At 42.1% G+C, this 57,671-nt stretch carries 54 protein-coding genes and 1 tRNA gene (1 of these 55 running past the window's edge); 30 read left to right on the top strand and 25 right to left on the bottom strand.

The genetic code is table 11. The annotated features are described in order from the left end of the window. Positions 1-163: the start of a GNAT family N-acetyltransferase gene (locus ACST13_RS10615; protein ID WP_459523173.1), read on the bottom strand. Its footprint begins 500 nt before the window's first position; 163 of the gene's 663 nt are visible here — the first part of the coding sequence; the start codon lies at positions 161-163; the stop codon falls past the left edge of the window. A gap of 225 nt (positions 164-388) precedes the next feature. Between ACST13_RS10615 and aat the strand changes: the two genes are divergently transcribed. Both aat and proB read left to right on the top strand, forming a co-directional pair. Then, a complete protein-coding gene (aat, locus tag ACST13_RS10610) occupies positions 389-997 on the top strand; it encodes a leucyl/phenylalanyl-tRNA--protein transferase (protein ID WP_459523172.1) in 609 nt (202 codons plus the stop codon). 13 nt (positions 998-1,010) lie between these two features. Then, positions 1,011-2,039: a glutamate 5-kinase gene (proB, locus tag ACST13_RS10605; RefSeq protein ID WP_459523171.1), complete on the top strand. Its 1,029-nt coding sequence runs from the start codon at positions 1,011-1,013 to the stop codon at positions 2,037-2,039. 449 nt (positions 2,040-2,488) lie between these two features. On the opposite strand, the gene secA is transcribed toward proB, so the two are convergent. After that, the gene (gene secA / locus ACST13_RS10600; protein ID WP_459523170.1) at positions 2,489-5,842 is read right to left on the bottom strand and encodes a preprotein translocase subunit SecA; all 3,354 of its coding nucleotides are present in this window, start codon (positions 5,840-5,842) and stop codon (positions 2,489-2,491) included. A 153-nt stretch (positions 5,843-5,995) separates the two neighbouring features. Between secA and ACST13_RS10595 the strand changes: the two genes are divergently transcribed. The 8 genes from ACST13_RS10595 to ACST13_RS10560 all read left to right on the top strand — a co-directional run bounded on the left by ACST13_RS10595 (position 5,996) and on the right by ACST13_RS10560 (position 14,821). Further along, positions 5,996-6,469 carry a hypothetical protein gene (locus ACST13_RS10595; RefSeq protein ID WP_459523169.1) on the top strand — a complete coding sequence of 158 codons (474 nt, stop codon included), beginning with the start codon at positions 5,996-5,998 and terminating at the stop codon, positions 6,467-6,469. A 1-nt stretch (position 6,470) separates the two neighbouring features. Continuing rightward, complete coding sequence (locus ACST13_RS10590; protein WP_459523168.1) at positions 6,471-7,841, top strand: DUF1800 domain-containing protein; 1,371 nt, start codon at positions 6,471-6,473, stop codon at positions 7,839-7,841. Between the two features lie 2 nt (positions 7,842-7,843). Continuing rightward, a complete protein-coding gene (locus ACST13_RS10585) occupies positions 7,844-9,382 on the top strand; it encodes a DUF1501 domain-containing protein (RefSeq protein WP_459523167.1) in 1,539 nt (512 codons plus the stop codon). 25 nt (positions 9,383-9,407) lie between these two features. After that, positions 9,408-10,100, top strand: coding sequence for a DUF6089 family protein (locus ACST13_RS10580; RefSeq protein ID WP_459523166.1), 693 nt, complete (start codon positions 9,408-9,410; stop codon positions 10,098-10,100). Positions 10,101-10,173: 73 nt separating this feature from the next. Then, positions 10,174-10,914 (top strand): isoprenyl transferase, encoded by a 741-nt coding sequence (locus tag ACST13_RS10575; RefSeq protein ID WP_459523165.1) that lies wholly within the window; start codon positions 10,174-10,176, stop codon positions 10,912-10,914. 16 nt (positions 10,915-10,930) lie between these two features. Further along, entirely contained in the window at positions 10,931-13,582 is a 2,652-nt protein-coding gene (gene bamA, locus ACST13_RS10570; RefSeq protein ID WP_459523164.1) for an outer membrane protein assembly factor BamA, read from the top strand. A 5-nt stretch (positions 13,583-13,587) separates the two neighbouring features. Then, positions 13,588-14,169, top strand: a complete 582-nt coding sequence (locus tag ACST13_RS10565) for an OmpH/Skp family outer membrane protein (protein WP_459523163.1) — start codon at positions 13,588-13,590, stop codon at positions 14,167-14,169. A gap of 46 nt (positions 14,170-14,215) precedes the next feature. Beyond that, on the top strand, positions 14,216-14,821 hold the full coding sequence (locus ACST13_RS10560; RefSeq protein ID WP_459523162.1) for an OmpH/Skp family outer membrane protein: 606 nt from the start codon (positions 14,216-14,218) through the stop codon (positions 14,819-14,821). 50 nt (positions 14,822-14,871) lie between these two features. Here the strand turns inward: ACST13_RS10560 and ACST13_RS10555 are convergent, their stop codons facing one another. Next, positions 14,872-15,450 (bottom strand): lipoprotein signal peptidase, encoded by a 579-nt coding sequence (locus ACST13_RS10555; protein WP_459523161.1) that lies wholly within the window; start codon positions 15,448-15,450, stop codon positions 14,872-14,874. Then, positions 15,447-16,646 carry a proline dehydrogenase family protein gene (locus tag ACST13_RS10550; protein WP_459523160.1) on the bottom strand — a complete coding sequence of 400 codons (1,200 nt, stop codon included), beginning with the start codon at positions 16,644-16,646 and terminating at the stop codon, positions 15,447-15,449. The genes ACST13_RS10555 and ACST13_RS10550 overlap by 4 nt, the downstream gene beginning before the upstream one ends. A gap of 106 nt (positions 16,647-16,752) precedes the next feature. Between ACST13_RS10550 and ACST13_RS10545 the strand changes: the two genes are divergently transcribed. Beyond that, positions 16,753-17,847, top strand: a complete 1,095-nt coding sequence (locus tag ACST13_RS10545) for a chorismate mutase (protein WP_459523159.1) — start codon at positions 16,753-16,755, stop codon at positions 17,845-17,847. Positions 17,848-18,055: 208 nt separating this feature from the next. Here the strand turns inward: ACST13_RS10545 and ACST13_RS10540 are convergent, their stop codons facing one another. Then, positions 18,056-18,937: a DMT family transporter gene (locus ACST13_RS10540; protein ID WP_459523158.1), complete on the bottom strand. Its 882-nt coding sequence runs from the start codon at positions 18,935-18,937 to the stop codon at positions 18,056-18,058. A 74-nt stretch (positions 18,938-19,011) separates the two neighbouring features. Here ACST13_RS10540 and ACST13_RS10535 point away from each other — a divergent pair, with 74 nt between their 5' ends. The 4 genes from ACST13_RS10535 to gatC are packed head-to-tail and all read left to right on the top strand — an operon-like array spanning position 19,012 to position 21,360. After that, the gene (locus ACST13_RS10535) at positions 19,012-19,383 is read left to right on the top strand and encodes a Rid family detoxifying hydrolase (RefSeq protein WP_459523157.1); all 372 of its coding nucleotides are present in this window, start codon (positions 19,012-19,014) and stop codon (positions 19,381-19,383) included. A gap of 6 nt (positions 19,384-19,389) precedes the next feature. Beyond that, positions 19,390-20,892 carry a glutamate--tRNA ligase gene (gene gltX, locus ACST13_RS10530; RefSeq protein WP_459523156.1) on the top strand — a complete coding sequence of 501 codons (1,503 nt, stop codon included), beginning with the start codon at positions 19,390-19,392 and terminating at the stop codon, positions 20,890-20,892. Positions 20,893-20,900: 8 nt separating this feature from the next. Beyond that, a complete protein-coding gene (locus ACST13_RS10525) occupies positions 20,901-21,083 on the top strand; it encodes a hypothetical protein (protein WP_459523155.1) in 183 nt (60 codons plus the stop codon). Further along, on the top strand, positions 21,073-21,360 hold the full coding sequence (gatC, locus tag ACST13_RS10520; protein WP_459523154.1) for an Asp-tRNA(Asn)/Glu-tRNA(Gln) amidotransferase subunit GatC: 288 nt from the start codon (positions 21,073-21,075) through the stop codon (positions 21,358-21,360). The genes ACST13_RS10525 and gatC overlap by 11 nt, the downstream gene beginning before the upstream one ends. A gap of 12 nt (positions 21,361-21,372) precedes the next feature. Here gatC and aroB read toward each other — a convergent pair whose 3' ends face one another. Beyond that, positions 21,373-22,401: a 3-dehydroquinate synthase gene (aroB, locus tag ACST13_RS10515; RefSeq protein WP_459523153.1), complete on the bottom strand. Its 1,029-nt coding sequence runs from the start codon at positions 22,399-22,401 to the stop codon at positions 21,373-21,375. Positions 22,402-22,511: 110 nt separating this feature from the next. Between aroB and ACST13_RS10510 the strand changes: the two genes are divergently transcribed. Further along, the gene (locus tag ACST13_RS10510; protein WP_459523152.1) at positions 22,512-23,495 is read left to right on the top strand and encodes a pyruvate dehydrogenase complex E1 component subunit beta; all 984 of its coding nucleotides are present in this window, start codon (positions 22,512-22,514) and stop codon (positions 23,493-23,495) included. Positions 23,496-23,681: 186 nt separating this feature from the next. Here ACST13_RS10510 and ACST13_RS10505 read toward each other — a convergent pair whose 3' ends face one another. After that, the gene (locus ACST13_RS10505; RefSeq protein ID WP_459523151.1) at positions 23,682-25,160 is read right to left on the bottom strand and encodes a Do family serine endopeptidase; all 1,479 of its coding nucleotides are present in this window, start codon (positions 25,158-25,160) and stop codon (positions 23,682-23,684) included. 145 nt (positions 25,161-25,305) lie between these two features. On the opposite strand from ACST13_RS10505, the gene lysS reads away from it, so the two are divergent. Beyond that, positions 25,306-27,021, top strand: a complete 1,716-nt coding sequence (lysS, locus tag ACST13_RS10500) for a lysine--tRNA ligase (RefSeq protein ID WP_459523150.1) — start codon at positions 25,306-25,308, stop codon at positions 27,019-27,021. A gap of 147 nt (positions 27,022-27,168) precedes the next feature. On the opposite strand, the gene ACST13_RS10495 is transcribed toward lysS, so the two are convergent. Continuing rightward, the gene (locus tag ACST13_RS10495; RefSeq protein WP_395783928.1) at positions 27,169-27,363 is read right to left on the bottom strand and encodes a cold-shock protein; all 195 of its coding nucleotides are present in this window, start codon (positions 27,361-27,363) and stop codon (positions 27,169-27,171) included. Positions 27,364-27,575: 212 nt separating this feature from the next. Here ACST13_RS10495 and ACST13_RS10490 point away from each other — a divergent pair, with 212 nt between their 5' ends. Next, positions 27,576-27,797 carry a PspC domain-containing protein gene (locus ACST13_RS10490; protein WP_459462256.1) on the top strand — a complete coding sequence of 74 codons (222 nt, stop codon included), beginning with the start codon at positions 27,576-27,578 and terminating at the stop codon, positions 27,795-27,797. On the opposite strand, the gene ACST13_RS10485 is transcribed toward ACST13_RS10490, so the two are convergent. After that, on the bottom strand, positions 27,794-28,798 hold the full coding sequence (locus ACST13_RS10485) for a glycosyltransferase family 2 protein (RefSeq protein ID WP_459523149.1): 1,005 nt from the start codon (positions 28,796-28,798) through the stop codon (positions 27,794-27,796). The genes ACST13_RS10490 and ACST13_RS10485 overlap by 4 nt on opposite strands. Positions 28,799-28,881: 83 nt before the next feature. On the opposite strand from ACST13_RS10485, the gene ACST13_RS10480 reads away from it, so the two are divergent. Then, a complete protein-coding gene (locus ACST13_RS10480; RefSeq protein WP_459523148.1) occupies positions 28,882-30,600 on the top strand; it encodes an amino acid permease in 1,719 nt (572 codons plus the stop codon). 151 nt (positions 30,601-30,751) lie between these two features. Here the strand turns inward: ACST13_RS10480 and ACST13_RS10475 are convergent, their stop codons facing one another. The 3 genes from ACST13_RS10475 to ACST13_RS10465 are packed head-to-tail and all read right to left on the bottom strand — an operon-like array spanning position 30,752 to position 32,889. Beyond that, positions 30,752-31,432, bottom strand: coding sequence for a zinc metallopeptidase (locus ACST13_RS10475; protein ID WP_459523147.1), 681 nt, complete (start codon positions 31,430-31,432; stop codon positions 30,752-30,754). A gap of 4 nt (positions 31,433-31,436) precedes the next feature. Then, the gene (locus ACST13_RS10470; RefSeq protein WP_459523146.1) at positions 31,437-31,922 is read right to left on the bottom strand and encodes an adenylyltransferase/cytidyltransferase family protein; all 486 of its coding nucleotides are present in this window, start codon (positions 31,920-31,922) and stop codon (positions 31,437-31,439) included. Continuing rightward, positions 31,906-32,889, bottom strand: a complete 984-nt coding sequence (locus ACST13_RS10465) for a lysylphosphatidylglycerol synthase transmembrane domain-containing protein (protein ID WP_459523145.1) — start codon at positions 32,887-32,889, stop codon at positions 31,906-31,908. The genes ACST13_RS10470 and ACST13_RS10465 overlap by 17 nt, the downstream gene beginning before the upstream one ends. A gap of 125 nt (positions 32,890-33,014) precedes the next feature. Here ACST13_RS10465 and ACST13_RS10460 point away from each other — a divergent pair, with 125 nt between their 5' ends. The 3 genes from ACST13_RS10460 to ACST13_RS10450 are packed head-to-tail and all read left to right on the top strand — an operon-like array spanning position 33,015 to position 35,937. Beyond that, the gene (locus tag ACST13_RS10460) at positions 33,015-33,824 is read left to right on the top strand and encodes a glycogen/starch synthase (RefSeq protein ID WP_459523144.1); all 810 of its coding nucleotides are present in this window, start codon (positions 33,015-33,017) and stop codon (positions 33,822-33,824) included. Further along, the gene (locus ACST13_RS10455; protein WP_459523143.1) at positions 33,775-35,145 is read left to right on the top strand and encodes a DUF4270 family protein; all 1,371 of its coding nucleotides are present in this window, start codon (positions 33,775-33,777) and stop codon (positions 35,143-35,145) included. Before ACST13_RS10460 ends, ACST13_RS10455 begins: the two co-directional genes overlap by 50 nt. 12 nt (positions 35,146-35,157) lie before the next feature. Continuing rightward, complete coding sequence (locus tag ACST13_RS10450; RefSeq protein WP_459523142.1) at positions 35,158-35,937, top strand: amidohydrolase; 780 nt, start codon at positions 35,158-35,160, stop codon at positions 35,935-35,937. Here ACST13_RS10450 and ACST13_RS10445 read toward each other — a convergent pair. Continuing rightward, positions 35,918-36,607, bottom strand: a complete 690-nt coding sequence (locus ACST13_RS10445) for an ABC transporter ATP-binding protein (RefSeq protein ID WP_459523141.1) — start codon at positions 36,605-36,607, stop codon at positions 35,918-35,920. The two genes, ACST13_RS10450 and ACST13_RS10445, sit on opposite strands and share 20 nt — an antisense overlap. 69 nt (positions 36,608-36,676) lie before the next feature. On the opposite strand from ACST13_RS10445, the gene ACST13_RS10440 reads away from it, so the two are divergent. Continuing rightward, positions 36,677-37,888 (top strand): bifunctional 3,4-dihydroxy-2-butanone-4-phosphate synthase/GTP cyclohydrolase II, encoded by a 1,212-nt coding sequence (locus ACST13_RS10440; protein WP_459523140.1) that lies wholly within the window; start codon positions 36,677-36,679, stop codon positions 37,886-37,888. 17 nt (positions 37,889-37,905) lie between these two features. On the opposite strand, the gene ACST13_RS10435 is transcribed toward ACST13_RS10440, so the two are convergent. Then, the gene (locus ACST13_RS10435; protein ID WP_459523139.1) at positions 37,906-38,808 is read right to left on the bottom strand and encodes a prohibitin family protein; all 903 of its coding nucleotides are present in this window, start codon (positions 38,806-38,808) and stop codon (positions 37,906-37,908) included. A 63-nt stretch (positions 38,809-38,871) separates the two neighbouring features. Here ACST13_RS10435 and ACST13_RS10430 point away from each other — a divergent pair, with 63 nt between their 5' ends. The 3 genes from ACST13_RS10430 to kdsA are packed head-to-tail and all read left to right on the top strand — an operon-like array spanning position 38,872 to position 41,417. Further along, positions 38,872-39,600: an ABC transporter ATP-binding protein gene (locus tag ACST13_RS10430; RefSeq protein ID WP_459523138.1), complete on the top strand. Its 729-nt coding sequence runs from the start codon at positions 38,872-38,874 to the stop codon at positions 39,598-39,600. Position 39,601: 1 nt separating this feature from the next. Further along, positions 39,602-40,606, top strand: coding sequence for a UDP-N-acetylmuramate dehydrogenase (gene murB, locus ACST13_RS10425; protein ID WP_459523137.1), 1,005 nt, complete (start codon positions 39,602-39,604; stop codon positions 40,604-40,606). Between the two features lies 1 nt (position 40,607). Then, positions 40,608-41,417, top strand: a complete 810-nt coding sequence (kdsA, locus tag ACST13_RS10420) for a 3-deoxy-8-phosphooctulonate synthase (RefSeq protein ID WP_459523136.1) — start codon at positions 40,608-40,610, stop codon at positions 41,415-41,417. On the opposite strand, the gene ACST13_RS10415 is transcribed toward kdsA, so the two are convergent. From ACST13_RS10415 to ACST13_RS10365, 11 genes are all read right to left on the bottom strand, one after another. Beyond that, entirely contained in the window at positions 41,414-43,312 is a 1,899-nt protein-coding gene (locus tag ACST13_RS10415; RefSeq protein WP_459523135.1) for a hypothetical protein, read from the bottom strand. The genes kdsA and ACST13_RS10415 overlap by 4 nt on opposite strands. Positions 43,313-43,381: 69 nt before the next feature. Beyond that, positions 43,382-44,131 (bottom strand): hypothetical protein, encoded by a 750-nt coding sequence (locus tag ACST13_RS10410; RefSeq protein ID WP_459523134.1) that lies wholly within the window; start codon positions 44,129-44,131, stop codon positions 43,382-43,384. 1 nt (position 44,132) lies between these two features. Next, positions 44,133-44,879 (bottom strand): ribonuclease III, encoded by a 747-nt coding sequence (rnc, locus tag ACST13_RS10405; RefSeq protein ID WP_459523133.1) that lies wholly within the window; start codon positions 44,877-44,879, stop codon positions 44,133-44,135. 7 nt (positions 44,880-44,886) lie between these two features. Further along, on the bottom strand, positions 44,887-46,134 hold the full coding sequence (gene fabF / locus ACST13_RS10400) for a beta-ketoacyl-ACP synthase II (RefSeq protein ID WP_459523132.1): 1,248 nt from the start codon (positions 46,132-46,134) through the stop codon (positions 44,887-44,889). A 117-nt stretch (positions 46,135-46,251) separates the two neighbouring features. Next, positions 46,252-46,488: an acyl carrier protein gene (locus tag ACST13_RS10395; RefSeq protein ID WP_130895240.1), complete on the bottom strand. Its 237-nt coding sequence runs from the start codon at positions 46,486-46,488 to the stop codon at positions 46,252-46,254. A gap of 102 nt (positions 46,489-46,590) precedes the next feature. Continuing rightward, positions 46,591-47,508, bottom strand: coding sequence for an ROK family protein (locus ACST13_RS10390; protein ID WP_459523131.1), 918 nt, complete (start codon positions 47,506-47,508; stop codon positions 46,591-46,593). Positions 47,509-47,571: 63 nt separating this feature from the next. Beyond that, complete coding sequence (locus tag ACST13_RS10385) at positions 47,572-48,066, bottom strand: YkgJ family cysteine cluster protein (protein WP_459523130.1); 495 nt, start codon at positions 48,064-48,066, stop codon at positions 47,572-47,574. Then, positions 48,032-48,613, bottom strand: a complete 582-nt coding sequence (locus ACST13_RS10380) for a thymidine kinase (protein ID WP_459523190.1) — start codon at positions 48,611-48,613, stop codon at positions 48,032-48,034. Before ACST13_RS10380 ends, ACST13_RS10385 begins: the two co-directional genes overlap by 35 nt. A gap of 50 nt (positions 48,614-48,663) precedes the next feature. Beyond that, positions 48,664-49,422, bottom strand: coding sequence for a succinate dehydrogenase/fumarate reductase iron-sulfur subunit (locus ACST13_RS10375; RefSeq protein ID WP_459523129.1), 759 nt, complete (start codon positions 49,420-49,422; stop codon positions 48,664-48,666). Positions 49,423-49,431: 9 nt separating this feature from the next. Then, a complete protein-coding gene (locus ACST13_RS10370; protein WP_459523128.1) occupies positions 49,432-51,411 on the bottom strand; it encodes a fumarate reductase/succinate dehydrogenase flavoprotein subunit in 1,980 nt (659 codons plus the stop codon). Positions 51,412-51,432: 21 nt separating this feature from the next. Beyond that, on the bottom strand, positions 51,433-52,098 hold the full coding sequence (locus ACST13_RS10365; RefSeq protein ID WP_459523127.1) for a succinate dehydrogenase cytochrome b subunit: 666 nt from the start codon (positions 52,096-52,098) through the stop codon (positions 51,433-51,435). Between the two features lie 171 nt (positions 52,099-52,269). On the opposite strand from ACST13_RS10365, the gene ACST13_RS10360 reads away from it, so the two are divergent. The 4 genes from ACST13_RS10360 to ACST13_RS10345 all read left to right on the top strand — a co-directional run bounded on the left by ACST13_RS10360 (position 52,270) and on the right by ACST13_RS10345 (position 56,547). Further along, entirely contained in the window at positions 52,270-55,083 is a 2,814-nt protein-coding gene (locus ACST13_RS10360; protein WP_459523126.1) for a T9SS type B sorting domain-containing protein, read from the top strand. 1 nt (position 55,084) lies between these two features. Next, the gene (locus ACST13_RS10355; RefSeq protein WP_459523125.1) at positions 55,085-55,420 is read left to right on the top strand and encodes a thiol-disulfide oxidoreductase DCC family protein; all 336 of its coding nucleotides are present in this window, start codon (positions 55,085-55,087) and stop codon (positions 55,418-55,420) included. A gap of 46 nt (positions 55,421-55,466) precedes the next feature. Then, on the top strand, positions 55,467-56,348 hold the full coding sequence (fabD, locus tag ACST13_RS10350) for an ACP S-malonyltransferase (RefSeq protein ID WP_459523124.1): 882 nt from the start codon (positions 55,467-55,469) through the stop codon (positions 56,346-56,348). A gap of 128 nt (positions 56,349-56,476) precedes the next feature. Continuing rightward, positions 56,477-56,547 (top strand) — tRNA-Gln (locus ACST13_RS10345). The last annotated feature ends 1,124 nt before the right edge of the window (positions 56,548-57,671 follow it).

Genomic DNA, 57,671 nt, shown 5'->3' with positions numbered 1-57,671 from the left:
CGATGATGGCTTTGCCCTCGGACATCTTCTCTTTAAGGTATTCGGGAGTACGCTTGGCAATTCCAGTTCCGCGTGCTTTGGCTGATTCAGCCATCTCGTGGCAGATGGATTCGGCTAAGGCGAAATGTTGTTCGCTAGCCACTTGAACTGTATATTTATTCATGAATGGACGAAAATGGTAAGAATGAGACAAATTACACACACCTTCTGGGTATCAGACCCGAAAGATGAATCGTCTCCTTCGTCGGAGAATAGATGTGGAGTAATAATTTGAATTAGTAAAGGCCATTTCTTAGTTTTACCATGAGTTTTGTTAACTGCAATACACATTTAACGGTCTAATTTCGGTAAATCTTCGTTTAAATCCCAATAAACCCAAAATTATTTGATGTTAGACCCTTCTCCACTCACTGCCGAAACCCTCGTTTACGCCTATGTGTCTGGCGCATTTCCGATGGCTGAAGAGACCGGCGAGATTCTTTGGTATTGTCCAGATCCCCGGGCGATCATTCCCATCGAAACCTATAAGCCTGCTAAATCACTCAAGCCATTCATTAATCAAAAGCGTTTTGAAATTCGCATTAATACCTGTTTCGAACAAGTGATGCGGAATTGTGCCCTGCCTCGCCCTGGTGAGGAGGAAACCTGGATTTCAGAAGAGCTTGTCCAGGCTTATACAAGCTTACATAAGATGGGATTAGCGCATTCCGTGGAGGCCTGGCAAGACGAAATTTTAGTGGGAGGATTGTATGGCGTGGCATTGGGAGGCGCCTTTTTTGGCGAATCCATGTTCTCGTTGGTTTCTAATTCGTCGAAAATAGCCTTTCATTATTTGGTCCAAATCCTGCGCGAACAAAACTACTCCTTACTCGATTCACAATTCATGAACGACAACGTCTTGCGCTACGGAGCCATCGAAATTACCCGATCAGAATACAAAAAGAGACTCGCCAAAGCCCTAAAAAGCACCTGCGACTTTCAGAAACCCACGATTTAACGTAAATTGCGGCATGTCTAAGCCCATTCTTGTCATCAAATTCGGTTCCTCCTCCATCACCCATAAAAACGGGGAGGTAAATGAGCAGACTTTGGAGAAGATCGCGGCACAAGTTTCCACCCTCACAAAAGACTACCATATCGTCCTCGTTTCCTCCGGCGCCGTCGCAGCAGGCAAGGCATTTTTACTGAATTACAAAGGCACCCTTTCCGAAAGAAAAGCCGCCGCAGCGATCGGAAATCCCATCCTAATCGCTAAATACAACCACTTTTTCTCAAAATACGGCATCGCCATCGCCCAATCGCTTTGCGAACGCCACCACTTTTCCAATCGCGAATCCTTCCTGCAACTAAAGGAAACCTATACCGAACTTTGGAAAAGCAACGTCATTCCCATCGCAAACGAAAATGACGTCGTCTCTAATACCGAACTAAAATTCTCCGATAACGACGAACTCGCGACCCTCATCGCGACCGGCTTCGGCGCAGAAAAACTACTTATATCGACTTCGGTCGGAGGCCTTTTAGACGCAAAAGGCGAAATCATTCGCCACGTCTCTAAAATCGACGCCTCCACTTTATCCGTCGTTTCCTCCGATACCTCATCAACAGGCCTAGGCGGAATGATCTCCAAACTCACCTTCACCCGCCTCGCCATGCGCTTAGGCATCAAAGTAGTTATTTTTGGTCTAGATCAAGCCGGCGGAATCGTCGATGCCCTACACGAAAAAATAGGCACCATCTTCGAAGCGGGCAAAGCCAGCTTAACCGCGCGTCAAAAATGGCTTGCCGCAGGCAGCCTCATCACCGGCAAAGTCGTCCTAGACAAAGGCGCCGTCAAAGCCATCAATTCCCGCAAAAGCCTACTTTCCGTCGGCATCACCGAAATCCTAGGCGATTTCGTGAAAGGCGAAGTAATTGAATTATTAGATTCCACGAAAACTCCATTTGCCATTGCAAGAGCTAGATGCTCGAAGGCGGAGCTGGAGGGGGCTAGCAATGGGGTGGAAGTAGCCAATGCTGACGACATAGTTCTTATATAGTCGCCACTTCGTCGTTTAGTCGTCCTGCGGACTTAGTCATCGCTTCGCGATTTAGTCACGACTTCGTCGTTTAGTCGTCCTGCGGACTTAGTCATCGCTGCGCGATTTAGTCACGACTTCGTCGTTTAGTCGTCCTGCGGACTTAGTCATCGCTGCGCGATTTAGTCACGGCATGCCATAAAATAAAAAAGTCCGAAAAGATTGATTTCTCTCCGGACCCTTTGACTAAGGCGCTCCGCGCCGACTAAATCGCGTAGCGATGACTGAACGACGTAGTCGTGACTAAGACGAAGTCGACTAAGGCGCTTTGCGCCGACTAAGTTGCGCAGCAACGACCCTTTGACTAAGGCGCTTTGCGCCGACTAAGTTGCGCAGCAACGACCCTTTGACTAAGGCGCTCCGCGCCGACTAGCTTAGTCGCGCCGTTTTGCGCGTAGCGCAAAAGCGCACTAAGCTATCACCACCGCTCTCCCACTATCCACATCCTGCTCCACCGTCTTGTACTTCACATTTTCTTTGATGCTTCCATCAGCGAATTGCACCGTGACACGTTGGTTACGGTCTGCGATTTTGATTGCTTGGCGAGGAGCCGCGCGTTCAACCGAAGGGGTAGATGGGTCGTGGTATTCTTCTTGAGAACCGGAAAGGCCGCCTATTAAGGAAGAGATGGCATCGTCTTTGCTCATTTGCAGTTTAGGCGCTTTTTCTTTGGGAGCTTTAGCAGCGGATTGATTCGTTTGTTGAATGGCTGGAATTTCAGCTTTAATGACAAAGCTGATGGTATCCATGTTCACACGGGAGACGAAACGTTGGAAAAGGTTCACTGATTCGAATTTGTAAATCAATAAAGGATCTTTTTGTTCGAATACGGCGTTTTGAACCGATTGTTTCAAATCATCCATTTCGCGTAAATGCTCTTTCCATTCTTGGTCGATGAGCGATAAAGTGATGAATTTCTCCATCTCTTTTACCACCTCTTTCCCTTGAGATTGGATCGTTTTATCGGCATCTACGACGATGGCTGTGGTCATTTGACCATTGCTTATCGGCACTTGAATGCCGGAATAGTTGTGTTGCTTCGCTTCTTGAGCTACTTGAATGACTTGGGAGGCGATGAACTCGTTTTTCGACTTATAATGTTGCTCTGCCGCGAGGAATAATTGTTCCGTTTTTTGGTCCGCAGTCAATTTAGTAAACCCTGAAGCCTCGAATGGCGGCTCCATGCCTAATAGTTCAATCGTCTTTAATTCGAAATCTTCGTAGCTCGTGAACTGAGTCGAAATATCACGGCACACATCGAACAAGATGTTGATGATATCCAGTGAAAGACGTTCGCCTAAAAGGGCGTTTTGGCGACGCTTATAAATGGCGTTACGTTGGTAATTCATCACGTCATCATATTCTAATAGACGTTTACGAATGCCAAAGTTATTCTCCTCCACCTTCTTCTGCGCTCTTTCGATCGACGAGGTAATCATGGAGTGTTGAATCACTTCTCCTTCTTCCATTCCTAGGCGATCCATCACTTTCGCGATACGGTCTGAACCGAATAGACGCATTAAGTTGTCCTCTAGAGATACGAAGAATTGAGAGGAACCCACATCCCCTTGACGTCCGGCACGACCACGTAATTGGCGATCGACGCGACGAGATTCGTGGCGTTCTGTACCGATGATCGCTAGACCACCTGCCGCCTTCGATTCTGGGCTCAGTTTAATATCGGTACCACGACCCGCCATGTTAGTGGCGATCGTTACCTTGCCAGATTGACCCGCTTCTGCGACGATATCCGCCTCGCGAGCGTGTTGTTTGGCATTTAATACATTGTGTTGAATCTTACGAATCGTCAAAAGTCGACTGATCAATTCCGAGTTTTCCACGGAAGTAGTACCTACTAAGACGGGACGCCCTGCTGCCACTAATTCCTGAATTTCCTCTGCCACCGCATTATACTTCTCGCGCACCGTGCGGTATACTTTATCCTCATGATCATCACGTTGAATCACGCGATTTGTCGGAATAGAAATGACATCTAATTTATAAATCGTCCAAAACTCGCCCGCTTCCGTCTCCGCCGTTCCCGTCATACCACCTAATTTATGGTACATGCGGAAATAGTTTTGGAGGGTAACTGTGGCATAGGTTTGGGACGCATCCTCTACATTAACCCCTTCTTTCGCCTCTATCGCCTGGTGTAAACCATCCGAATAACGACGTCCTTCCATCACACGACCCGTTTGCTCATCCACAATCTTCACTTTGCCTTCCACTAGGATATACTCGGTATCTTTCTCAAATAAGGTATAGGCCTTCAATAATTGACTAACCGTATGAATGCGAGACGCTTTCTCGTTATATTCTTGAATCAACTTCTCCTTAGCGCCTAAACGATCGGCATCACTCAATTCCTTGTTTTGCTCAATCTTATTTAGGTCAATGGAAAGGTCAGGCAAAATAAAGAAATTCGGATTTTCCGTATTACCGCTCATGAAGGCTAAGCCTTTTTCGGTCAATTCTACTTGATTATTCTTCTCTTCAATGGTGAATAAAAGCGGCTCGTGCGCTTCTGGCATCAGTTTTTGATTGTCCGCTAAGAAAATACTCTCCGTCTCATTCATCAATTGCTTCATGCCACTTTCAGACAAGAATTTAATCAATGGCTTCGACTTCGGTAATCCTTTATATGCTCTATAAAGAGCTAATCCACCGTCTTTTTTATTTCCAGCGGCGATTAATTTCTTCGCTTCGACCAAGAAGTTTTGGACGATTTGTTTCTGTGCTTCGACTAAAGAATGAATGCGCGGTTGAAAGGCTTCGAACTCTTGTTCATCACCTTTTGGGATAGGTCCAGAGATAATTAAGGGTGTTCTCGCATCATCAATTAACACGGAATCGACCTCATCGACCATCGCAAAATGGTGTGGTCTTTGGACTTGATCCTCTAAACTACGCGCCATATTATCGCGCAAATAATCAAAGCCAAATTCATTATTCGTACCATACGTAATATCGGCCCAATAGGCCACGCGACGTTCTTCTGTATTCGGCTCGTGCTTATCAATACAATCCACTTTTAAACCGTGGAATTCAAATAAGGGCGCATTCCACTCCGAGTCACGTTTTGCTAAGTAATCATTCACGGTTACTAAGTGAACACCGCGACCGGCTAAAGCATTTAAATAGGAGGGAAGCGTCGAAACGAGTGTTTTACCCTCTCCAGTTCCCATCTCAGATATCTTTCCCTGGTGCAATACGATACCCCCGATAAGTTGCACATCATAGTGAATCATATCCCAGGTAATCTCATTTCCAGCAGCTAACCATTGATTTTTCCAAACCGCTTTATCCCCCTCAATCACCACATTCTTCTTCTTAGAGGCAATAAATTTATCTTCTACCGTCGCTGAAACGACTAATTGTTTATTCTCTGTGAAACGACGCGCTGTTTCCTTCACTACCGCAAAGGCTTCTGGTAAGATTTCCAGCAACACGACTTCTAAACTTGAATTACGTTCGATGTTTAATGCATCGATTTCTTGGAAATAACGATCTTTCGCATCTACATCCTCTGTTTCTTCAGCAGAACTATGTAGGGAGGTGATTTGATTATCTATGTCTGCTAAAGATGCAGCAATACGAGACTTGAATTCCGCCGTTTTTCCACGTAATTCGTCATCCGATAAGCTAGTTAATTTAGCGTACTCGATTTTTATGTTCTCAACGATCGGCATCAACGCTTTAATGTCGCGTTCTGATTTCGTGCCAAAAATTTTCGTTACCGATTTACTGATGAATGAAATCATTATAATAATCTATGCTTTGTAGGCGTTTGTAAAAATGAAAAGGCAATTTACCAATTTGAATTTTTATCCTAACTATATTCGATAATATTAATCCCAAAAATTTTTAAAATACAAATTAATTAACTTTTTTTGTAAGTAATTCTGTTTTAATACATGTCTACTGTCACGTCTGCACCTCGCAGAGCTCCGCGCAAAAAATTAAAAATGCCCCTATTCGGAGGAATGGGTGGCGGTTCTTCCGCGAACAAGGATGATTTTTTTGGAAAAAACTTCGGATCTATTCTCATTGCCATGACAGGCATCGCCTTTGCGGCGCAGATTTTCTTGCCTAATCTTTGGTCAGCCAAAGTATATAATGAGCCGGATGAGATTACCGAAATGAGTTGGAATGGAACCATTCGCAAAAAATATACTGACGCTAAGCATCCGAGTGAAATTCATTATTACCTCGTGATAGTAGGAAAGAAAGGAGAGAAGAAGATCGTTGATTTAGTGGAAGCTGATCCAGTTTTCTTTGACCAAATTGCTGTTCCCCAGCGAGTTGATAAAATAGCTAGTTTACTTGATGTTCGCGTTCAGCGTTTTTCTAAACCTGATACGACGATGCGAATCAAATTCACGGAATAATATGCCTGCTTGGAACGCAAAAAATATTGCCCATTTATTATCTAGAAGCCTTTTTGGGTATTCAAAAAATGATTTGTCCGCTGCCCAAGGCTACGCGTCTTTTACTGATCTGCTAGATCAGGCTATTTTAAAAGATTCTCCCCTTCCAGCTGCGCCCAATACCTGGGTGAATACGGTACCAGCCGCCTCTCAGAATACTTCGGGTGAAACGGGAACTTGGTACCGCGAATTTAATTATTGGTGGTTTAACCGGATGCACAAAGAGGGTTTGAGTATGCGAGAGAAAATGGTGCTCTTCTTTCATAACCATTTTGCAAATGAGCGGGATAAAGTACAATATCCCCAAAACATGTACGCCCAAAACGCCCTGTTTCGCAAATATGCCTTTGGGAATTTCAAGCAGTTAGTGAAAGAGATTTCGATCGATCCTGCGATGCTGATTTACTTAGACGGTAATAATTCACGTGGTTCAGTTCCGAATGAGAATTATGGCCGCGAGCTATTGGAATTATTTACCATGGGGATCGGTAATTACACCGAGACAGATGTAAAACAAGCGGCAAAAGTCCTTTCCGGTTGGCAGGTAAGTGGATTAACGGCCACCTTTGTCGCCTCCCGCTGGTATACGGAAGCCAGCGTAACCGTGCTGGGTAAAACGGCTAAATTTGATGTAAACTCCTTAGTGGACCACATTTTTACCCAAAAAGCCACCGCCGAATTTATCTGCCGTAAGCTCTATAAAGAATTTGTTTTCTATAAACCGAACGAAGCTTTTGTCCTTCAAATGGCCGCTGTTCTGAGGTCCAATAACTACGAAATCAAGCCACTGCTGAAGTTTCTATTTACCTCCGATGAATTTTATTCAGCAGCCTACATCGGCAGCAAAATTAAAAATCCTACGGAATTAATGGTGGGAGCGTCAAAGCTCTTAGAATTACCTTCGCCTGACTACATCAATATGTATGAGATGTCGAAAGTCCTTCAAATGCAATTATTCCAGCCACCTGATGTAGCGGGTTGGCCAGGTCAGCGAGAATGGATTTCTTCGACCACCTATTCTTATCGGGGGGGATTTTCGGATTCTTTAATCACCGGTAAACGCTATAATGGCGTAGCGGTAACGGGTAAACTATTTGCCCTAACCTATGCCCAAAGCTTTACTAATTCAGAAAAGGCAGTAGAATTCGTGGATGACGTTTGCCTTTTATTTTTGGCCTTTCCTCCCACCGTAAAAAAGAAGGCCTTTCTCTTAGAAACCTTGTTAGCTGGAACAATCGTGAAGAATTATTCCACTTATTCACCCGGTGCGAATGTGAATTTGCAGCAATTTTTTAAGGCAGTGATGCGCTTACCTGAATTTCAACTCTGTTAATCATGAAAAAAGACCTATCAAGAGCTGAATTTTTGCGAAGAATGGCACTGCTTTCGGGTGGTGTTGGAATTGGTATTTCGGGTATTCCAGGACAGGCCTATGCGCAATTGCCAGCTGGTTTAGCGGCCTCTGTTCCCTCAGGAAACGTGGTCGTTATCATTCAATTATCTGGCGGGAACGATGGCTTAAATACGGTTATTCCAGCTGAAAATGACACTTATTTTTCTAAGCGACCTGATATCGCCATTAAAAAAGCCGATGCCTTAGCCTTGAAAAATGGGATGTATTTGCATCCTTCCATGACCGCTATCAAGTCCTTATATGATCAGGGGAATGTAGCTATTGTCCAAAACGTTGGCTACGCAAACCCCAATCGTTCTCATTTCCGTGCCACGGATATTTGGAATACGGGCTCGGATGCAAACGTAGTATGGGAAGAGGGTTGGGCTGCTCGTTATTTGGCAGAAAAATACCCATCTTATCCTATTGCCATGCCATCGCAACCAATGGCCATCCAATTAGGCTCTGTCGAATCCTTATTGTTTCAGTCAGATGTAGGCCGTTTCGGTACTGTTTTCGAAGACCCCAATCTCTTCTACCAATTAGTTTCCGGCACCTTGACGGATGATGAAATTCCTCCCGCTACACTTGCCGGGGATGAATTAGCGTTTTTAAAGCAAATATCCAGTACCTCCTTGCAATATTCTACCATTATTCGGGACAAAGCCTTGAAAGGATTGAATTCTTTGACCTATCCCAATACTAATTTAGCAAGGCAATTAGGCATCGTGGCAAAATTAATCACCGGAGGCCTAGAAACGCCTGTCTATTTATGCACGATAGGTGGATTCGACACCCATGCGAATCAATTAAACCAGCATGCGAATCTATGGAAGCAAATATCGGATGCAGTTTCAGCCTTTCAGAAAGATCTCAAAACCCAAAATAAAGCCGATAAAGTTACCTTACTGACTTTCTCTGAATTCGGTCGTCGCGTAAATCAAAACGGAACCACCGGCACGGATCATGGAACTGCGGCACCGATGTTCGTTATAGGGAATACGGTTCGAGGGGGACTAGTAGGCGAGAATCCAAATTTGATTGACGTAGACAGCAATGGAGATATTAAGGCTAAATTCGATTACCGCCAAGTATATTCAACGGTATTATCTGATCACTTAGGTTTATCAGCCGCCAGTACTACTGCCATCTTTAAGAAATCCTTTGATCGCTTGCCACTATTCATTAATTCTCCACTGATTGAAGAGGCTGGAGTGAAAATGATATTGATGGATCCAGCTCCTAATCCAGCCTCTGGACAGGTTCGCATTCAATTTGCTGTTTTCGTATCTATGCGAGTGGAGCTAGCTTTATTTGATATGCAAGGCCAAAAACTCGGTCTAATTTTTGAAGGTGACTTAGCCAATGGAACGTATACTTACCCGGTAGATATAGCACAAATGCCGTCCGGTACTTACCTTTTTAGTTTAGCTGCATCAACGGGTCAAAGAATTACCAAACGATTAATCATCGCAAATTAGATTCTTTGTTTATATTTGTAGATTGATGAAAAAGAACCTCTATTTCTTGCTTTTATTAACGCTCTTTAGCTTGTCAGCAAGCGCACAGCGTTGGTCCTATGGTGCTGGCTTAGGCGGTTCCTTATACCATGGTACTTGGGCAAATTGGCATACTTTGCCTAATAACAAAGAGTTTGCGATGACGCGGCCTGCCCTAAATCTACAAGCGCGTTATCAGAATAACCCCACGTTTGCTTACAGGCTTCAGGCGGTGATGACTGATTTGCGTGGAGGGACTGGAAATCGTGTTTCCCCTGTAACGGCGGGACTTCCTGTGACGAATTTTGCGACATCGATTTTTGGATTAGATGCGTTAGTAGAATATAATTTCTTGAATTACCAAAACTCCGTAAAACGGGTGAACAACTGGACTCCCTATTTCTATATAGGTGCTTCTACTGTATTTGCTAAAGTGTCAGGAACGCAAGATGCCGTAGCTTTTAAGACCAATACGAAGATGAGTTATGCGCTCCCTTTCGGAATCGGTTTTAAATACCAATTGTCACCTAGTTGGGGTGTTCAATGGGATTTAGGGGCTAGAAAGACGTTTACAGACGCGTTAGATCGACCTTTGTCTGAAGGAGAAGCGTCCTTTAATTTAACCAAAGGAGATCAATATTTGAATTCATCCATAACGGTCACTTACACGATTCAATCTGTTTTTTGTCCTACCTATTAACAAGTTTTAATTGGATAGAGTGGTCAATATGACTACATTTGCCATCTTGTTACATGCAAATCCTTGATTTAAATTGAAAGAAATAATTGATCTACGTAATGTTCCTGTACACATCGCCGTTATTATGGATGGTAATGGTCGATGGGCAAATCAACAAGGGATCATGGACCGCGTTTTTGGACATCGTTCTGCTTTAAAGGCAGTTCGTGAAACAATCGAAGGATGTGGCGAATTAGGAGTTAAGTTTTTAACGCTTTATGCCTTTTCTACTGAGAATTGGAATCGTCCTAAGGCGGAAGTGAGCGCCTTAATGAGTCTATTAGTCTCTGCGATTAAAGATGAATTACCTGGCATGATTGAGAAAGATATTCGCCTAAAAGCGATCGGGGATTTAAATAAATTACCGACATCTTCTAGGGTAGAATTAGAGAAAGCAATGGCGAAAACAGCAAATAATAAGGGTTTAACCTTGAATTTAGCGCTTTCGTATTCTGGGAAATGGGATTTAGTTCAAGCGACCCAGCAGATTGCTGAAAAAGTAAAAAGTGGAGAATTAAATATTGAATCGATAGATTCAAATACCATACAATCCTATTTGTCTACGGCAGAAATGCCTGATCCAGATTTGATGATTAGAACCGGTGGAGATCACCGGATTAGTAATTTTATGCTGTGGCAATTAGCCTATGCAGAATTGTATATTTTTGAAGATTTGTTTTGGCCTGACTTTAGAAAAGAACATCTAAAGGAGGCAATTATAGACTTTCAAATCCGTGAAAGACGTTTTGGAAAGATAAGTGAACAATTAAATTAAGGGCTGAAGCCCCCGTATGAAAAAATCAATTGCCACCCGATTAATGAATAAAATTAGCCTCTTTTTAGGACTACTGATTTTTATCTTTGGAGCTTATTCTGCTTCTGCCCAAATTTTGGGTGGAGTGCGTTCTATCAGCTCTTCGCTTCCGGAAACGAGCTTTTCGTATGCAGATCCTAAGGAATATTCCATCGCCGATATACAGGTTACAGGTTCTCAGTTTTATGATGGAACTTCCATGATCAATATCTCGGGTTTACAGGTAGGGGATAAAATTAAAGTGCCTGGTGATGCCATTGGAGCGGCGATTCGCAAAATCATGAATCAAGGTATCTTAGATGAGGTCCTAATTTATGCTACGAAGTCAGAGGAAGGAAAAATTTGGTTAGTGATTGAATTAAAAGAGCGACCTCGTTTGGCCTCGATTCAATATACGGGTATCAGAAAAGGCGAGCAAGAGGCGTTGAATGAAAAAATGAAGACGTATAAAGGTAAGATCATCACAGAAACACTTCGTAAAAATCTAGAGCTTACCATTCGCAAATACTACCAGGAAAAGGGTCGTTTAAACGCGAAGACTAAATCGACGATTAAGACAGATTCGCTTCGGGGGAATAATGCCATATTACAAATAGTGGTGGATAAAGGGGAGAAGGTAAAGGTGAATAAAATTGTCTTGAATGGTATTGATGAAAAATACCGATCGTTGATTTTAAGAAAGATTAAGAATACGAAGCAGATCCGTTTTGGACGCGTTTTCAAGCCCTCTAAATTCGTTCCTAAGAAGTGGGATGAAGATAAGCAGAAACTGTTAGAGGCGATGAATAAATTAGGCTACCGCGATTTCCAACTGAAGTCTGACTCCGTGGCTAATTTTAATAATGAATCGATTAATCTGGTATTAAACATCGTTCAAGGTGCTAAATACTATTATAGAAGCATTCGCTTTGAAGGAAATTACATTTATCCAGATTCCTTATTACGGGATGTGTTAGGTGTAAAGAAAGGCGATGTGTATAATACGGAGGAGTTAGATAAGAAAATGAATTCAAATCCTGGCGAGGACTTAAGTTCGGTCTACATGGATAATGGGTATTTATACTACCACGCAGAACCAGTGGAAACAGCCATCGAAGGCGATTCAATAGACTTAACTATTCGTATCTCGGAAGGTAAGCAGGCAACGATTAATAAAGTGACTTTAAATGGTAACACGAAAACATCCGATCACGTGGTGATGCGGGAGATTCGTACTTTACCAGGTCAAAAGTTTAATAAATCAGCCATCATTCGTACGGTGCGCGAGCTTTCAACTATCGGATATTTTAACCCGGAAAAAATTAGCCCTAACCCGATTCCTCGTCCTGATGGAACAGTAGACATTGAATATAATGTAGAGGAAAAAGCATCGGATCAAATCGAGCTTTCCGGAGGTTGGGGAGGTTATATCGGCTTCGTAGGTACTTTAGGGGTTGTATTTAATAACTTCTCTGCGAAGAACATATTTAACACGAAATCTTACCATCCATTGCCTGCAGGAGATGGCCAAAAGCTAGCCATTCGTTTTCAAGCAAACGGTGCTTCTTTTCAAAATTATAGCTTAACATTTACAGAGCCATGGTTAGGAGGTAAAAAGCCTAACTCCTTCTCTATAGCGTTAAACAGTAGTATTTCTTACCCGTATAAATTTCGTCAAACGGGATACAATAATTTCGGTGGCGGTGGCCTAGGTGGCAGTGGTTTCGGTGGTGGCGGTTTCGGTGGTTATGGTGGTGGTTTTGGTGGCTATGGTGGAGGTTACGGTGGTATGAATAATTACTCTGTGCCTGATTCCTTAGTAGATGCCCACTTTAATGTGACTAGTTTGTCTTTAAGTTTAGGAAAAAGATTAAAATGGCCAGATGATTATTTCTCGCTAAGCCATTCGATTTCTTTCTCTCGCTTCGACGTGGATCGCTATTATACTTGGGCTTACCCACAAGGAATTTCTACATCTGTCACCTTTATGACGAACTTCTCTAGAAATAGTATTGATAATCCTACTTTCCCGCGTTCTGGATCTAGCTTTTCTCTTTCAGGCACGTTGACACCTCCCTTCACTCTTTTAGGTTTGAATAAAGATAATCTTTTAATCGAGTACCATAAGTGGATGATGGACGCAAGTTGGTTTAGTCCTTTAGTAGGTAAGCTTATCTTACATACGCGCGCTCACTTAGGATTCCTAGGATCTTATGGAGGCAAAGAGACGACTCGATTTGAACGATTCGACTTAGGAGGTTCTGGTATGGTACAAGGATTCTCCTTTAACCGTGATATCGTCGGTTTAAGAGGTTATAAAGACCGTGTGATTGGACCGTCAGGTTCTTATGGTAATGGTGGTGTGGCGTATAACAAATTCGTGATGGAAGTTCGTTACCCAGTTTCCTTGAATCCGTCAGCTACCATCTTCATATTAGGTTTTGCTGAGGGAGGAAATAACTTTTCGTCATTAAATGAATACAATCCATTTAACTTGTATAAATCGGCAGGTTTAGGAGCGCGTATCTTTATGCCAGCCTTTGGAATGATTGGAATTGATTATGGAATGGGCTTTGATAAGCCACGTCCGGGAGATACTGATTTTGGACGTCAAGCATTTACCTTCTCGATCGGCCAACAACTTAGATAAGTGCGATGCGTTTTTGGATGACATTTCTCGTGTTTCTGTTTTTTGCAAGTGCTTCATTTGCGCAAAAATTCGGTTATGTGGATACGGAATTCATTACATCTAAGATGCCGGATTATGCCAAAGTCCAGCAGCAGATAGACCAGAATACAAAGACTTGGTTAGCAGAGGTAGATAAGAAAAAAACGGAACTAGATAAACTTGAGAAAGAATTTAAACTCGAAGAGCTTTTATTAACGGAGGATCTAAAGCAACAGCGTTTAGCTGCGATTCAAGCAAAGAACAAAGAAGCAAAGGCTTTTGAGAATCAAGTTTTTGGTGCAGAAGGCGAGTTGTTCAAGTTAAAGCAAGCTGCGTTTAAGTCTATATTAGACCAAATAGCAAAGGCGATTGAAAAAGTTGTTCGAGCAAAACGTTTGGATTTTATCTTTGATAAGGCGAATGATGGCTTAGTCTTGTTGTATACGAATCCAGTTCACGACTATTCTGACTATGTTTTAGAAGAGCTTGGATTAGAGTTAGACCCTAATTTGGTAGAAAAAGCAAAGAAAGAGGAGGCACAAGAGCCGAAAAGTCCTAAAAAGAATTAATTTTACCCTAAATAATACAGAGAACACAAACAAATTATTAATACTCATGAAAAACAAGTTTATTTTGGCCGCAGGCCTACTTTTCGGATTAGTTGCTTTGCCTGCTACGGCTCAAGTAAAAATCGGATTCATCTACCAAGAGAAAATTTATAGCCAAATGCCAGAGGCTAAGCAAGTAGAGGAAGATTTGAAAAATACAGAGAAGCAATACCAAACATTGATTCAAGCGAAAATTAAAGATTTTCAAGATAAAGCAGCTGTCTATGAGAAAATGCCAGCTAACACGTCTGATATCATCAAACAAGATAAAGAGAAGGAATTGCAGAACTTGCAAACTTCGATTCAAGAGTTCCAACAAAATGCGCAGACTTCTATCCAAAAGAAGCAAGCTCAATTGTTACAACCTATCGTAAAGAAAATTGAAGAAAACATGCACGTAGTAGCTAAAGAGAATGCGTATACATTCGTTTTTAACAACTATGAGCCAGGAACAGGTGCTAATCCAGTGGTATTGCACTTCCCTGAAGAGGCAGATATTTCTGACTTAGTATTAAAGAAAATGGGAATTACTCCTCGCCCTGCAGGTGCACCAGCTCCAGCAGCAGCGACTCCAGCAGCGCCAGCAGCAAAGCCAGCAGCTCCTAAAAAGTAATTCTTTTAAAAGTATAGAGGGAAGCCTGATCGGAAACGTTCAGGCTTTTTTTATTGTTCCTTTGTGAGGAATTTATTCTGGAACAATAATATAGACATCACGCCACAAAATATGGCGGCATCCGCGAAATTAAAGATGGGTGTTGAATAATACGATCCGCCCCATAAAGGAATCCAAGTAGGCAAAGTTCCTTCATAGAAATCAGCAAAAAACATATCAATTACTTGGCCATGAAACCATTGCATGGGTGCTCCAGCGGGTGAATTATTAAACCAAACTCCGTAAAAAACAGAGTCAATCAAATTGCCAATCGCCCCACCTAAAATCAAGGCCACCGACACTAAAAGACCCTTGGGGCTATTTTTAAACGTTAAAGAATGCAAGTAATACCCGAGGCCGAACATAGCAAAAATTCGGAAAGTAGTGAGGATTAATTTCCCCCAAATTGATCCAATTTGAATCCCAAAAGCCATACCCGGGTTCAGCGTATAATGTAATTTAAAGAAGTCGCCGATAAGGGGAATTTGGCCAAAATAACCTGGCTCCATCCACGTGTGAACCCCAATTTTAATCCCTTGATCCAAGGCAATAATGAAGGCACTTAATAAGAAATAGCGGTAGTTTTTCATGCGTTGTTTCGGCGGTTTACTTCTTTTTGTAGCAAGGCAAATTCACGAGAGGTTTGTCCAGCAATGGAGCTATTCTCCTCTGCACGTCTGAAAAGATAGGGCATGACGGTATCCACAGGTCCATAAGGCACATATTTTGCCACATTATATCCCGATGCTGCTAAATTATAGGAGATGTTATCTGACATGCCTAATAGCTGAGCAAAATAAATATGGGGATGATTTTGTGCAATTTGAAGCGCATTCATCGCATAACAAAGTCGTAAACAGCTCGCTTCATTATGCGTTCCCATACAAAAATGTACGTGGTCTAGGTGCTTTAAACACAATTCCACCCCTAAATCATAATCTTTATCGGTATCTTCTTTGCACACATGTAGAGGTTCAGAATACTCCTCTTCATGGGCCTTTTGACGTTCTTTTTCTAAATATGCTCCTCGAACTAATTTCACTCCTAATAAGTAGTTGTTTTCCTTAGCCGCCGCAATCGCTTCTTGTAAGTTTGCCAGCATGTCATGGCGGTACATTTGGAAAGTATTGTAGATGATGGCCGTTTTTTGATTGTACTTTGCCATCATTTCATACGTCAATCGGTCGATCGTCGTTTGAATCCAACTTTCCTCTGCATCGATAAAAAGCCGAACATTTAAGTCATACGCTAATTGGCATATTTCCCCAAATAACTCCTTACTATGATCAAAATTCTCCTGATCCTCTTCCGATAATCCGGCTTCAGTTTGTGCTATTTCCAAAAACTCTGCCTTAAAGATCCCCGTCACTTTGAATACAGCAAAAGGAATGGCTGGATTTTCAGCTGATTTTCGGATCGTTTTGAGGATTTCCTCTTTCGTTTTTTGGAATGATTTTTCGCTTTCTTCCCCTTCTACTGAGTAATCCAAAATGGTGCCAATTTTTGCTTTTTCAAGTTCCTGAATCGTTGATTCACAGCCATCTATGGTTTCTCCCCCACAAAATTGGGCGAAAATCGTGCTTTTTATGACTTTTTTGATGGGAAAATGCAGGAAAAGGAACAATTTGATAAAAAAAGTACCTAAATTTACAAGCCAATTTTGATTCATTGTGGCGAAAATCCAATAGGACTTCTTCAACTGAAAATTGTTTTTTGATGCGAATGCTATCTTAGTATCCTCAAACGATAAATTGGATGAGGTTGATGTCATGGTTTTTTTTGTCATTGGGGCGAAAATTGATGCAAATATAATTGAATTATTTTTGGTTGCTTAAGAAATAAATAAACAAATAAATCGAAGGGTGTAAACCCTTGTTAACCGTCAGATTATTATGAATGCCAATTTAGACATTGTACCGATGCAAGACTGGATTCAGACGAACGGAAAACCCCTAATTATCGCGGGTCCCTGTTCAGCTGAGACAGAAGAGCAAGTATTAGAAACAGCTCGCCGTATTAAAGCGGAGGGTTATGCTCACATCATGCGAGCAGGTGTTTGGAAACCTCGTACACGTCCAGGCAGTTTTGAAGGGATGGGAGAACCAGCTTTAAAGTGGTTAGTAGAAGCGAAGAAAGAAACAGGATTACCTTTAGCGATTGAAGTAGCTACTCCAGAGCACGTTGAATTAGCCTTGAAATATGGCGTTGATGTTTTGTGGATTGGTGCTCGTACTACGGTTAACCCATTTAACGTACAAGATTTAGCGGATTCTTTGAAAGGAGTAGACGTTCCTGTTTTAGTTAAGAATCCAGTGAATCCAGACTTAGCTCTTTGGGTAGGTGCTTTCGAGCGTCTTCAAGGATCAGGTATCAAGAAATTAGGAGCGATCCACCGTGGTTTCTCTAACGCACAAGAAACAAAGTACCGTAACTCACCTATGTGGGCGATGGCAGTTGAATTAAAGCGTTTGTTCCCTCAAATGCCTTTGATCGGTGACCCATCTCACATGGCTGGAAAGCGTGAATTATTGATGGAATTATCTCAACGTATTTTGGATTTGAATTACGATGGTATGATCATCGAAACTCACCGCGATCCAGATGCTGCATGGTCAGATGCCTCACAACAAGTAACTCCTGAGAAATTAGGTGAAATGTTACGCGATTTAGAAGTTCGTAATGCGAACTACGGCGCTGACTTCTCTGATGAATTAGCGAGCCTTCGCGAGAAAATTGATAACATCGATCGTGAAATATTAGAAGTTCTTGCGGCACGTATGTCAGTAGTGGAGAAATTAGGCGAATACAAGCGCGATAATAACGTAGCGGTATTGCAATTAGATCGTTGGAAGCAATTGCATAATGATCGGGCTAATCAGGCCAAAGGCTTAGCTTTATATCCTGAGTTCGTCGAAGAACTATTCAAATTAGTTCACTTAGAATCGATCCGTAAGCAAACGGAGGTGATGAATAATGCAGCGGTTTAATCGCGACTTATTCGACTAAATAAAAAAGGGCCTAGAAGGGGCCCTTTTTTATTTTTAAGCATTCTTATTTTAAAGCATAGAGCACAAAGAATAAAGCATAGAGATGGTATCGCCTCCGGCGATGAATTCGTGAAGGATTTTTCTGAAATTCATCCGCGAAGCGGATTCAAACTTTATTCTTTGTGCTTTATGCTTTAAGAAGTCGCGACTAGCGACTGATCTTATACCCCGCCCACACAATCAGCCCCATACCGATCAGCGTTATGATATGGGGGAATCCATGGCCTAAAACCACCTCGATGATAATCGAGAAAATAACGGCGCTATTTCCCACGACACCTACCACACTTGCTTTTTCATTTAATAGTGCCTGGGTAGTGAAGTATTGAACTCCTAGGGCTAATAGTCCCATGATGAGTGCTGCTAACCATTCCGCGATGGAAGGTTGCACCCAAACACCGGTGACAAAACTATTTTCAAATCCACCCAAAGTCCCCGTAAGCAAAGAGATGGTCGAAGCGATTAATCCTGCCCCCATGAAGGAAATGACTACCCAGCGGGAGTCATAGTATTTCTGAGCCTCTTTGATGGCTAAATAGCCTAGGGCGGTTCCAATGGCATAAATAATACCGGTGCTATGGTGCCAAATCGATCCGCCGCTTCCGGGCTGAAAAATCAATAAAATGCCGAAAAAGCCGATGAGTAGAAATAAAACCTGTTTGCTGGATAAACCTTCGTTTGGTAATAAGAAAAAACTAAAGACCGCGATAAAGAGCGGGAAGGCCTGCCCGTAGGTGTTTGTTAAGGATAAACCTAAATGCTCTAGGGTAAAAAAGAGGCAATACAGGGTGAATGCGCCCAATAGGCCGCGCAAAATGATGAAATAGAGCTTGCCGCCTACTTGAACGGCGGGCTTGCGGTAAAGACTAATAAATAGAAAGGGTAAACCTACGGCACTGCGGAAAAATACGAGCTGAATGGAGTTAAACGTGTGGCTCATTTCTTTCGCGATCGCGGACATGATTGCGAAGCAAAGAGAGGAAAGCAACATGAAAAAGACACCCTTGTTAGAGTAAATTCGTTTCAGCATGATTTTCAAACAAAGCAAGCCAGGATTTCGATGATTAGCTCAAATTTTGGTAACTTGCATTTCATTTCAAAGGTATGACAAAAAAAATAATTTTATCCCCTGAAGCACCCGCTCCGATCGGTCCTTATTCTCAGGCAGTTGAGGTGAATAACACCCTTTATGTATCCGGACAGATTGCTTTATCCGTTTTTGATGCAGGTGGAACCATTGAAGAGGAGACGAATCAAGTGATGTTGAATTTACAACATATATTGACGGCGGCTGGGTATAGTTTTGATCAGGTAGTGAAATGTTCCATTTTCGTGAAGGATATGAATCTTTTCAGCCAAATAAATGAAGTTTACGGTCGTTTTTTTGTCTCAAATCCTCCAGCCAGGGAAACCGTGGAGGTCGCTCGCCTGCCTAAAGATGTGCGAGTTGAAATTTCCTGTATTGCCTATAAATAAGATAAAATGTCTAATTCAGTACGTGTTCGATTTGCACCCAGTCCTACGGGAGCGCTCCACATTGGAGGGGTAAGAACCGCTTTATATAATTACCTGTTTGCCCGCAAAATGGGCGGTAAATTTTTGTTACGAATCGAAGATACCGATCAGGCGCGCTTTGTGCTCGGTGCGGAGCAATATATTATTGATAGCCTAGCTTGGTTAGGTATCAGCCCAGATGAGGGTGTAGGCGTGGGAGGTCCACATGAGCCTTACCGCCAAAGCGAGCGCAAAGTACTATACAAAGCCTATGCAGATCAATTACTAGCAGAAGGAAAAGCTTATTACGCCTTTGACACATCGGAAGATTTAGACGCGATGCGTACCAGTTTTGAAAGCCAAGGTTCTGCTTTTCAATACAATTCCTTAACGCGTGTTAAGTTAAAAAATTCAATTGCTTTAGCTCAGGCCGAAGTGGATCAATTAATCGCAGATGGAACTCCCTATGTTATTCGCTTGAAAGTTCCAACGAAAGGCGAGGTTCGCTTCCAAGACAGCATTCGTGATTGGGTACACGTTCATACATCCAGCATCGACGATAAGGTCTTGATGAAATCCGATGGAATGCCTACCTACCACTTAGCGAATGTGGTGGATGATCACATTATGGAAATTACCCACGTTATTCGTGGGGAGGAATGGTTGCCTTCGGCTCCATTGCATATTTTATTATATCAGGCTTTTGGTTGGAAAGCCCCTCAGTTCGCGCATTTACCTCTTTTATTAAAGCCAGAAGGCAATGGTAAATTATCGAAGCGCGACGCGGATTTAGGTGGTTTCCCAGTTTTTCCTATGGAATGGACAGATCCGGCTACGGGTGTGGTTTCGAAAGGATTTAAGCAAGAAGGTTATTTGAAGGAAGCTACCTTGAATTTCTTAGCCTTTTTAGGTTGGAATCCAGGTACGGAACAAGAGATGTTTAGCTTGACAGAATTAACGGAGGCATTCTCTTTAGAGCGTATTAATAAAGCCGGGGCGAAGTTCGATGTGAAAAAAGCCCAATGGTTTAATGAGCAATATTTGAAATTACAGGATCCGGTGGCTTTGGCGAAGGATTATTTACCTTCTTTACCAGCTGATCAAGGACTTTCTTTTGTTCACTTGTTTTTAGATCGCATCACTTTTCCGCAAGAATTAGCGGCTAAGGTGGCTGAATTTCAATCACACCCAGCGGTTTACGAAGAGGCTGTTTTAGCTTCTAAATGGAATGTGGATGCAGCCAGTGGATTGAAATTTATTTTACAGGCTTTGCCAGCGGTGAATGCTTGGGAACCAGAAAACATTAAGCAGGCCATTCATGACGTTTTAGAAACGAATGGAATAAAAATGGGTAAGGTGATGCAAATTTTGCGCGTGGCGCTAAGTGGCAATGGAGCGGGTCCAGATTTAATGATTTCCATGCAATTATGGGGAAAATCGGAGGTGATCGAGCGATTGAAATTAGCTTTAACTAAATTTCCCACCGTTTAAAATAGATCATGGCGAAGAAGGAGAAAAAGAAGGAATTGCCTAAAGTGCATCCGGAATTAGCGGGCTTTGAGATGAATATAGATTCATTAGGCCAAATCACCTCCAGCCTCGATCGCGATCGATTAAATGAGTTTTTGGACAAGCATATGCCTGAGGATAAAAAATTAAAGCCAAAAGAAAATGAAGGTTAGTCAAGAGGATGTCAAGAAAGTGGCGCATTTAGCCCGATTAGACATCGCTGAATCACAAATAGAACAGATGCAAGATTCCATTAACAAAGTGTTAGTTTGGATGGAGGCATTGAACGCAGTGGATACGTCTGCTGTGGAACCTTTAGTACATATGACCTCAGCCTTGAATAACTTCAGAGAAGATGAGGCAAAAATTACCTTAGATCGCGCAAAAGCGCTTGCCTTAGGTCCAGATACGAATGAGACCTATTTTAAAGTGCCGCAAGTGATTGAGTAAGTAATGGAATAATTAGCCGATATAGAATTCTATCGCCTTTTTCATCTCGGATTTACTAACCGGAATATCGTAGCCACAATCCCCAATACCTGTTAACAAGGAGAATCTCACTTCCCCACCTTTGTTCTTTTTATCTTGAAGTGTCAAAGCAATGATGGCAGGAATCTCCGAAGCCTTCAAAGTTACTTTCCCATAAGTCTCAAACAAATACACTTCGATATCCCCTAATTCATCAGCGCTAATTAATCCACGTTGAAAAGCTAGGAAAGCCTCCATGATCATTCCGACCGCGATCGCTTCTCCATGTAAAATCTTGCGTTTGCCTTGATCTAATAAGAATGTTTCCACGGCATGCCCAAAAGTATGTCCCCAATTTAGGATTTTGCGTAATCCTTTTTCAGTCGGATCCTCTGCCACTACGGCTTTCTTGATTTCGACGGAATGCTCAATTAGCCCCGCAAAGTCAACCTGTGCAAAATCCATATGACTAATTTGCTCCCATTTCTCCGCATCGCGAATTAGGCAATGCTTGATGATTTCTGCGTAGCCGGAGAGCTTTTGAGCTGGGGCTAAAGTTTGAATGAAATCGGGATCAATTAAAACGGTTTTGGGTAGATTAAATACCCCAATATGGTTCTTTAAGCCTTGAAAATCTACGCCTAATTTCCCTCCTACACTCGCATCCACCTGAGCCAAAAGCGTGGTAGGCACCTGAATGAAATCAATTCCTCTCTTATAAGTGGACGCACAAAACCCACCCAAATCCCCAATCACCCCGCCGCCCAGATTAATCAAAAGGCCATGGCGATCCATATTTGCCTTCGTCATCGCTTCCCACACCTTTTCACAAGTGCCCAAATGCTTATTATTCTCCCCTGATTTTATCTGAATCTTGATAAATCCGGAGGGTAAATAAGCTTGAATTAAGGGAAGGCAATGCTTCGAAGTTTGCTCGTCGACTAAAACCGCTATTTGCAAATAGGAATTTTCGCTTAAAAAAGCAGGCAAAGATTTTGAAATAGAAGCGATTTCGACTGACATAGGATTTTTTTCTTCAATGGATTCCTCAAAATTACCATGATTTTGTGAAAATGGACTATTTTTTGCCTAATTTTGTGAAGCTTGTTAATCCCACAAGATTTACATTTTTTATGAGAGAGATTCAGTATAGAGAAGCCTTACGTGAGGCGATGAATGAGGAAATGCGACGTGATGCATCCGTTTTTTTAATGGGTGAGGAAGTAGCAGAATACAACGGTGCCTACAAAGTTTCACAAGGAATGTTAGATGAATTCGGTCCTGAGCGCGTAATTGATACGCCGATTGCTGAATTAGGTTTTGGTGGTATTGCCGTAGGCGCATCAGCGAATGGTCTTCGTCCCATTGTTGAATTTATGACTTTTAATTTCTCTTTAGTTGCGATTGATCAAATTATCAACTCAGCATCTAAATTGATGTCTATGTCCGGTGGACAATATTTTTGCCCTATCGTCTTCCGTGGTCCTACGGGAAATGCAGGTCAATTATCTTCACAACACTCGTCTAACTTCGAGAACTGGTTTGCGAACACTCCCGGTTTAAAAGTGGTGGTTCCTTCGAATCCAGCAGATGCGAAAGGTTTACTTAAATCAGCGATTCGTGATAACGATCCGGTGATCTTTATGGAATCTGAGGTGATGTATGGTGACAAAGGTTTAGTACCTGATGGAGAATACTTAATCCCTATTGGTAAGGCAAATATCGTGAAGCCAGGTTCTACGGTGACGATTGTTACCTTTGGTAAAATGCTTTCGCGTGTGGTTATGCCTGCAGTAGAGGAATTAGAGAAACAAGGAATCTCTTGCGAAGTAATCGATTTACGTTCGGTTCGTCCGATTGATTATATCACAGTGGTTGAATCTGTTAAGAAAACAAATCGTTGTGTTGTAGTGGAGGAAGCGAATCCTTTATCTGCGATTTCATCTGAAATTGCGTACCACTTACAGCGTTGGGCATTTGATTATTTAGATGCGCCCGTGGTTCGTGTAAACTCACGTGACTTACCACTTCCGTATGCGCCTACTTTGATCGAAGAAATTCTTCCTAGCATCGAGCGTACGATCCAAGCGGTTAAAACAGTGACTTATAAGAAGTAGTTCTTAATTGCATAAAAAAAAGCCGGAGCTTCGTGAGAGGGTCCGGCTTTTTTATGCAGTAGTCAGTAGACAGTGGTCGGTAATCACTCCATTGTCTCTTCTCTTTACTCTTTACTCTCTTCTCTCTACTCTATAATCTACTATATACTGACTACTGATTACTGTCTACTGTTTACTGTCTACTGTTTACAGTACGTAGATAAATCTCGACCCATCCACATCCACACCCTCTAACTTGATGCGTCCTTTTCTAGATTCCAAAGCTTCAACCGCCTCCTTAGGAGTGTTGATTACTTTATCATTGATCTTCGTGATGACGGAACCTTTTGCAAGACCATACATTTCTAAACGACCGTCAGGCAATATTTCAGCGATTTTTACACCTGAGCTTACGCCAAACTTCTTCAATTCAGCCGGAGTTAGGCTCGCGAATTTCGCACCTAAGAACTCTGATTTAGCTGATTCTGGAGAATTGTCGCCTTTCACTATTTCGGTATTACCGTCCTTGTTCTTCAAGGTTACTTTGAATTCCTTCAAAGCCCCATCGCGATTAACTGTTACTTGAAGTGGCTCACCTGGGCGTTTTCTGCTGACGATTTCCATCAGTTTTGCAGATGATTTAGTCTCTACGCCATCGATTTTAACAATCACGTCGTTAATCTTGATGCCAGCATCTTTTGCTGCTGAATTCTCTGAGAAACCTCCCACATAAACACCTGCGCTTGTCTTTAAGTCTTTTTCGTCGGCTAATTTGGCATTCACCTCTGAGATTTGAACTCCTAAGAATCCGCGTTGTACGTTACCGTATTTGATTAAATCACCAGATACTTTCTTCACAATGCTCACTGGCACGGCGAAAGAGTAGCCGGCAAACTGTCCTGTGCGAGAGTAGATGGCCGTATTGATACCGATTAATTCTCCTTTTAAGTTCACCAAAGCTCCACCTGAGTTACCTGGGTTTACCGCTGCATCGGTTTGGATGAATGATTCCAATGGATTCATGTCTGGGCTATCGCGGTCGATAATGTTTTGACGACCTTTGGCAGAAATAATACCCGCTGTGACAGTCGACTCTAAATTAAATGGATTGCCCACGGCTAATACCCATTCGCCTACGCGAATGCCGTCGGAATCGCCAAAAGTCAAGAAAGGTAAATTAGTTTCTTTGATTTGTATCACGGCTAAGTCAGACGAAGGATCCGTAGAAATAACTTTCGCCTTGTATTCTCTTTTGTCATTTAATATAACCAACACCTCTGACGCATCAGCGACTACGTGGTTATTCGTAACTATATAGCCATCAGCAGAGATAATAACTCCGGAGCCTGATGCTTCTTGTGGTTGTTGCTGTTGTCTGCGACCGCCACCGCCACCGAATGGATCCCCACCAAAGAAATCATCGAATGGACTGGAGTATTGTTGTTGTCTTTGGCGCGTTTCCATCTTTGTCTTAATGTGAACCACGGCTGGAGTTGATTTTTCTGCAGCATACGTGAATTCACCTGGATTGCCTGGTACGTTTTGATTTGAAACGGTGGATGTGAAGGCAGATGGTGCATCCGAAATTCCGGATGAACTACCTAAATTAAATAGCGAATAGGCGCCTAAAGTGACTCCACTGGACATTAATGCAATGATTGCATACGACTTGAGCTGATTATTCATTTCCATTTGGCATTAGTATATTTAAAATTTGTACTGCGAATTTAATCGAAAATTAGGCTTGAACAACCTCATTAACAAGTTTTAAGAGTTTTAAATCCCAAAGGAAATGGCTAATTTTGTGCTTCATACGTAAAAACACGTCCAAATGATTTTAAGTGAGCAAGAATTATTAAGGAGACAGAAGCGCCAAGAATTGCTGGCGATGGGAATTGATCCTTATCCTGCACAGGAATACCCGGTGAATGTTTATTCTGATCAGATTTTGGCAGAATTTAAACCTGAGTCTGGTGATTTCCAGGAAGTCGTGTTAGCGGGTCGCTTAATGGGCTTTCGAATTATGGGAAACGCCTCATTTGCAGAACTTCAAGACGCGAATGGACGTATTCAATTATACTTCCGCCGGGACGATCTTTGTCCAGGTGAGGATAAGACCTTATATAATACGGTTTTCAAAAAGTTATTAGACATCGGTGACATTATCGGTGTGAAAGGATATGTGTTCACGACGCAAATGGGAGAAATTTCTGTGCACGTGCGTGAATTTACGCTATTGTCCAAAGCCTTAAAGCCGCTTCCTGTCGTTAAAGAAGCAGACGGCCAAACCTACGACGCCTTCTCTGACCCAGAAATGCGGTACAGACAACGTTATGTAGATTTAATTGTCAATCCATCCATAAAAGACATTTTTATCAAACGCGCGAAGATCATTTCTACGATGCGTACGATGTTCGACGAACGCGGCTGGTTAGAAGTGGAAACACCTATTTTGCAAGCCGTGCACGGTGGTGCCTCTGCTCGACCGTTCAAGACGCATCACAATACTTTAGATATGCCCCTTTATTTGCGTATCGCGAATGAATTATATCTAAAGCGTTTGATTGTAGGAGGTTTTGATGGAGTATATGAGTTCGGTAAAATGTTCCGTAATGAAGGAATGGACCGCACGCATAACCCAGAATTCACGTCATTAGAGTTCTACGTTGCTTATAAAGATTATAACTGGATGATGAACCTGACGGAGTTAATCATCGAAACGGTAGCATCTAGACTTCACGGTAAAACCAAAATCGCAGTAGGGGAGAATGAGATCGAATTCGCAGGCCCTTATCCTCGCTTAACAATCTCGGGTGCGATTTTACAGTATTCAGGTGTGGATGTAGATGCTTTGGGCGAAGATGAATTGCGCGCTAAATGTATCGAATTCGGAATGGACGTCGATAAAGGAATGGGGAAAGGAAAGTTGATCGACGAATTATTTGGAGAGAAAGTAGAGGCGAACTTAATTCAACCGACGTTTATCACGGATTATCCAGTGGAGATGTCTCCTTTAACGAAAAAGCACCGTTCGAAAGAAGGTTTAGTGGAGCGTTTTGAATTATTTGTGAATGGAAAAGAGATTGCCAATGCGTATTCGGAATTAAATGACCCTATCGATCAAAGGGAGCGTTTCGAGGATCAACTAGCACTAGCTGAACGTGGTGATGATGAGGCGATGGCCATGGATTACGATTTTATTCGTTCCTTAGAATATGCCATGCCACCTACTTCGGGTATAGGTATTGGTATAGATCGTTTAACGATGTTGATGACGAACCAGTCCTCTATACAAGAAGTTTTATTCTTCCCTCAAATGCGTGCCGAAGTAGTGAAGGAAGTAGATTCCGAATCGGCTTTTGCGGAGAGAGGTATATCGGAGGTTTGGATTCCCGCTTTACAAAAGATGGGCATCTTAACATTAGAAGCATTAGATGCGGCTAATCCGAATAAAGTATTTAATGATTTGGGAGGAATGCGGAAGAAATTGAAGATCGAGGCAGCGATGCCGACTAAAGATGAAGTGACAGCTTGGATTCAAGCGTAAGTTTACCTGATATGCATAAAAAAAGCCTTCCGTAAAGAAGGCTTTTTTTATTTCTCTTTAACTAGAGATCAATGTTGCAATTTTATAGGTAAACCTATATATATATTGTAAATAAAGATTTTCTCTAATCAAAAAAACGTAAGAAAATTAGATTTTCTTTACGTTGATAGCGTTTGCTCCACGCTTTCCATCAGTAACTTCGTAAGATACTGAATCATTTTCGCGGATAGTAACACCTGAAAGGCCAGTTACGTGTACGAAAATGTCTTCACCTGTTTGATCGTCAACAACGAATCCGAAACCTTTAGTCTCGTTGAAAAATTTTACTTTACCAGTTTGCATAAAAATAATGTTAAAAAAATTAAAACCATCCAGACGAAAGTCTTTCAAGCTCTCAAATGTAGAAAAAAAACAATTGCATGCAAGATTTTTTATATAAAAAAACGATTATTTTAAAATATAATATAAATATTCATATATTTTATATTATTATTTTAAGTATCTAAAATTTGCATACAAAATTGACTAAATTTGTATCACACAATCAGCACCCTATGGAAAAACTGAAATTTTTTGTTGAGAATCAGGCATTTGGCGTTTGTACTCGCTTAGGAGAGAAGTTTAAAATCTCCACAAGTAGCATAAGATTGTACTTTATTTATACCTCTTTTTTAACGATGGGATCCCCCGTTATTATTTATTTGATCTTAGCTTTTTGGATGAATATCCGCCGCTATTTACGTCAAAGAAATAACCCAAGTGTCTGGGATATTTAAAATCTAATTTTATCGAATTGCTTTTTGCCCTCTAAGAAATAGGCCTTTAAAATGCTACTGGAATAACTAGCTGGCCAAGATTTTTGTTGTTCTGTGGGCAACTTTTGTTTTTCTTTTTCAAAGAATACATAGCGATAATAGCCAAAATGAGCCTTCAAGATGGCTGTAAAAGAAGAAAATTTCCCCTCTACTAAAAACTTAATGCCTGCGATTCCGTCTAAAATCATTCGAATGAAAATGATTTTAAAGCGCTGAGAAGGTTCCAGATTTTTATACAACAGAATTAAATTGTTTCGAAAATTGAGGTAGGTTTTGAATGGATTTTCTTTGTTCAAAGTCCCACCACCTACGTGCAATACCTCACTTTCGGCTACGGCCGCAATGCTATAACCAGCTCTTTGCATTCTCCAACAGAGATCGATTTCCTCCATGTGAGCGAATAAATAGTTATCTAATCCTCCTACTTTTTGGAATATATCAGACCGAACCATTAAGCAAGCGCCTGTAGCCCAATTCACTAGTGAGGTAGCGTATTGTCCTTCATTTTTTTCTAGGGTATCGAAAATTCGACCCCGGCAGAAAGGGTACCCATATTTGTCCCAAAAACCACCAGCAGCTCCCGCGTATTCAAAATAATCAGGTTTGTTATAATCTAGTAGAAAGGGTTGTGCTGCTGCAACAAGTGGATTCGCTTCGAAATAATTTAAAAGAGGCGCTAACCAGCCTTTTCGAGGCGCTATATCGGAATTCATTAATACAAAGTAGTCGGCTTTTATTTGGCCTAAAGCAAAATTATATCCCCCAGCATAGCCTAAATTTTCAGCCCAGGAAAGGACGGAAACGCTAGGGAAATTGGTGGCTAATAGCGCTAAAGAATCATCTGTTGAGCCATTATCTGCCACATAAATCGTCGCATCCTGCGTGTTTTCCAACACGATTGGTAGAAAGTCGGCTAAGAATTTCCGACCATTGTAATTTAATATGACGACGGCTACAGACATGCCACAAAGGTAATCGAAATCAATCAAATTAGAATTTCTTTCAGAAAGATGTATTTTTGTTGCTTCATTCAATCGTAAAATTTATGTGGTCAAGTATATTTAGAAAGAAATCCATCGATAAGATTGTGGCTGACCAGTTAGCCATGGAAAGTATAGAGGGGAATGCGCTGGATCGCAATTTGGGTGTACGTGATTTGACTTTCATGGGTGTGGCGGCCATTATTGGGGCGAGTATATTTTCAGCTATCGGTCAAGCGTCTGCCAATGGGGGGCCTGCGGTTTCCATGTTGTTCGTATTTACCGCCATGGCCTGTATGTTTACAGCCTTCTGTTATGCGCGTTTCGCAGCTACTGTGCCTATTTCTGGTAGTGCTTATACGTATGCTTACACGAGTTTAGGAGAGATTGTAGCCTGGATTTTGGGCTGGAATTTACTATTAGAATATGCTATTTCAAACGTAGCTGTGGCGATTTCTTGGTCTAAATACTTCGTTGATTTATTAGAAGGTCTAGGCGTTCATGTGCCGGAGTTTATGACGATGGATTATTTATCAGCTAAAAGAGCCTTTGTCGAAACGACGTCTTCTTTAGCAGGCGGTCAGAAATTTGAAACATTATCGGTTAATCTGCGCGAAGGTTTTACGGCATACCAATCGGCTCCTACCATTTTTGGGTGGCATTTTGTGGCTAATATTCCTGCTTTATTAATCACTGTTGCCATTACCTATTTAGTATATATTGGAATTAGGGAGTCGAAAAACACGAATAATATTCTCGTGATTTTGAAACTTTTAGTGATTATGATTGTGGTAGGAGTGGGTGCTTTTTATGTGCAAGTAGAGAACTGGACCCCATTTGCCCCTAACGGAATATCCGGAGTTTTAAAGAGTGTGGCCGCCGTTTGTTTTGCCTACATTGGCTTTGACTCGATTTCAACTACGGCAGAGGAATGCAAGAATCCACAGCGGGATATTCCCAAAGCCATGATGTACGCCCTCATTATTTGTACCGTCCTCTATGTATTGGTTACTTTGGTTTTAACAGGAATTGTTCCATCCCAGGAATTAGCTGGAATTGAGGATCCTTTGGCCTTCATGTTCATGCATGTCGGATTGCCAGGAGTAGCCGGAATCGTGGCAGCCAGCGCCGTAATCGCCTTAACATCCGCGCTTTTAGTCTATCAATTAGGTCAGCCACGTATTTGGATGACAATGTCACGCGATGGATTATTGCCAAAAGCCTTCTCCCGAATCCACCCCAAATACAGAACTCCTTCCTTCTCCACCATTATGACCGGTGTTTTAGTGGGTGTTCCAGCCTTATTTGCTAACCTGGAGGAAGTGATTAATTTGAGTAGTATTGGAACCCTATTCGCCTTTGTTTTAGTGTGCGGTGGCGTATTGGTTTTAGATTTGGATCCGGAGAATCAAAAGAAATCAAAATTCAAGATTCCTTATATCAACTCAAGTTACTATGTGGGTCTATCGCTGATTTTAGCGATCGGTCTAATATCGTATTCCGGAGTAAATCTTATCGAATGGTTGCAAGGTTTATACTCTGGAGAGACGAGAGTAGATCATTTTATCATGGGTGGCTTCTTCCTGATTTGGGCTGTAATGGCGTTCTTTAGTGTGACGAAAAAACTTTCTTTAATTCCCGTTTTAGGCCTCTTAGTTAACTTATATCTGATGACCCAAATGGGCTCCACAAACTGGGAACGGTTTATGTATTGGTGCCTGGCAGGGGTAGTTATTTATTTTGGGTATAGTTATCGGAAGTCGAAACTTAACATTAAAGAATAAAGCATAAAGTATAAAGTATAAAGTTGGAATAAAAATAGGGCTGAATTTTCAGCCCTATTTTTATGATTTTGGTAAAACATTTCAAAAAATGTTGCGAAGCAACAACCTTCTTTATTCTTTGTGCTTTAAAAGTATGCTTTACGAACTGACGCTAGTCATTTCGTCTTCCACCCAACAAATTAAGATAATACAGCAACTGCGCTAACATACCCAACGCAGCAACGACGTAGGTCATCGCAGCCCACCAAAGAGCGTCTTTAGACATCACGTATTCCTCTGGAGTCACAATGCCTTTCTCTTTGATCCAGTTTAAGGCTCTATTAGATGCATCGAATTCGACTGGCAGGGTTACGAAACTAAATAAGGTAGCCATGGCAAAAAGTGCAACGCCGATGGCTAATAAGGTGGTGTTTCCAGTTGAATAAAGGGTAAACATACCGATCATCAATAGGATGGGCATAAAGCCGTTCGAAATACTAAGCATAGGAACCAGAGCACTACGTAATTGTAAATAGGAGTAAGCTCGCGCGTGTTGAACTGCGTGACCGCATTCGTGGGCAGAAACCGCAGCGGCTGCCGCGTTGCGACCGTGGTAGACATCTTCACTTAAATTGACGGTTTTGTCAGCTGGATTGTAATGGTCGGTTAATTGGCCTGCTACTGAGATGACACGAACATCAGAGATTCCGTGGTCCGCTAGCATTTGTTCAGCGATCTCTTGTCCGGACAAATTGCTTTGCAGCGAGGTTTGAGAATGCGTTTTAAACTTAGATTTTAGTCGCCATGAGATAAGCATACCTGCGACTCCGAAAATAATGGCTATGAAATACATGTGTTTATTGTTTAAGTTTTTGAATGATTTTGGTGGTTGAATAGTCTGGTACTAGAGCAATTGTTTTTACTTCACCGCCGGCTGCTAACACTTCTTTGGCACCTATAATGGTCTCTATTGTATAATCGTCACCTTTTACTAACACATCCGGGTTTAAGGCATGAATAAGTTCTAAAGGAGTCGATTTGCCGAAGATAATGACCAGAGAGACAAATCCCAAAGCGGCGATTAAACGTGCTCGCGCATATTCCGAATTGATGGGTCTTTCGACCCCTTTCTCAAGTGTGCGAACAGAGGCGTCAGAATTAACTGCCACGATCATTTTAGAGCCGAATTCGCTCGATTTTTCTAAATAATCGATGTGGCCTAAATGCAAAATATCAAAGCATCCGTTCGTAAATACCACTTTATCGCCAGCGGATTTCCAATTTTTGCGGATCTCGATGGCTTCTGCAAGAGAGGTAATTTTATGTTCAGTTCTGTTCGACACGGGACGAAATTTTGGGTAAAAACAACGTAATAATAAAACTAAATCCACCCAATAACAAGAGCGTGATCATTTGAGTTCCATGGAAAAAGGTGGCGAGCATAAAGCCGTCTTTATAGGCTAGAGAATAAAATACAAAGGCGGATGCGACGAGGCTATGATAAGCTCCGATACCGCCTTGGGTGGGAGTGGCCATCCCGAAGGTTCCCATTACTAATACGGTTAATGCGGCACTCAGTCCAAGATTTTCACTCAACGGAAAGGCTAAAAATAAGGTATAGGTGCTGAGGTAATAGCAAAGCCAAATACCCACGCTATAACCGATGAATTTACCCGGAGATTCTAGGTGTCGAATACTGCTTATGCCAGCAATCCAGCCACGTAGCATTTTGCCAATTTTTGATTCTGTTCCGATATTTTGGAGGAAATCTTTAAACTTCCAAAGTAGGCCTAAACCAACTAGTCCTAGCGCAGATACTGTCATAATTAAGGCGCCTGATGGCAATTGCAAGGTAGGAAAGAGGCTTTTTTGCAAGGGCTCCCATTCGAAAAGAAAGGTAATTCCTACTAATACAACTAGGCTTAACAGATCGACAATTCGCTCTGTAATCACCGTGCCAAAGGACTCTTCAAACGGAATGTCTGCCGTCTTTTTCAATGATCCACATCGGGACACTTCGCCTAATCGGGGTACTAGAAAATTAGCAAAATAGCCGATTAATACGGCGGAAAAGGTTCTAAGTGTACCAGGCTGATAGGCCATGGCGCCTAGCAATTGCTCCCATCGTAAGGTGCGTAATACATGTGAAACTAAGGATATAATGATGGATACGATGACCCAGTTGTAATCTGCTTGATAAAAGGTTTGTAGTATATCGTTCCAGTGTAATTGACTTTTAGAAAAGGCCCAAAACAAAAGGCCTCCAGCTAATAAACTGGAAATAAGGTATTTTATAATCGACTTCAGCATATTCTTCTCCTGTATCAGTTCGCAAATTAAAGACCTTTCATTAGTTAATGATGGTGTTAATCAGATTATTTTTTGTAATTTTGTAATGTTTTTTGGGGTAATTTCCCCCTAGTAATCAATTTAGAATGGCCAAATTACGTATTCTTTACGTTTCAAGTGAGGTAGATCCTTTTCAAAACACGTCTAAAATTGCTGATTTCGTACGTGCACTTCCAACTGCTATGCAGGAGAGAGGCATGGAAATTAGAATTTTGGTACCTCGTTTTGGGACTATTAATGAACGTAAAAACCGATTGCACGAGGTGGTTCGTCTTTCAGGTATTACCATTCCAATGGGTGAGGAAGAAAAGCCTTTGACCATTAAAGTAGCGAGTATTCCAGCTGCGAAATTACAAGTATACTTTATTGATAACGAAGATTATTACCAACGGAAATATGCATTAACCGATAAGGAGGGTGCATTTTATCCAGACAATCACGAACGTGCGATTTTCTTCTGCAAGGGAGCATTAGAGACAGTTGTGAAGTTAGGTTGGGCTCCAGATGTTATTCATTGTAATGATTGGATGTCTAGTTTAATTCCTCTTTACGTTTCTACGCATTACCAAAATCACCCGATTTATAAGGATTCGAAAACCATTTTCTCTCCACATAATATACCGTTTGATTTTACGTTTGAAGCAGACGATCTGATCGAAAAAGTGAAGATCGGAGATTTAGATGAGGCTCATCTAGGTAGCTTAGCAGGCGGAAATTACGAAGCATTTATCAAGATAGGTGCCGAGTACGCAGACAAAATAGTTTCTTTAGTAAATGCGGATAATAGCCGTATTCAATCGATTATTGATGAACATCAACAAAAAACCTCTCAAAATATTGCCGACAATGATCTCGATTTCTTCGAAAAAACTTACTTGGAAATGTCCGGCAATTAAATGGGTAGGAATTCTTTCCTTATTCCTTGTTTCCTGTGATACACCTAAAGAAATCGGCGACGATTTGTTTAGTGTAGAGGTTGGCTTGAATTATTCAGATACGATCACGATTAAGTCGTCGACCGTTTTGATTGATTCGATCTATACAGGTTCTCCGAGCACTTTATTGGTAGGAAGCTATGATCATCCGGTCTTAGGGTTAGCGGAATCATCGGCTTTTACGCAGGTTTCCAATATTGATACCTTATTCTCAAAAGCAACGTCTATCTATGATTCTTTAACGATGCGCCTAGCGTATGGTGGATATCAAGGTGATACGACTAAGTCGCAGACTTTAAGCGTGTATCGTTTATTAGATAGTTTAAATAGAGGTACTGATTATTTTGCTAATTCAACTGTTCGCTCTGATGCATCTATCATAGGTAGTCATACGTTCAAACCTCGTCCTATTCGTACGAGAGCTATGAATGGGGACTCTGTTCAATTAGATACCTTACGCTTTCGTATGTCGGATGCTTTAGGTAGAGAGTTATTGAGTAAATATGCGGATGTAAAAGTGGCAGCCGGCAGTAAGGGTTTTAGAGATTATTTCCCTGGCATGTTGTTTAAGTCATCCTTATCGAGTGCAGGCGCTATGATAGGATTTAATCCTGGGTATTCTCGAATGACTTTGTATTTCCACAATCCGGGTGATCCATTTAAATATTCTATGGACTATTATTTTAGTTTATCTAATGCACTTTATCCAGAGATTTTGGCCCGTTTTAATCAAATTAAGTCGACCAAATCCGTCGCATTAGCAGGCTTAAAAAATCCAGGAAATATAGTTGCATCTACCTTAACTAGTGGACTGACGTATATTCAAGCGGGTACAGGTGTAGCAACTAAGGTGGAATTTCCTTATTTATTAAATTTAAAGGGTAATCGTAATGTGGCGGTGAATAAGGCTGAATTGGTCTTAACTGCTGCAGATAACATAGATTTACAACAAACGATAGGTCAATTATCTATTGTGGAAACAAATGCAACGAACCGAACACTGAGAAATTCGTATGGTTTGAAATATTTGCTTTCAGAAGGTGGTGCAAGTGTACTTACCTCAGTCATAGAACCAGGATCGAAGACCTATACATTTAATGTGACCACGGCTATTCAGTCTATTTTAGTGGGGAAACAAGCAAATAATGGCTGGATAATAACACCTGCCTTGACTTCTAATTCAGCAGGAAATACGAGAATCATTAATGAAAGTACACGTTTCGTTCCTTTACAAGCATTGAAAGCTCGATTGAAGATCTATTATTCTTATATTGCCAATTAAACACCGGCAAATATGGCGAATCTACGGGTAAGCTTAATTCAAACTGATTTAATCTGGGAAGATGCTGCTGCTAATTGTGCTCAATTAGAGGAGAAATTAGCTGATTTGGCAGATAACACGGATGTTATCGTCCTTCCTGAGATGTTTGCAACTGGCTTCTCTATGTCAGAAACGGGTGCTGAAATAGGCAAGGGTCCAGCGTTACAATGGATGCAATTACAGGCAAATCGTTTAGGGGCCTTAATCGTAGGTTCTCTCAAAGTAAAACAACAAAATTCACTGTATAATCGGCTCTACGCAGTTCATCCCGATGGCACTTATCAGGTATATGATAAGCGACATTTGTTTCGAATGGGTGGCGAGAACGACTACTATCAAGCTGGAGATCAGCAGGTGGTTGTTTCGTATGCAGGATGGAAAATAGCCTTATTTATATGCTATGATCTGCGTTTCCCTGTCTGGTCTCGCAACGTCGGTTTAGCTTACGATGCAGCGATATATGTGGCTAATTGGCCCGCTGCTCGAGCAAATGCTTGGAGAACTTTATTGCAGGCTAGAGCGATTGAAAATCTTGCCTATGTCATGGGTGTAAATCGAATCGGAACAGATGGAAATGATATAGCCTATTGCGGCGATTCTTTGTTAGTTGATTTTAAAGGAGGTTTGGTTCTTGATTTAGCATCACATGATCAAATCTCGTCAGCTGAATTATCAATAGCTGAATTGGCTGAATTTCGGGCTAAATTCCCTGCCCACTTGGATGCGGACTCCTTTAGCTTGTCTTCTCTTTAAAGAACTTTTCTAGGTCTTTTATCTCCTTCATGGGACTATCGCTGACGAGTTTCCCTTGGTGAATTAACAAGACTCGATTACAGATGGCTTCTACTTCGGATAGAAGGTGGCTAGAAAATAAGATAATGCGATTCTTTTGAAGACTTTTAATGAGGTCTCTTATTTCATCCCGTTGGTTTGGATCTAATCCACTGGTAGGTTCATCCAAAATCAGAATTTTCGGGTCGTGTAGTATCGCTAAAGCTATGCCCACGCGTTGCTGGTAGCCTTTTGAGAGCTCCTGTATTTTCTTATGTGCTTCTTTTTGAAGACCGACCCATTCGATGACCTCTTGGATTCGGACCGTAGGATTTTCTACTTGATGGATGTTAGCGATGAATTCAAGAAATTCACGCACATACATTTCAGGGTAAAGCGGATTATTTTCAGCGAGGTATCCGATTTGTTTTTTCAGTTCAATCGCTTGATCTTGGGGATCTTTTCCATCGATCTGAACACTTCCGCTGGAGGGTTGTATCAGTCCCAAAAGCATTTTCAAGGTGGTTGACTTCCCTGCGCCATTAGGGCCTAGAAAACCCACGATTTGGCCTTCTTCTAATCGGAAATTCAGATCCTGAACGGCTGTTTGTTTGCCGTATGTTTTACTAAGATTTTGGGCCTCTATGAACATATTGACAAAGGTAGTCAAAAAGGGAATTATTTCGTGTAACTTTGTGTTTCTGATTCAAATGCCTAAAAAATGCTAGATAAAATTCGCTTAGATCGTATCGAAGATGCCCTGGAAGATATTCGCCAGGGAAAAATAATTATTGTCGCCGATGATGAAGATCGGGAGAATGAGGGTGACATGATTTGTGCATCGGAAGCGATCACGCCTGAAATTGTCAACTTTATGATCAAAGAAGCCCGCGGATTAATGTGCGTTTCTTTGACCGATGAACGCTGCCAGGAATTAGGCTTAGAGATGATGGTGAATCAGAATACCACCTCACATGAAACTCCGTTTACGGTTTCAGTGGATTTATTAGGGAATGGTTGCACGACAGGTATTTCTGCCTCTGATCGTTCTAAAACAATTCAAGCCTTAGTTAACCCCGCAACTCAACCTACCGATTTAGGTAGACCAGGTCATATTTTCCCCTTAAAATCACGTACCGAAGGCGTTTTACGTCGTACGGGTCACACAGAAGCGTCGATGGATTTTGCGCGCTTAGCTGGTTTTCAACCTTCTGGAGTTTTGATCGAAGTATTGAATGAAGATGGAAGTATGGCACGTTTGCCCGATCTACGTTTGCTTGCAGATAAGCATAAATTGAAATTAGTGACAATCAAGGATTTGATTGAATATCGTTTGTCTAAAGAATCTTTGATCAAGCGCGAGATCGGAGTGAATATGCCTACCGAATGGGGTTCTTTCGAATTAGTTGCCTTCAAGCAAATTAATACAGGAGACACGCATTTAGCCTTAATTAAGGGCAGTTGGGAGAAGGATGAGCCTGTGATGGTTCGCGTGCACAGCTCTTGTGTGACGGGGGATATTTTTGGTTCATGTCGCTGCGACTGCGGAGAGCAATTACACGCAGCTATGGAAATGGTGGAGAATGAGGGGAAAGGTGTGATTTTATATATGTTCCAAGAAGGCCGAGGAATCGGTTTAATCAATAAATTGAAAGCTTATAAGCTACAAGAGCAAGGCCGGGATACGGTGGAAGCGAACTTGGAATTAGGCTTTGCTATGGATGAGCGCGATTATGGAGTAGGTGCCCAAATTCTACGCGATTTAGGGGTTCAAAAAATTCGCTTAATTTCAAATAATCCAAAGAAAAGAGCCGGATTGATGGGCTACGGATTAGAGATCGTTGATTCGATTGCTATTGAAATTCTAGCAAATCCGCACAATAAAAAATACTTAGAAACGAAAAGAGATAAAATGGGGCACGCGATTCGTTAGAATCGCGCGCCTTTATTTTATTGATTCCCTAGAATGATCGGGGTGTTTTTGCCACCCATGATGATTACTTTCGCATTAGGGGATTTAGCTAATTCTTTTTGGGCAATAATCGACTCATACTGCAATTGCTTATCGCTCAAACCAGTGGATAAAATCTTCTGGTAATCTGCGATACCTTGCGCTTCTACACGCTTTCTCTCCGCTTCTTGCTTCTCCTTTTGTAAGACGAATTGCATCTTTTGTGCATCTTGTTCCGCATTGATTTTCGATTCAATCGTAGTCTTTACAGAGGTAGGTAGGTTAATATTGCGGATCAATAATTGCTCTAAAACCAAACCTCTTTTCTTGAAGTTCTTTTCAATATCAGAGTAAATGCGTTGTTGGAATTCATTACGCTTCAAGGAATAAAGAGCCACAGCGTCGTAATACACTGCATTATCGCGAATCATCGTACGGGTGATAGGACGAACGACCTTATCCTTGTAGTCTTCACCAATCTCACGCAATACGCGCGGAGCCTCCGTGGGTAGGATACGGAAAAGAACGGTTAAATCTACCACAACTTCAAGGCCATCGGCCGTTAATACGCGAATGGCATCATCGCCGGCTTTATCGCCTTCGTCATGTACGCTAGACATCGTATAGTTTTGTGTTTTTGCATCGAATACCACCACTTTTGCTAAGGGGTTTACAAAATTAAGACCACTATTCAAGGTGGTGGGTTGTACTTTTCCAAAGACACTTTGGACCCCTACTTCACCTGCATCCACTTGCACAACTGCTGAACTAGTTAAGCCAAGTAAAGCGAAAGCTACACCGACTATTTTTAGTGTGTTGCTATATTTCGAAAATACGAGGTTAGGATTAGAAATGGCATTGCCTGCAACGAAGAGGATTATGCCTAAGAAGATTAAAAACATGATTTTTGTATTTAAATGTCATCAAATATATCATAAAGTATTCAATAATCCCTAATTTTGAATATGATTGAAATCAGGGGCTTATCTAAATCTTTTAAAGGTCGTGTAGTACTCGAAGACATCAATGCTAATTTCCATCAAGGAAAGACAAATATGGTCATCGGTGGTAGTGGTACAGGGAAGTCTGTATTGCTGAAATGCATGATTGGGATTTTAGCACCTGAAACAGGGCAAGTATTGTACGATGGTCGTGATTTCTTGACGGCTCATCCGGATGTCGTTAAAGAAATTCGCCGTGAAATGGGTGTTTTATTTCAAGGAGGAGCCCTTTTTGATTCTAAATCTGTTCTGGAAAATGTACGTTTTCCTTTGGATACCTTAACCTCCCAAACCCTCGATGAAAAGAATGCGCAAGCTATGCTTTGCTTGCAGCGTGTGGGTTTAGAAAGTGCCGCTTTATTAATGCCATCTGAGATTTCGGGTGGTATGAAAAAGAGGGTTGGGATTGCGCGTGCGATCGTAATGAACCCGAAATATTTATTTTGTGATGAGCCAAATTCTGGCTTGGATCCATTAACAGCAGTCAAAATCGATTATTTAATTCAAGAAATCACGCAGGAATATAATATGACTACTGTTGTGATTTCACACGATATGAATTCCGTGATGCGCATGGGAGAATCAATCATCTTCTTGAAGGAGGGAAAGAAAATTTGGGAAGGTAATTCAGAATCCTTTCATCAGTCTAGAGTGCCTGCTTTAGAGGAGTTTTTATCTACCAAATTGTTTTAATATGTATTCTCTACGTGGGTATAATACGTTTGGGATTGAGGCGGCAGCAAGTCAATTCGTAGAGATAAGTTCAGTGGAGCAATATGTTTCTCTTCGAAATTCGAGTGAATTTGCGCATCTTCCGCACCTATTTTTAGGAGGGGGGAGTAACGTGTTGTTGACGAAAAATCAAGAGGCTTTGGTCGTCAAAATTTCTATTCCAGGGATTTCGATTGTGAAGGAAGAGGCGGATTATGTTTGGGTTAAAAGTGGAGCTGGAGTTGTTTGGGATGACCTTGTGCAATATACCGTAGACCAGGGCTGGTCAGGATTAGAGAATTTATCTTTGATTCCTGGGACAGTGGGAGCGGCACCCATGCAAAATATCGGTGCGTATGGTGCGGAAATTAAAGATACATTTGAGTCCTTAGAGGCGCTGAATTTGCAGACCTTAACCTTGGAACATTTTGATGCCAAAGCCTGCGGCTTCGCTTACCGCGAAAGTTTCTTCAAGCGCGCCGGTAAAGGACAGTATTTAATTAGTTCAGTTACCTTTAAGTTAGCGAAAAAGCCCTCTTTGAAGACGTCTTATGGCGCGATTCAAGAGGTTTTAGCTGCTAAAGGAATTAAGCAACCTTCTATTCGGGAAGTAGCCGATGCGGTTATCGAAATACGAAAAAGCAAATTGCCGGATCCGAAGGAAATTGGAAATTCGGGTAGTTTCTTTAAGAATCCAACGGTATCTTCTACAGAGGCGGTTCGTCTGCAAAATCAATTTCCAGGTATTCCGTTTTATGCGGTAGAAGGAAGTACGGATGTGAAGTTTCCTGCGGGTTGGTTTATTGAACAAGCCGGATGGAAAGGTTTCAGAAGGGGAGATGCAGGAGTGCATGCAAAGCAGGCACTAGTTTTAGTGAATTATGGGGAGGCTAAGGGCGAGGAGATTTTGGCCTTATCTGAAGAAATAAAGAAATCAATTAAGGACAAATTCGGAGTCACTTTAGAGACCGAAGTAAATATTTTATAAAATGACATTACCGACTTTAGCGAATTTAGGCAAAGGGCCTTTCTTTTTAATGGCAGGATCTTGCGCGATTGAGAGCAATGACCTTGCTTTTGAAATTGCCGAAAAAATACATGGAATCACGAAGTCAATGGGAATTCCTTATATTTTCAAAGGTTCTTACCGCAAAGCTAATCGGACTAAAATCGATTCCTTTACCGGGATTGGGGATATTAAAGCCCTTGAAATATTAAAGGCAGTAGGCCAGCATTATTCCTTGCCTACCGTAACAGATATTCACGAAAGTGCAGAAGCTGCAATGGCAGCTGCCTATGTGGATGTCTTACAGATACCGGCTTTCCTTTGCCGCCAAACTGATTTATTAGCCGCCGCAGCCCAAACAGGCAAAGCCGTTAACATCAAGAAAGGTCAATTCATGTCAGGTGCTTCGATGCGATTTGCAGTCGAAAAGGTACTGCACGAAAATCCGGAGGCGGTGGTTTATTTAACAGATCGCGGAAACTCATTTGGCTATGGAGATCTAGTGGTAGATTACCGTAACCTTCCAGAGATGGCGGCGATGAATGTTCCCGTAATTATGGATTGCACGCACTCTTTACAGCGTCCAAATCAAACAACGGGTATCACCGGTGGACAACCAGCCTTGATAGAAACGATTGCCAAAGCAGCCATTGCAGTAGGTGCAGATGGAATCTTCATCGAAACGCATCCAAATCCATCGATCGCAAAATCAGATGGGGCTAATATGCTTCCATTGGATCAATTAGAAGGTCTACTCGAAAGGTTATTGCGCGTACGCGAAGCGATCGTCTAATGCATCTTATACAGGAGTTGGAGGGTAATGTCGGTTTTCGTGTCCCCGTTTATCAAATCTAAGCCTGATCCTATTTCTGTTCTGTCCGAATAGCTTATTCTTGCCCACTTTGCTGCGAATTGGATTTCTCTATTGTATTGAAAGGCAATGACAAGATTGGTTTTGATGGCTTTGCCTGAATAGGCTGGCAACAAAAAGGAGTAGGGGACGCCAGGTTCATAGGCATATAATCGGGTGTCATAGGTGGGCGAATCTATATAAGCGAACCTAGCTTGAAGGTTCCATTTGCCTTGATCCCATTTGATGTCTTGCAAGAGTAGGTATCCTATTTCTGAGCCTAAATTAGAGGCCATCGCTCGAAAGTGGAAATCCCACGATTTAAGTGCTAAGTAATGTCCGTCCAGGCTAGCTTGAATCAGATCTTTCGCTTCTTTTCTTGTCCACTTCCCTTGAAGAAACAGTCGCATCGCCTTGCGCTTTTCGAATTGCAGGCGACTCAAAATTTCCCACCCGGATGTATCGGATTCATTCACCTGGTATTTAGGGCCAGGGAAGCGATAATAATCAAAATAGGAGCTAAGCTTAATTCGCTTCGAAAGTTGATAGCCATGGCCCAGGAATAGGCCAATTTCATTGAGATTCTCTGAGTTTTCTGATAGACCATTGGATTTAGGACTAAAATACCCGGCGGAATAGCTTCTGAATAGGTAAGATAGATCCATTTTCTTCGAAATGGAGGTAGCTCCCGATTGAAGAATAGAAAATTGTTGATTATCAGAATAAGCGAATTCCCCCACTAGTCGTATGTTGCGAACAGGATATTGGAAGTTGACCGAATAATTTTTAAGCGCTTTTCCTGACCATTCCGGTTGTTTATACCCCAAGCCCACGAGTTTAGGCAAGGACCATTCCGTTAGCACCGCATTGAATTGTATAACTAGTGGAAAGCGCAGAGGGGAATAAATGAGATTTGCTCCAGCTGTTTTCTCCTGCATGGCATCGATGTGACTAATTTCGGAGGATGTTCGGTGGAATCCATCCTCGACCCTAGATCGGAGGTATTTATTTCCTGTGGAGTCTGAGCCAGTCGTTGCGTCTAAGTTACGGTAAGAGGCGAAAGCTTGCATTCGGAGAAATTCTGTGATTTTTAGGGTGGTATTGATTCCACGATAGTAGCCGTATTCTACGCTCGAACTATAGGCTAATCCACCTAGGTTGAATTTTTGGGTGGCTTTAATACTTTCAAAACTCTTTCCTAAGGCAAAGCCCCCCGATTGAACAAGGCCTTGTCCCCATTGGTTGATAAAGTCGCCTAGGATGATTTTTTCAAGGAATCCTTTCGATTTAAATTCCATAAAGCCGCTGCTAAAGTCACTGAGGTCCTTTTCGCCTGCATCTTTTTGTAAAAGAAAGCCGATGCGTAAGTTCGCATTTAATTGACCTCGGTAGCGCAAGGTTTGGTTCGTTCGATCGCCCACATAGCGGACCTTGCTTCTAACATCAGGTTCTGTAAAACCTTTTTTAGTTTCTGTTGTCCAATCGGTTTTAAATAAAATTTGATGCAGGGATGAACTGGGTTTCCACCAGCTTGGATTTATAAGGCTACAAACAAGGTAGTCTTGGGTTCTTCGCAGGAAGTCTAGATCCCAAGAGGGAATGGTTTGTAGTTCTAATATGGACTGAAAAGTGCCAATTTGTTTTCGAAAGGATAAGAAATCTGTGATTTGTTCAGAACTAAATAGGAGAGAGGATTGTAGTTCGGCTTCTGTGACTAAATTGATATTTAGCGGATTAGCTAGATAGTAATCGAAACTAGATTGCTTTTCCTCCTCTTCTTGGGTGGGAATTTGGGCAAATGCAGTAAAAGAGCACAGGAGGAGCAGGATCGTTTTCAAGGAATTTTTTTCTTGAAATTACTAGGATGCTCGTAGGCAAAGGGCTTAAAAACTGATAATGAAAATCAGTTAGTTGAACTTTCGTTCGATGATTAAGTGAAGCTCTTCCCAGATGGCCTCATTCTCTGCGGCACGGTAAGCTTGATAGCGAGCTAAAAGCTCAGTAGCCCAGGTTTCCGCGTCTGCTTCTTCATCGATGTACTGAATCAGGGATTCGAGTTGCGCCACGTCGCCACGGAATAATTCTTGAATGAATTGAATGCGTTGGTGTAAACTAATTGTGTCCGCGATTCTTTCAGTCATTTGAGATTCTACTTTGGACTTCAATGAACCAGATGAACCACTTAATAAATCTTTTAGTCTGGTAAACTCTTCCTCTGTGGAATCATCTAAACTTTCAGGAGTCTCGAAATATAGTTCGGTATTCAATAGATCGAAAGGTTCTTCGGGAGTTTCTGGCGCCGCGTAAACTTCTGTAGGTGCCTCATGAGAATTCAATAAATCTGCGAAACTTGGCTGCGGTGCATCGGAAATAGGTGCCGAAATACTTTGTATCCAGGACGCCCAAATAAACTCAGGTAATGAAACTTGGTATAATAAAGTCTGAGCAATTCCTGCCCATTTTTCTTCAAAGCGCGGGCTAGACCAGGGGAAATTAGGGAAAATTTCAACAGCCCGCGAGGAGTTTAACTGGGCTAAAAGTTCGCTTTGAACGGCTTCAATGACTGGGGTAGGAATTTCCCAAGCTAATACTTCTTGAAAGGTGATGGTTTCTGATGAATCATTCCAGTAGTGCAAGAAAATATTCGGTGTAGCCATTTTATGATTTAATTTTTAGTTGTTCACAAGCCATCCTTGCGGCCGTTTGTTCTGCTTTTTTCTTTGAATAGCCTTTTCCTTCGGAGATTTTAGTGCCATCTAGGATTACCAATGCGGTGAATTCCCGGTTGTGGTGTTCTCCTTCTTGATCCAGTTCGAAAGACACTTTTTTACCTTCTTTTTGGGCCCATTCGATCAGCATCGACTTGAAGTTCGGATTGTTTTGAACAACGGCTTCAAGGTCGAAATATTGCGTTAGGATCTTTTTGATGATGAAGTTTTGGGTGAAGGCAAAACCTTTATCTAAATACACGGCACCTATAAAAGCTTCTAAAGCATCTCCATACATAGACGTACGGGACATGGATGTTTTGCGTTGAGCTTCATATTCAATGACTTCTTCTAAACCGAGCTTTCGGCCGATGACGTTCAAGGATTCACGGCTGACCATTCTAGAACGAATTTCAGTTAAGAAACCTTCGTCTTTGAAGGGGAATTTTTGGAACAAATACGTCGCTGTAATCATCCCTAGAACGGAATCGCCCAGGAATTCGAGACGTTCATTCGACTCTTTGTAGTTTTCTGCCACACTCTCCTTCGAAGCGGAGGCGTGTAAAAAGGCTAGTCTGTATAAGGTTAAATTACTCGGACTAGTTCCTATTAAATGTGTAACCGATTTCTTTAAGAATTTCTCTCGTTCGTCCAGTCGAATCGGATCTAACCAGTTTAGGAGAGATTTTACGGCCATATTTATCTTAGATTTTTCTGAAAATTACCGTTGCGTTATGACCTCCAAAACCAAATCCGTTACTCATGGCAACATCAATCTTACGTGCTTTGCCCACGTTCTCTGTTAGGTCTATGCGTTGGTCGATTTCAGGATCGCGGTTAAATACGTTAATCGTAGGAGGTACAAATTGGTGTTGAATCGCTAACACGGAAGCAACAGCCTCTACCGCACCTGCTCCCCCTAATAAGTGACCTGTCATCGATTTAGTCGAAGAGATGGCTATTTTGTAGGCATGCTCACCAAAACAATCTACAATTGCTTTGATTTCTTGTGGATCACCGATCGGAGTAGACGTTCCATGTGTATTCACATAATCTACTTCCTCCGGCTTAATGTTTGCATCATCTAGTGCATCATTCATTGATAATAAAGCGCCTAGTCCTTCTGGGTGCGGAGCCGTAATGTGATGTGCATCTGAGGAGAAACCTCCACCGATTAATTCGGCATATATTTTCGCGCCACGCGCTTTCGCGTGCTCGTATTCTTCTAAAATTAAAGCACCAGCACCTTCACCTACCACGAAACCGTCACGGTCTACGTCATAAGGGCGAGACGCCGTAGCTGGATCGTCGTTACGTGTGGACATCGCGTGCATGGCTGTGAAACCACCCACTGAAGCAATGGTCACTGGAGCTTCAGAACCACCCGTAACACACACGTTTATACGTCCGGTACGAATGTAATTGAACGCATCAATGATTGCGTTATTAGCCGATGAACAAGCCGAAACTGTTACGTAGTTAGGACCACGGAATCCGTTACGGATAGAGATTTGGCCTGAGGAAGAATCTGCAATCATCTTAGGAATAAAGAAAGGATTGATTTTCGGTGTTCCGTCCCCTTGTCCGAAATAGATCATTTCGTCCTCAAAAGTTTTCAATCCACCGATACCTGATCCCCAGATAACGCCTACTTTATTTTTATTGATGGTTTCCATGTCAAAATTCGCATCAGCAATCGCCTCATCGGCGGCTACAACAGCGTATTGTGTGAATGGATCCATTTTGCGAGCTTCTTTAGCATTGATAAAATCTTCTACCTTGAAGTTCTTTAATTCACAAGCAAAACGAGTTTTGAATTTTTCCGCATCGAATTTCGTGATAGGACCACAGCCGTTCACGCCGTTCTTCAATCCATTCCAATATTCACTAACTGTATTTCCGATGGGGGTCAGGGCGCCTAAGCCCGTAACAACTACTCGTTTTAACTCCATATTATTCGTATTTATGAATCTACTTTAAATAAAAATGTCAATTAGTTCGAGAAATCCCATGGATAAATCCACCTGATTACTTTTAACTAATTGACATAATTTTTATGTTTGCTTCGATTACTTTGCGTTCTCTTCCAAATAAGTAATAGCTTGGCCTACTGTTTGGATATTTTCCGCTTGATCATCTGGAATAGAAACAGAGAATTCTTTTTCGAATTCCATGATTAGCTCAACCGTGTCTAACGAGTCAGCGCCCAAATCGTTTGTGAAAGATGCCTCAGGAGTAACTTCTGACGCTTCTACACCTAATTTTTCAACGATGATGCTCTTTACTTTTTCTGCAATATCTGACATTATAATATTATTTTGGGGTTCAAAAACGTTGCAAAGATTAGAATTAAAGTTGAATTTATCAAACAAATTTGATTCTAATTAACCTGTTCTAGGGTGTTTGCCTTAAAAACAAAGCGATGCGGCCCCTAAAAGGCCTGCGTCGTTCCCTAATAAAGCTTTTTTAATCGTTAATTTTTCTAAATAAGCAGGTGTTAACCAGTAATTTAATTGCTTCTCCATACTAGGAAGAATAAAGTCGTAAGAGGCTGATAATCCGCCACCTATGAATATATTTTTGATATCTAAAATACGAATTAAGGAAGCTAACATATCCCCTAAGAGGGTACCTACTTCGTCCCAAACTGCTAAAGCTAATTCGTCCCCTTCTTCCGCACCCACCACTAAAGCCGTGGTGGAAATAGTTCCATCCGTTGGCAAGGATGTTTTGCCTGTATAGCTTGCGCGCATGGCGGTAGCCAATTGCAATAATTCTTTCTTTCCTACATTGCGTTCCAGCACTTTTCCATCGCGAGACGGTACGTGACCTGGCTCCATGGCATTGCCATCGCCTCCTAAAAATATTTTACGATCGATAACCGCCGCGCCGCCTACGCCTGTTCCTAAGGTTATAAAGACAAAGTCTTCTGGCATAGTAGTTTTCTCAGGAGAGAAATAGAATTCTCCTAAGGCCGCTGCGTTCGCATCATTTTCCATGAAGAAGGTATGTTCTGGAAAACGTTTTTCTAACATGTCGATCATGGGGGAACCGTCAATTTCAGGAATAGCCGTGATCTCCACCAAGGTTCGGCGATCTTTGGTCAAAATACCAGGTAGGCCGATTCCGATTTTCCTCACATGCTTGTGTTGATACAATTGCAAGGCAATGGCATCAGCCAAACGATCTAAAAAGTGGTTTGATTCTCTCCAGGTAGCGGTATCGTAACTTTGAAAATTGTTGATTTGACCTGTGTCTGCATGGACAATACCCATTTTTACCCCTGTTCCACCTACATCGATTCCTAAGTATTCTGCTGCTACCATTATTTTGATTTATTGAATTACGAAATTGTCGATTTTTGACGTGAATTTCAAATCAAAAGGCGCTCATTTGTAAATTTGCTCGATTTTTTCAAGTATTTGCGTGACTGCAGGACAGATTAACGCATTTTTTGAGGTCAAACCTAAAATCCCCATGATGTTCTTTCGATCGGTGTGTGGGTATTCTCGGCAGGCTTTGGGGCGGTGATCATAGATACCACATTTATTATCTGAAAGATCTAAAAAGGGGCAAGGAGCCGCAGGGTATACCCAATCGCCATCTGAATCTTGCACTAAATAAGCATCCAAGAAGGCAGAGGTCTTCATTTTAAATAAATGGGAAACCCGTTGGATATCCGTTTCATTCCAAATGGGACTCGTGGTGCGACAGCAATTTCCGCAGGTCAAGCAATCCGTTTTTGCAAAAACCTCCTGGTGAGCCTGGAAAAATTGTGCGTCTAGATTCTTAGGCTTTCTGGCTACTAGGCGCTGTATGAATTTCCGGAAGGAGGGGTCTTTTTTTTCCTTAGGCATGGAAGCAAGAGCGGCAACGCGCTTCATAGGATTCTGTTTCACCTAATAAAACGGTTTGTTGTTGATCGGCCTTGCGGTAGGAATAGTGAGCAGCTGCTCCACAATTCACGCAAACGGCATGTACTTTCGTGACGAACTCAGCAATAGCCATTAATCCGGGCATGGGCCCAAAAGGAATACCCTTAAAGTCCATATCCAAGCCAGCGACAATGATTCGTTTACCTTGATTCGCTAAGGTATTATTACAAACCTCCACGATGTTTTCGTCGAAGAATTGTACTTCATCTAATCCGATCACATCGCAGTCGCCAGCTAATAGCAGGATTTCGCCTGAATTATTGACGGGAGTGGAACGGATCGAGTTTTGGTTATGGGAAACAATATCTTCGTCGTGGTAGCGCGTGTCGGTAATCGGTTTGAAGATTTCGACGCGCATTTGAGCGATTTTTGCGCGCTTGAGGCGGCGAATTAATTCCTCTGTTTTACCCGAAAACATGGAGCCGCAAATAACCTCAATCCAGCCTGCTGGCGGATTGCGTTCGTTGGATTTTTTATGATTGGGTTCTAAAAACAAGGGCGTAAAAAGCCCCTGATTTTGCATTCAGGGGCTGTATTAAATGAGTGTTATTTGGAAGTGAATGTGGCCGAGAAATATTCGCGGTTCATTCGGGCAATGTTCTCAATCGAAATACCTTTAGGGCATTCAGCCTCGCAAGCACCCGTATTAGAACAAGCACCAAATCCTTCTTCGTCCATCTGAGCGACCATCGCTTGAGCGCGAGTGGCTGCCTCGATTTGGCCTTGTGGAAGGAGGGCAAGTTGAGAAACTTTGGCAGACGTAAACAACATCGCCGACGCATTCTTACAAGCCGCTACGCAAGCACCACAACCGATACAAGCCGCTGCTGCGAAAGCCTCGTCCGCATCGTCTTTATTAATCGGGATGTTGTTCGCATCCTTCGCATTACCTGTGTTCACTGAAACGAAACCTCCTGCCGCAATAATACGGTCAAAAGAAGAACGGTTCACCACTAAGTCCTTAATCACCGGGAATGCACTCGCTCTCCAAGGCTCCACTGTAATAGTTTCGCCATCTTTAAAGGAACGCATGTGTAATTGACAAGTCGTCACACCGCGGTTAGGCCCGTGAGGACGACCGTTAATGTACATCGAGCACATTCCGCAAATACCTTCACGGCAATCGTGGTCAAATGCGACAGGATCATCTCCTTCTTCGATCAAACGGTTATTTAACACGTCAATCATTTCCAAAAATGACATATCGGTGGAGATGCCGCTTACCTGGTAGGTTTCGAATTTACCAGCTACGCTTGCATTTTTTTGTCTCCAAATTTTGAGTGTCAGGTTTAAATGTCCTTCCATTGTATCGAATTATTTATAAGATCTTTGAGCAATTTTGATGTTTTCGTATTTCAATTCTTCTTTATGAAGCTTGAATTTCGATTGTTTTTCGTATTCCCAAGCCGCTACATAGGCGTACTTTTCGTCATCACGAAGGGCTTCCCCATCTTCTGTTTGGAATTCAGTACGGAAGTGACCTCCACAACTTTCGTCGCGATCCAAGGCATCAATACACATTAATTCCCCTAATTCTAAGAAGTCAGCCACACGGCCCGCTTTCTCTAATTCAGGATTTAGGTTATCAATTTCACCTGGAATCTTCACATCTGACCAAAACTCCTTTTGCAATGCCTGAATCTCCTTAATCGAAGCTTTCAAACCTTCTGCGCTACGAGCCATACCACACTCATCCCACATTATTTTACCTAAACGCTTGTGGAAGTAATCGACCGGCTTATTGCCTTTAATGTTCATCAACGTCTCTAAACGATCACGCACCGCTTTTTCTGCTGCTTCGAAATCTGGGGTATCTGTTGACATCGCCGGTGTACGAATTTCGGCTGCTAAATAAGCACCGATCGTATATGGAATAACGAAATAACCATCCGCTAAACCTTGCATCAAGGCAGACGCTCCTAAGCGGTTAGCGCCGTGATCAGAGAAGTTAGCCTCTCCTAATGCGTATAAACCTGGAACCGTGGTCATTAAATTATAATCTACCCAAAGTCCACCCATCGTATAGTGAACCGCCGGATAAATACGCATAGGCGCCTGATAAGGATCTTCTCCCGTAATTTGCTTGTACATATCAAACAAGTTACCGTATTTCTCTTTCACCACTGCTTTGCCCATCGCTTGAATCTCTTCATCGGATGGATTGTGCATATTATGCTTGTTCGCTTCTCCTTGACCGTAACGAATAATCGCCGCAGCATAGTCTAAGTAAACAGCCATTTTAGAAGTTCCTACACCAAAACCTGCATCACAACGCTCTTTCGCCGCACGAGACGCAATGTCACGTGGTACTAAGTTACCGAACGCAGGATAACGACGCTCTAGGTAATAGTCTCTTTCGTCTTCTGGAATCTCGTTCGCCTTACGTGTATCGTTTTCCTTTTTAGGAACCCAAATACGACCGTCATTACGAAGGGACTCAGACATCAAGGTTAATTTCGACTGGTGATCACCTGAAACTGGGATACAAGTCGGGTGAATCTGCGTATAGCAAGGATTCGCGAAGAAAGCACCTTTTTTGTGTGCCTTCCAAGCCGCCGTTACGTTCGATCCCATGGCGTTAGTCGACAAGTAGAATACGTTTCCGTAACCACCTGTACATAATAAAACAGCATGTCCGAAGTGACGCTCTAAAGCCCCTGTTACAGAGTCACGAGCAATAATACCACGCGCTTTTCCGTCGATCGTAACGACATCTAGCATTTCGTGGCGTGTATACATTTTTACATTACCCATTCCTATTTGACGTTGCAAAGAAGAATAAGCACCTAATAATAATTGCTGACCCGTTTGACCGGCTGCGTAGAAAGTACGCTGTACTTGCGTTCCACCGAATGAACGGTTAGAAAGCAATCCGCCGTATTCACGAGCGAAAGGAACTCCTTGCGCCACGCATTGGTCAATGATATTTCCTGATACCTCCGCAAGACGGTGAACGTTCGCTTCACGAGAACGGTAGTCACCACCTTTAATGGTATCATAGAATAAACGGTAAATGGAGTCACCGTCATTTTGGTAGTTCTTTGCTGCATTGATACCTCCTTGTGCAGCAATCGAGTGCGCACGACGTGGAGAATCTTGGAAACAGAATACTTTTACTTTATATCCTAATTCAGCTAGCGAAGCAGCCGCAGAGGCACCAGCTAGGCCGGAACCTACCACGATGATTTCTAAGCTACGTTTGTTGGAGGGATTTACCAACGGAACACTGGATTTGAACGAAGTCCACTTGTCGGCTAAAGTACCCCCAGGGATTTTTGCATCTAATTTTGTCATATCAATCGTATCGCTGAAATATTAATGAATCAAATGGAAATGAAAGGCTATTGGCATCGCAGCAAACAAGGCTGGAATAACAATAGAGAAGATAGCTCCTACTAATTTAATGCCCGGAGTATATTTCGGGTGGTTCCAACCCATCGACTGGAATGCGCTTTGGAATCCATGCAATAAATGGTAACCTAAGGAAATACATCCTAAAACATAAACCACTACAACTACTGGATTCATGAAAACGTCTTGCATTTCTGCATATAAGGTATGGTCTTCTAAGCCTTCTGTTAAGCGAGAGAAGTACCAAAAATGCTTCAAGTGAAGGATTAAGAACAATAATAATAAGGTACCTAAAAGACCCATTGAGCGAGAATACCACTTACTGTTAGCCGCACCGTCTACTTTAGCGTAAGCTACCGGGCGTTTTGATTTATTTTCAAACCAAAGACGTAGGCCATCAAAAATGTGTAATAACAAGCCGCCAAACAAGACAATCTCCATCGCTCGGATAACAGGGTTATGTCCCATGAACTCTGCGCCTTCATTAAAGGCTGCTCCACCGTCATTTAAGAATATTAATGCATTTAAGCTGCAGTGAACTAATAGGAAGCTGATTAAAAAGAGGCCCGTTATGGCCATCAGGAGCTTTTTCCCGAGTGATGAATTAAGTGATTTTGCTAACCAAGCCATAAATAAATGTATTTGTTAAAAGGAAAGAAAAATTAACGAACGGGTTCGATAAAATTTAACTATCAAAACTACAATCGAAATGCCGCTCTATCAAATTTAAAACGTAAAAAATCCTTTTTTTTTGAAAAAAACGAATTGCCTTCTTAACTTACATCAATTCAAAAATGTTTTATGCTCATCAAAAGAATCAGCCTTTATTTTCTCCTTCTGTGCACGGTATGTTTTGCGGCACAGGCTACCCATTTAAAAGGGGGAGAAATCACGGTTAAGCGTATTTCGGATAAAACATTAACTTTTGAATTTACGCTAACTACGTTTACGGAAAATAACCGGGCAAATGTAGAGCAAAATGCGGTGAACTTCTGTTTTGGGGATGGCTCTTCTATTTTGTCAGCGAAAAGATTGGCTGGATATCCGCTGAATTTAGGGAATGGGACCATGAAAAACGTCTATAAGGTTCAATATACCTACCCCGCAGCCTCACTATTTTATAAAGTATCCGTAGCCGTCCCTAATCGGAATGATGGCGTATTGAATATCTCGCGTTCGGTCGATGTCCCCTTTTATGTAGAGACCATTTTTTCTATTAATGCAGGTTTGGGCTTGAATTCCACCCCCGTTTTATTAAATCCCGCGGTGGATTTAACCGCGGTAGTAGGCCAACCCTTTATTCATAATTCGAATGCGGTGGATGCGGAAGGGGATTCTTTGGCCTACCGCTTATCCGTCTCAAGAACTGGCGCAGAATTAACCTGTGATCCAGCAAGTCGTGGATTATTAGCTCCTAATTTCAAGCAACCTAATGAGGTCTCTTCCACTCCGTCGTCGTTTACAATTAATGCCAAAACCGGCGATTTGATCTGGAGGTCACCACAAGAAGTGGGTATATATAATTGCGCTTTCATCGTCGAAGAATGGAGAAACGGGGTGAAAATATCGGAAACTGTCCGCGATATGCAGATTGAAGTAAAAGATCTCGATAACCGTGGCCCTTTATTAACGGTCCCTGCAGACGTCTGCGTGCAAGCAGGAACACGCATTAACCAGACGATTACGGCAATCGATCAGGTTTCTAAGACGGGTCGTGTGGATCCATTGACGATTACAAGTACCGGTAATGTCTATGCGATCGATACCACCTATGCGGTGAAACCACCGAATGCCACTTTCACTTCCGTTGCCCGCCAAACTAGTTTAACGGCTATCGGTACATTCAATTGGCAAACAGACTGTGTGCATATTCGAAAAGAAGATTATGATGTCTTCTTTAAAACAGAGGATTTTCCACCCGTGACGAGTGCTGGGGTGAGTAACTTAGTGGATAGTAAGATTTGGAAGATACGCGTGCTAGCTCCAGCAGTGAAAAATGTGACGGCTACGGCGGGAACAGGAACACAGATTATTGTTAACTGGTCAGCCTACAACTGTGCCTTACCTAATGCCACTTTGATTTTATATAGAAAACAAGGTGCCTGCGATGCGGTCATAAATGCGTCCTGCGCCACAGGAATGACGCAATCAGGGTATACGGAATTAGCTAGATTCCCCGTATCCACCACATCCTACATAGATAATGCCATCGTTAAAAATACCAACTATTCGTACCTGTTAGTAGTGGTCTTTACGAATTCGAAAGGGGCAGTGGATTTTAGCCCCATGTCGAATTCCGCTTGCTATTTAATTGCGAGTGCTTCCCCTATTATGACGAATGTATCTGTATTGAAGACGAGTACAACGGCTGGAGAGAACTTCGTACGTTGGACGCGCCCGATTAAATTAGATACCTTACAATACCGAGGTCCTTATAGCTATCAATTAATGCGGGCTATTGGAACTGGAACCTATGGGGCAATCGGTTCACCTATTTCTGCCTCCATTCGTACCGCAGTGAACGATACTTCTTATACGGATACAGGTTTGAATACTTCAGCATTGACCTATCGCTACCGGACGGATTTCTATTATACCTTAAACGGTGTGCGTACCTTATTAGAGTCGCCGGCGCCCGCTTCGAATGTGCGCTTGAGTTCTTTGGTAGCTATTGCGTCTGTGAAATTAGCCTGGGCGGCGAGCGTTCCTTGGACGAATGAAAATAGAACGCACCGGGTTTATCGGGAGACTCCGCGTGGTTCAGGTTTCTTTAATCGAATTGCCGATGTGCCTGTGACGACGGCTGCGACCTTTAAATACGTGGATTTTGGGACAGATACGTATACTGCGGATGGAACCTTCACTATTTCGATGAAGACGGATTCCTCGTATTGTTATTATGTAGAGACTGTAGGTTCTTATGGGCCAGGTTTACCGGAGATGGAATTAATTAATAAGTCCCAAATCATTTGTGGTATTCCTCAGACCGATATCTTCCCTTGCCCTCCGTCTCTTCAGCTCTATACGGTGGATTGCGCCTCTTTAGATGCGAAGGCCGACTGTTCTTTCAGTAGTTTCACAAATCAGCTTACGTGGAATCCTACTGTATCAGGAATATGCGATCCGGATCTAGTGAGTTATAAAATTTATTATGCGAAAGACCCGTCGTCGCCTTATACACTTTTGGGAAAATCTTCCACCTTGAATTTTTCACATATCCTGCAGAATTCTTACCGCGGATGCTATTATGTTACAGCGGTGAGTGCCTTAGGAAAGGAGAGTGGACCTAGTAATAAGATCTGCGTGGAAAACTGCGCGTCCTTTAATTTGCCTAATTTATTTAGTCCCAATGGCGATGGCTTAAATGATTCCTTCAAACCTATGCGCTGTCCGCGTTTTGTTTCTAATGTGACGGTAAAAATCGTGGACCGCAATGGTCAGTTGATTTATCAATATTCGGGTCCTGTGGATGGTTTTGGGTGGAATGGAACGGATACGAATGGCATTCAGATGTCTGCGTCCTCGTATTTCTATACCTGCGATGTGGTCTTCGATTTGTTTGATACGTCAGCGCAAATTAAAAGCTTGAAAGGCTGGGTCGAACTAGTTCGCTAAGATGGACGGAATCGTATTAATCGATGGTGGCTGTCGCTTTTGTCGCTTCTCTTCGAAGCTGCTGAAACGAATGGTGGCTGGAGATCTACAAATTATACCCGAGACGTCCTTTACTGAATTTACGCTCCCAGAAATAGATAGCATCAAATGGGTGGTAGGAACGGACGTCTATGTGAAATCAGCAGCTATATCTCGTATTTTAGCATTTTCGCATTGGTATTTTCAACCTCTTCGTTTGGTGTTTTTGTTACCCTCCAGCTTTTTAGATAAAGGCTACGATTGGGTGGCGAAGAATCGATTATTTTGGGGTAAATCGGTGGACGATTGTGCCATTTAGGGCTTTTGGCCTATCTTTGTAAAACTTTTAATCAAAAATCATTCAAATGAAAGCATATATTTTCCCAGGTCAGGGTTCTCAGTTTCCGGGTATGGCAAAGGATTTATACACGAATTTTCCTTTAGCAAAACAGATTATCGACGAGGCGGACGCCATTTTAGGTTTCTCGCTTTCTGCCGTGATGTTCGAGGGAACGGACGAGGAATTAAAGCAAACGAAAGTGACGCAGCCTGCGATTTATTTGCATTCTATTTTGATTCCCAAATTAGGGAAAGACTTCGCTCCTTCCATGGTAGCAGGTCACTCATTAGGCGAATTTTCTGCCCTCGTTTCTGCAGGCGGTTTAGGCTGGCAAGATGGATTACGATTAGTGTACCAAAGAGCTGTGGCCATGCAAAAAGCCTGTGAAATCGAGCCAAGCACGATGGCAGCCGTTTTAGGTTTGCCCGACGCAACGATCGAAGAAATTTGCCTTGCCTACGGACAATCCGTAGTTGCAGCGAACTTTAACTGCCCAGGTCAAGTCGTGATCTCTGGATCGGTGGAAGGCATCGAAGCTGTAGGTAATCAATTAAAAGAAGCAGGAGCGAAGCGCGTATTACCTTTGCCGGTGGGCGGAGCATTCCACTCGCCCTATATGGAGCCAGCTCGCTTAGAATTAGCGGCAGCGATCGAGGCAACCGAAATCGTTCGTCCGATTTGCCCTATTTTCCAAAACGTCAACGCCCAACCCTCTCAAGATCCAGCCGAAATCAAAGCCAATTTAATCTCGCAATTAACAGCCGCGGTTCGTTGGACGCAAACCGTGGAGGCAATGGTAGCAGCAGGCGCAACAGAATTCATCGAATGTGGACCGGGCAAGGTATTGCAAGGTCTTGTTCGTAAGGTACACGCGGAGGCGCTTGTTTCTTCCATGGAGTTAGAATAAGAATAATCGAATTTGATCCTCTGATTGTGAGCGCTTAAGCAAAAAATGACCGAAATAATTCAATTATTTTTTCGGTAACGTTTGATAATTTGGGTGCAAGCCCTTACTTTTGCAACACATTAGGGAATTGACCTATGGTGTAATGGTAACACACCAGTTTTTGGTTCTGGTTTTCTAGGTTCGAATCCTGGTAGGTCAACAGAATAAATTAGAAAAGCTCGCTGATTAATTTCAGTGGGCTTTTTTTCTGTCTAAATCCCAGAGGTGTCTCTAATTACGCACCAAATTTGATTAAACTGTGTGTTTCGGCTCAGCTAATTGCTGATAATGCGAAGGTATTACATTATTTGATTCGCCCGCAAAGTCAGTGTAATTAATCTTAAACATCTACTCCCCTCGGAGCTTCGTTCCTCAGCTCCTCACGTCTTCTGCGAAGCCAGCTTATTCCCAAAACCTAATCGCCTAATCACTAACCACCCAGTTGACTTTTAGCGATTCTTCTTTTGCTGGCAAGGGGTTCTGTTTATATATATAACCCTTGGAGCAGATGCGCAGTGTTGGCGAATAATACTCATATAACCTACTTATTCTGAAAATTATCAGTTTACTGATAATCTGAGTGCAGTCGAATCGATAACAGCTAACTGTAGTTAAGTTTGTGCTATGAGCAAGCAATCTGCTCTATATTAGTGGTTTGGTATTATAGAAAGGAGTTGGACTTAGTCTGCTCCTTTTTCTTGTTTAGGGGGTAGTAGCTGGCTTGTAAGCATTGATTAATAACTAGATGGCGCCTTACCTTGGCGAAAGTAAGTGCTCCAGAAGGCAAAAGAATGGTTCTGCTGGAGAGGTGTTAGTCGCCAGAGGTAGTGCCAGTGTTGATAGTGTCAAAGTGACGCTAGGAAAAAAACATTTTGGGGGGAGAAGGGTGGGGATTTGGCGTGGGGAGCAGTTGGCTACATTAAAATATTATAACTATTCAACACCATATGAGTCAAAACTAATTTTAGCATGATAGGTTGACCCTCTTTCATGGAGACTGACAAATACCCCTTTCCAATATCCAGAAATTGTTTGCTCCCGTCTAATACCATAACGTAGTTCAATAGGAGAATCCTTTGAGGACTGCCAAGTTTTTTGAAACGAAGCATTATTCGACACACCACTCTTAAAATCTTTCCAGTGTTCTTTGTTAGCAATGTACGTCGTCAAACTAAAGTGGACTTTTCCTAAAGAAGTGTTTCGTGTTTTTGTGAATGTATAATTTCTTTTTTTTCTGTGCAATCTTTGGCTGTTTTTATTTTCTCATAGTTCAATCTTCTTTGT

The sequence above is a fragment of the Aquirufa sp. A-Brett2-W8 genome (assembly GCF_054558755.1).
The sequence above is the reverse complement of the archived record's forward strand: the minus strand, read 5'-3'. Positions and strand labels throughout refer to the sequence as shown.

Bases quoted from the DNA above. Each gene is read 5' to 3' on its own strand.
- aat (WP_459523172.1), top strand. From the start codon at position 389: ATGTTAGACCCTTCTCCACTCACTGCCGAAACCCTCGTTTACGCCTAT.
- proB (WP_459523171.1), top strand. From the start codon at position 1,011: ATGTCTAAGCCCATTCTTGTCATCAAATTCGGTTCCTCCTCCATCACC.
- secA (WP_459523170.1), bottom strand. From the start codon at position 5,842: ATGATTTCATTCATCAGTAAATCGGTAACGAAAATTTTTGGCACGAAA.
- ACST13_RS10595 (WP_459523169.1), top strand. From the start codon at position 5,996: ATGTCTACTGTCACGTCTGCACCTCGCAGAGCTCCGCGCAAAAAATTA.
- ACST13_RS10590 (WP_459523168.1), top strand. From the start codon at position 6,471: ATGCCTGCTTGGAACGCAAAAAATATTGCCCATTTATTATCTAGAAGC.
- ACST13_RS10585 (WP_459523167.1), top strand. From the start codon at position 7,844: ATGAAAAAAGACCTATCAAGAGCTGAATTTTTGCGAAGAATGGCACTG.
- ACST13_RS10580 (WP_459523166.1), top strand. From the start codon at position 9,408: ATGAAAAAGAACCTCTATTTCTTGCTTTTATTAACGCTCTTTAGCTTG.
- bamA (WP_459523164.1), top strand. From the start codon at position 10,931: ATGAAAAAATCAATTGCCACCCGATTAATGAATAAAATTAGCCTCTTT.
- ACST13_RS10565 (WP_459523163.1), top strand. From the start codon at position 13,588: ATGCGTTTTTGGATGACATTTCTCGTGTTTCTGTTTTTTGCAAGTGCT.
- ACST13_RS10560 (WP_459523162.1), top strand. From the start codon at position 14,216: ATGAAAAACAAGTTTATTTTGGCCGCAGGCCTACTTTTCGGATTAGTT.
- ACST13_RS10555 (WP_459523161.1), bottom strand. From the start codon at position 15,450: ATGAAAAACTACCGCTATTTCTTATTAAGTGCCTTCATTATTGCCTTG.
- ACST13_RS10550 (WP_459523160.1), bottom strand. From the start codon at position 16,646: ATGACAAAAAAAACCATGACATCAACCTCATCCAATTTATCGTTTGAG.
- ACST13_RS10545 (WP_459523159.1), top strand. From the start codon at position 16,753: ATGAATGCCAATTTAGACATTGTACCGATGCAAGACTGGATTCAGACG.
- ACST13_RS10540 (WP_459523158.1), bottom strand. From the start codon at position 18,937: ATGCTGAAACGAATTTACTCTAACAAGGGTGTCTTTTTCATGTTGCTT.
- ACST13_RS10535 (WP_459523157.1), top strand. From the start codon at position 19,012: ATGACAAAAAAAATAATTTTATCCCCTGAAGCACCCGCTCCGATCGGT.
- gltX (WP_459523156.1), top strand. From the start codon at position 19,390: ATGTCTAATTCAGTACGTGTTCGATTTGCACCCAGTCCTACGGGAGCG.
- ACST13_RS10525 (WP_459523155.1), top strand. From the start codon at position 20,901: ATGGCGAAGAAGGAGAAAAAGAAGGAATTGCCTAAAGTGCATCCGGAA.
- gatC (WP_459523154.1), top strand. From the start codon at position 21,073: ATGAAGGTTAGTCAAGAGGATGTCAAGAAAGTGGCGCATTTAGCCCGA.
- aroB (WP_459523153.1), bottom strand. From the start codon at position 22,401: ATGTCAGTCGAAATCGCTTCTATTTCAAAATCTTTGCCTGCTTTTTTA.
- ACST13_RS10510 (WP_459523152.1), top strand. From the start codon at position 22,512: ATGAGAGAGATTCAGTATAGAGAAGCCTTACGTGAGGCGATGAATGAG.
- ACST13_RS10505 (WP_459523151.1), bottom strand. From the start codon at position 25,160: ATGAATAATCAGCTCAAGTCGTATGCAATCATTGCATTAATGTCCAGT.
- lysS (WP_459523150.1), top strand. From the start codon at position 25,306: ATGATTTTAAGTGAGCAAGAATTATTAAGGAGACAGAAGCGCCAAGAA.
- ACST13_RS10495 (WP_395783928.1), bottom strand. From the start codon at position 27,363: ATGCAAACTGGTAAAGTAAAATTTTTCAACGAGACTAAAGGTTTCGGA.
- ACST13_RS10490 (WP_459462256.1), top strand. From the start codon at position 27,576: ATGGAAAAACTGAAATTTTTTGTTGAGAATCAGGCATTTGGCGTTTGT.
- ACST13_RS10485 (WP_459523149.1), bottom strand. From the start codon at position 28,798: ATGTCTGTAGCCGTCGTCATATTAAATTACAATGGTCGGAAATTCTTA.
- ACST13_RS10480 (WP_459523148.1), top strand. From the start codon at position 28,882: ATGTGGTCAAGTATATTTAGAAAGAAATCCATCGATAAGATTGTGGCT.
- ACST13_RS10475 (WP_459523147.1), bottom strand. From the start codon at position 31,432: ATGTATTTCATAGCCATTATTTTCGGAGTCGCAGGTATGCTTATCTCA.
- ACST13_RS10465 (WP_459523145.1), bottom strand. From the start codon at position 32,889: ATGCTGAAGTCGATTATAAAATACCTTATTTCCAGTTTATTAGCTGGA.
- ACST13_RS10460 (WP_459523144.1), top strand. From the start codon at position 33,015: ATGGCCAAATTACGTATTCTTTACGTTTCAAGTGAGGTAGATCCTTTT.
- ACST13_RS10455 (WP_459523143.1), top strand. From the start codon at position 33,775: ATGATCTCGATTTCTTCGAAAAAACTTACTTGGAAATGTCCGGCAATT.
- ACST13_RS10450 (WP_459523142.1), top strand. From the start codon at position 35,158: ATGGCGAATCTACGGGTAAGCTTAATTCAAACTGATTTAATCTGGGAA.
- ACST13_RS10445 (WP_459523141.1), bottom strand. From the start codon at position 36,607: ATGTTCATAGAGGCCCAAAATCTTAGTAAAACATACGGCAAACAAACA.
- ACST13_RS10440 (WP_459523140.1), top strand. From the start codon at position 36,677: ATGCTAGATAAAATTCGCTTAGATCGTATCGAAGATGCCCTGGAAGAT.
- ACST13_RS10435 (WP_459523139.1), bottom strand. From the start codon at position 38,808: ATGTTTTTAATCTTCTTAGGCATAATCCTCTTCGTTGCAGGCAATGCC.
- ACST13_RS10430 (WP_459523138.1), top strand. From the start codon at position 38,872: ATGATTGAAATCAGGGGCTTATCTAAATCTTTTAAAGGTCGTGTAGTA.
- murB (WP_459523137.1), top strand. From the start codon at position 39,602: ATGTATTCTCTACGTGGGTATAATACGTTTGGGATTGAGGCGGCAGCA.
- kdsA (WP_459523136.1), top strand. From the start codon at position 40,608: ATGACATTACCGACTTTAGCGAATTTAGGCAAAGGGCCTTTCTTTTTA.
- ACST13_RS10410 (WP_459523134.1), bottom strand. From the start codon at position 44,131: ATGGCTACACCGAATATTTTCTTGCACTACTGGAATGATTCATCAGAA.
- rnc (WP_459523133.1), bottom strand. From the start codon at position 44,879: ATGGCCGTAAAATCTCTCCTAAACTGGTTAGATCCGATTCGACTGGAC.
- fabF (WP_459523132.1), bottom strand. From the start codon at position 46,134: ATGGAGTTAAAACGAGTAGTTGTTACGGGCTTAGGCGCCCTGACCCCC.
- ACST13_RS10395 (WP_130895240.1), bottom strand. From the start codon at position 46,488: ATGTCAGATATTGCAGAAAAAGTAAAGAGCATCATCGTTGAAAAATTA.
- ACST13_RS10390 (WP_459523131.1), bottom strand. From the start codon at position 47,508: ATGGTAGCAGCAGAATACTTAGGAATCGATGTAGGTGGAACAGGGGTA.
- ACST13_RS10385 (WP_459523130.1), bottom strand. From the start codon at position 48,066: ATGAAGCGCGTTGCCGCTCTTGCTTCCATGCCTAAGGAAAAAAAAGAC.
- ACST13_RS10375 (WP_459523129.1), bottom strand. From the start codon at position 49,422: ATGGAAGGACATTTAAACCTGACACTCAAAATTTGGAGACAAAAAAAT.
- ACST13_RS10370 (WP_459523128.1), bottom strand. From the start codon at position 51,411: ATGACAAAATTAGATGCAAAAATCCCTGGGGGTACTTTAGCCGACAAG.
- ACST13_RS10365 (WP_459523127.1), bottom strand. From the start codon at position 52,098: ATGGCTTGGTTAGCAAAATCACTTAATTCATCACTCGGGAAAAAGCTC.
- ACST13_RS10360 (WP_459523126.1), top strand. From the start codon at position 52,270: ATGCTCATCAAAAGAATCAGCCTTTATTTTCTCCTTCTGTGCACGGTA.
- ACST13_RS10355 (WP_459523125.1), top strand. From the start codon at position 55,085: ATGGACGGAATCGTATTAATCGATGGTGGCTGTCGCTTTTGTCGCTTC.
- fabD (WP_459523124.1), top strand. From the start codon at position 55,467: ATGAAAGCATATATTTTCCCAGGTCAGGGTTCTCAGTTTCCGGGTATG.